The following is a 47,151-nucleotide window of genomic DNA, read 5'->3' as shown; positions in this document are numbered from 1 at the left end:
GGCGGCCGGCGACTTCGCTCATCGGGGCGAGCAGCGGGAGGTAACCGTTCGCGTCCGTGACGGTTTCATAGGCGATCGCGGTGCAGCCGGAGGCAAGCAGGCCCTTGGCCTGCTCCGGATCCGGCGCAAGATGAAGATAAGTGAACAGGATCTGGCCTTCTCGGAGCTGGACCCACTCGCTCTTCTGCGGTTCCTTCACCTTCACGATCATGTCGGACTTGGCAAAGATATCGCGGGCGCTCTCGGCGATGGTGGCCCCTGCCCGCCGATACACCTCGTCGGGCGCGCCGATGCCGCCGCCGGCGCCGGTCTCGACCGTGACCTGGTGTCCGGCCGCGACATATTCGCGGACCGCGCCCGGGGTGAGCCCGACGCGATATTCCTGCACCTTGATCTCCTTGGGCACACCGACGCGCATCTTTTGGGCTCCTTTGCCAACGCCTTGATTCGGTTCCCTCATCGTAGCGACGGGGCCGGTTTGGTTTCGTGCAAATATCCGCTAGTTTCGGCAGGCCCGCGCCGGTTTCCGGCGCCAAGCTGCCCTTTCACGCTGGAAACGAAACATTGGCCCTCGACCGGAAAGACCTCGCGATCCTCGCGGAACTCACGACCAATGCACGTGCCAGCCACACCGAGCTTGCCAACAAGGTAGGGCTCTCCAGCACGGCGCTGGCCCGGCGGCAGAAGGCACTGGAGGACGAGGGCTACATCCAGGCCTACCAGGCCGCACTCGATCTGGCCCAGTTCGGCCTCACCACCACCGTGCTGGTTCGCATCGCGCTGGAGAGCCAGAGCGACGACGCATTGAAGGCGTTCGAGGCCGAGGTGGTGAAATGCCCTTCCGTCGTGCGCTGCTTCCTGATGTCGGGAACCGACGACTACATCCTGATCGTGCTCGCACGCGACATTCAGGATTTCGAGCGCATCCACCGCACCGAGCTGTCCCGCCTGCCGCGCGTCGCACGCGTGCAATCGAGCTTTGCCCTACGCGACATCGTCAACCGTGCGGTGCCGACCGTGGTGTTCGGCGAAGCGAAGCGGTAGCCGGGGCCATCCCGCTCCACTGTCATAGAACTGTCATCGAATGTGCCGAGAGCTGTGCTTCTCGCACATTCGGGACAGACCATGGATTATTTCAAGCGCTTCAACTTCCTGTTCGCCGCACCAGTATTCGACGCCGACGATCTCGAAGGCGTCCGCTTCAACCAGATCATCGAGGAGATCCAGCGCTCCGGCTTCGAGGTGGTCCGGGCGCGCAAACTAGAAGATGCCGAGATGGCGGTGCAGACCGATGCCGCGATCGGGTGCATGGTGGTGGACTGGGGCAAGAAGGGCCTGGAGGGCAAGACCTCGGCGCTGATCAACCTGATGCGCCGCCGCGGCCTCGATTTCCCGATTATCCTGCTGATCCGGCGCAAGCGCTTCGAGGACCTGCCGGTCGAGGTGCTCGATTTCATCGACGGCTACGTCTTCCTGTCCGAGGAGACGCCGACCTTCATCGCCAAGAATCTGATCAGCCGGCTCAAACAATATGCCGAGACGCTGAAGACGCCGTTCTTCGGCGCCCTGGTCGACTATGCCGAGGAAGGCAACCAGCTCTGGACCTGCCCGGGGCATAATGGCGGCGTATTCTACAACCGCAGCCCGATCGGCCGGGTCTTCGTCGAGCATCTCGGCGAATCCGTGTTCCGCGACGACCTCGACAATTCCGTGCTCGATCTCGGCGACCTCCTCACCCATGAAGGGCCGGCGCTGAAGGCGCAGAAGGAAGCCGCGCAGATTTTTGGCGCGGAGAAGACCTATTTCGTGCTCAACGGCACCTCAACCTCGAACAAGGTCGCGCTCGGCGCCCTCGTTACCGACGGCGACCTCGTGCTGTTCGACCGCAACAATCACAAGGCCGCCCATCACGGCGCGCTGATGATCAACGGCGGCGTCCCGGTTTACGTGCCGACCATCCGCAACGCCTGGGGCCTGATCGGACCGATGCGCTGGGACGTGCTGGACGAGAAAACCTTGCGCGAGGCGATCCGCAATCACCCGCTGGTCACGGACAAGGAGGCTTGGCGCAAGGAGCGGCCGTTCCGCGTCGCCGTGGTCGAACAGTGCACCTATGATGGGACGATCCACAGCGCCGAGATGATCCTGAAGCGCGTCGGCCATCTCTGCGAGTACATCCTGTTCGACGAGGCCTGGGCCGGATTCATGAAATTCCACCCGCTCTATGCCGGCCGTTTCGCCATGGGGCTGGCGAACCTTCCGCCGGAAGCACCGGGCATCATCGCGACGCAATCGACCCACAAGCAGCTTGCCAGCTTCTCGCAGGCCTCACAGATCCACATCAAGGACCGCCACATCCGCGGTCAAAAGCGGCGCGTCGAGCACCGCCGCTTCAACGAGAGCTTCATGCAGCACGCCTCCACGTCACCCTTCTATCCGCTGTTCGCCTCGCTCGACGTCGGCGCCCAGATGATGAAGGGCCGCTCAGGCGAAGTGCTGTGGGACGACACGATCCGCCTCGGCATCGAGCTGCGCAAGAAGATCCGAGCGATGCGCAGGGAGTTCGAAGAGAAGGAGCAGAACGCCGATCGGCGCTGGTTCTTCGAACCTTTTGTTCCCGACCGCGTCGCCATTCCCGATGTCGGCCGCCCCGGCGCCGTCCACAACGTCGCCTGGGAAACCCTCTCAACCGATGAGCTCGCCACCAATCCCGCGCTGTGGCAGCTCTCTCCCGATACCAACTGGCACGGCTTCCCCGGCATGGCCGAGGGGTTTGCCATGACAGATCCGAACAAGCTGACGCTGCTCACCCCCGGCTTCGACCGCTCAGGTGCCTATGCCGAGCACGGCATCCCCGCACCCGTTGTGGCGCAATATCTGCGCGAGAACCGCATCGTTCCCGAGAAGAACGACCTCAACTCCCTGCTCTTCCTGCTCACCCCCGGCGTCGAGGCGAGCAAGGCCGGCACGCTGATCTCCGGCCTGGTCGCCTTCAAGAAGCTGCACGATGACAATGCGCTGCTGTCCGACGTCATTCCGGAGTTCTACCAGCGGCGGCAGGCGCGCTACGCCGGCGTGCGCTTACGCGATCTCTGCGGCGAGATGCACCGGTTCTTCCGCACCGCCGACGTCAGCGCGCTTCAGGCCCGGCAGTTCATGCCCGAGCACATGCCTGAGATCGCGATGTCGCCTCGCGATGCTGCCCGCTATCTGTTCAAGAACGATGTCGACTACCTGCCGATCGAGGCCATCGCTGGCCGCATCGCGACCACGCCCTTCGTGGTCTATCCGCCAGGCATCGCCACCATCGTGCCCGGCGAGCGGTTGACCGAGCGGGCCAAGCCCATGGTGGATTATCTCAAGATGTTCGAAACCTGCTTCAACACGTTTCCGGGCTTCGACGTCGAGATCCAGGGCGTCTACAAGGAGATCGATGCCCAGGGGCGCATCGGGCTCTATACTTACGTCGTTGCCGAGTAGGTGCGAATGAACGAAACAGCTGCGCGCGCGAGCGACGAAGCCGTCCTGGTCAGGCCGTCACGCGACAGCGATGTCGAGGCAATGTTGGCGATCTACCGCCATCACGTCCGCAACGGCGTGGCGCGCGACATCGAGGGAACCGGCGCGCCCGAGCCGGACGATTTGCGCGACCGGCGCAAGAACCTCAAGCAGACCCGCCTGCCGCATCTGGTCGCAACCTTTCGCGGCGAGGTGGTCGGCTATGCCTATGCGGTGCTGTTCCGCAAGCGCCCGGCCTATCGCTACACGGCCAAGCATTCGATCTACGTCCACCACGAGCAACTCGGCCGCGGCGTCGGACGGTTGCTGCTGCAGGAATTGATCGATGCTTGTGCGGCGGCCGGCTTCCGCCAGATGATCGGCTATATCGACGCCGACAACGCGCCTTCGCTGGCGCTGCACGAGAAGTTCGGCTTCGCGCGCGCCGGCCTGCTTTGCGGCGTAGCCTATCGCCACGGCCGCTGGTCCGACACTGTCATGGTGCAGCGATCGCTCGGCGCGGGGACCACGGCGCCCCCGCCCGTCACGGCGCCGGGCCGGTAGACCTCAGGACGGAAAGTCGGCCGCTCGCACATGGATGCGGTCGGCATGCAGCGACCAGTGATGCAGGGCCTGGTCCTTGCAGAACCTGGCCTTCGCCCGCTCCCTGGCCTCGTCCTCGTCGGAGGCGTCGATTTCCAGCGTACCCTGGCAAATCTCGCTCTGCCGGCCGTACTCGCCGAGCACATCCTTCATGAACTTGACGACATAGGTTGACATGGGACCTCCCTGCTGCCCCGGCCGCACTCTAGTCCCATTTAAGCCGGACCGGGGAAGGAGATTTTGACGCGGATCAAAGGCCGGCAAGGTTCCCGCCGCCCATCCCGGCGGCAGTCCGCCCTCATGTGGTTATATCGAGGAGCGACTCTGTCGTTTCCGCGTAAGCCTGAATGACTTTCGCATTGGCAATGAAGCTGTACTTGGCGGCCGCCAGCTGAACGAATTCGCTGGCGATATCGACATTCGGCGCTGCGACCAGCCCATCCTGGTTTGCGAAGGAAGCGCTTGGGTCTGATTGCGCGGTATAGCTCGGCGATACCGTCGACACCTTTGCGGTCGTGCCGCCCGGCGTCGAGCCGCTCGATTGGTCGACCTGATCGACGCGCAATGGCACGTAAGCCGCGGGAAACGTCGGAGCAATGCCCGGACTGCCTGTAACGGCCGACGGGCTCGACCCGCCCGAGGTCGGCAGCGGGCCGGTCGTTCGAACATTGGCGATGTTGCTCGCGGCCACGTTCACGCGCAAACTCGCCGCGGAAAGTCCGGATGTCGCAATCGAGAAGATGCTCATGGGCTTTCAACTACAGGACAAGTGATACGCGTTCACTTACCCGCTCGATAAGATGCGACGCTTTGCCTTTCCGTCGTGGTAACCAATGATCGGAGCGCTGACCCTTCGCGCCCCTACCCCGGCGTCACGCCAAAAGCCTGCTTGAAGCGCTCCGCATAACGCGGCCAGACCTCGGGATTGATGATGCGTGGCGGGCGCTTGCCGTCGAGCGTGTCCAGCACCTGCTCGGCCGCGATCCGGCCCATGTTCTGCCGCGCCTCGATCGTGACGCCCGCGGTATGAGGGCTTGCCAGCACGTTGTCGAACTGGAGCAGCGGATGCTCCGGCGGCGGCGGCTCCTTGGACCAGACGTCGAGGCCGGCACCGGCGATGCGCTTGTCGCGCAGGGCCTGGAGCAGCGCATCCTCGTCATGGATGAAGCCGCGCGCCGTGGTGATGAAATACGCATGCGGCTGCATCAGCCCGAACTCGCGCGTGCTGATCATGTTGCGGCTGCCCTTGTCGAGCGGACAGGAGATCGAAACGAAATCGGCGCGGCGCAACAGCTCGTCGAGCTCGACCTTCTCGCCGCCCCGCTCCGCCATCACCTCGGCCGAGAGATACGGGTCATAGGCCAGCACCTTCATGCCGAGCAGGCCCTTGCACAGTGCGGCGATGCGGCGGCCGACATTGCCGAGGCCGATGATGCCGACGGTCTTGTGCTCGACCTCGTTGCCGACGAGGTCGTTGCGGTTGACGTCGCGCTCGCGGCGCAGGCGGCGGTCGGACTGGATGATGCGCTTGGACAAGGTCAGCATCATCGCCAGCGCGTGCTCGGCGACGGAATGGGCATTGCCGCCGGACTGGTTGACGACGAGCACGCCCGCATCCGTGCAGGCTTCGACATCGACAGGGTCGAAGCCCGCGCCATTGCTGGAGACCAGCAGCAGGTTCGGCGTGCGCTTCAGGAAGGTGGCATCGACATGGAAATGAGGGGCGAGTTCGTCCCGGGCGGCGCCGATCTGGTAGACATGCGCCGCGCTCAGGATCGGCGCGTAGACATCTTCGGGGCTCTCGTTCTCGATACGATCGAGCCGGACGTCGGACCGCGCCTTCAGGATGTCGACATAGATCGGATTGGCCAAATAATTGGAGTAGAAGACGCGCTTGCTGTTGACGGACATCAGGACCCTTCCGGCTCTCCAGGGAGATCCGCAAGGTCGGCGCGATGCGCGCCCGTCCGTGCCCCCTCCCGTTTTCTCGTTGCCGCCGCTTATGACATGGCGGTGCCGACTACGACAGGCCGTTCAGCGCAGATCACGGTGCGGCCCGGACATGTTGACAATCCCGCCCGCTCCGTCAAGTTCGGCCGGTCGCGCGACGGAAAGAACCAAGAAGCATGCGCGGCCCAAGAAAATACGCCAAGGGAGAACGCAATGGCGATTGCGGAACAGCAGACTCAGGCGGGACAGGCGTCCAGCGACGGGAGCTGGCACGGCATCGTCCTGCAAACCCTGAAGCGGAACGAGATCAGCCTCATCCCTTACGTGCCCGACCGGGTGCTGACGCCCCTGATCAAGAACCTGCATGCCGATCCCTTCTTCACCACCTTCGCCACTGCCCGCGAGGAGGAAGCCGTCGGCATCGTCTCAGGCGCCTGGATGGGTGGGCGGCGCGGCGCAGTCCTGATGCAGACCTCCGGCTTTGCCACGCTCGCCAACGTGCTCGCCTCGCTCGCAGTGCCCTACCAGATCCCGCTGATCATGTTCGTGTCGGAGCGCGGCACGCTCGGCGAGTTCAATTACGGGCAATCGCTGGTCTGCCGCACCATGCGCCCGGTGCTGGATTCGCTGGCGCTGGAGCACCACACCATCACCCGGCTCGACGAGCTCGAATTCATCACCGACCGCTCGATCAAGCAGGCCGTCACGACACAGGCGCCGGTGGCGCTGATCCTCAACCCGCTGCTGACAGGCGGCAAGGTTTTCGACAAGTGAGCGCCACCATGAACACTGGCAACACCAAGGTGATGAACCGGTTCGATGTGACCTCGCGCCTGATCGGAAAGCTCGAGCACGAGGAAGCCGTGATCGGCGGCATCGGCAACACCAATTTCGACCTCTGGGCCGCCGGCCATCGTCCGCAGAATTTCTACATGCTGGGCAGCATGGGCCTCGCCTTCCCGATCGCGCTCGGCGTGGCGCTGGCGCAGCCCGACCGACGCGTCTTCGCGCTCGAAGGCGACGGCTCGCTGTTGATGCAGCTCGGCGCGCTCTCGACGATCGCGACGTTGAAGCCGAAAAACCTCATCATGATCGTGATGGACAACGGCATCTATCAGATTACCGGCGCACAGCCGACGCCAGCGGCAAGCGTCGCGGACATCGTTGCCATCGCCGCAGGCTCCGGCCTCGCCAACAGCGCCTGGGCTGCGGACGAGGAGGATTTCGAGCGCCTGGTCGATGCGGCGATGTCCGCCGCTGAGCCGAGCCTGATCGCCGTCCGTATCGACGACAAGCCCGGCGTCGGCACCACAAGGCGCGATCCCGTACAAATCCGGGAGCGCTTCATGCACGGGCTCGGCGTGCGCGAGCCGCTTTAACATTTTGTCATTAACTACACAGCGATCTGATGGAGGGACTGTACCGGTCCGCTGCCAATCTGTGCTAAGCGAACCGGATGTCCATTTTGATACGTTCATTTGCCTGGCTGCTCGCGGCCGCCGTTACTTTCGCCACCCTCGGTCCCCCCGGCCTGCGGCCCCATTCCGACCTCGGTCAGGACGGCGAACATGCGCTCGCCTTCATCCTGGTGGGACTGGCCTTCGGCCTCGCCTATCCGCGGCGGCGCCTGCCGGGCGCAGGAGCCGCGGTCGTCCTGATTGGCGTGCTCGAGCTGATGCAATTTTGGGCACCCGGACGCCACGCCCGGCTGGAGGACTTTCTGGTCGACGCGCTCACGGCCTGCTTCGGCTTTGCGCTCGCGGCGGTCACCGATTGGGCTATGACACGCTTTCGCGCAAGCCCTTCTGCAGCGAGCGAAGGCCCCGCGGAGTAAGACTCCGCAGGGCCCTTTTCTCACCACACCTGTGGTCGGCTGGGATCAGTCGATGATCTTGACCACCCGACGCGTGCGCGGCTCGACGATCACGCGGCGATCGTTCACGACCGCATAGCGATACTCGGTGTAGTTCGGTACGGGGCGGAGCACCACGGTCGGCGGCAGCGGCTCGCCTACCACGACGCGCTCCTCGACCACGACGGAATCGCTGCGAGGAATTCCGCCGAGGACCGCATTCGGAATCTCGAGGCCGGCGCCGACGGCCGCACCAACGGTGCCGCCAACCATGGCGCCGATCGGTCCGCCAATATCGCCGCCCGCACGCGCGCCGTCCCTGGCGCCTTGTTCGGTCGTCGACTGGGCAAAGGCTGCGCTCGACGCCAGCAGCGACGCTGCAGCCAACGTAATCGCAAGACGGGTTTTCATGTTGATTTGTCTCCAGTGATTGTCCTGCGCCTTCAACCGCGGGGCCGGAGCATTGTTCCGGTTCCCCCGAAGCGAAAGACGCCTCAAAAACTGGAGACTGTTACCGCGTAACAGTTCAGGCTGCGGCGATCTCGTGACCTGCCATCAGTTCCAGTGCCCGCACCATCGCGGAATGATCCCAGCCCTTGCCGCCATGCGCGGTACAGGCCGAGAACAATTGCTGCGCCACTGCCGTGCTCGGCAACGACAGGCCGAGCGTGCGCGCGCCTTCGAGCGCAAGATTGAGATCCTTCTGGTGCAGCTCGATGCGGAAGCCGGGATCGAAATTGCGCTTCACCATGCGCTCGCCATGCACTTCGAGGATGCGCGAGGAGGCAAAGCCGCCCATCAGCGCCTGCCGCACCAGCGCCGGATCGGCCCCGGCTTTCGATGCGAACAACAACGCCTCGCTCACCGCTTCGATCGTGAGCGCGACGATGATCTGGTTGGCGACCTTCGTCGTCTGCCCGTCGCCATTGGCGCCGACGCGGGTGACATTCTTGCCCATCTTGTCGAACACCGGCTTCATGGTGCCAAAGGCCCGCTCCGGCCCGCCGACCATGATGGTGAGGCTCGCCGCCTTGGCGCCGACCTCCCCGCCCGACACCGGCGCGTCGAGATAGTCCGCCCCGAGCGCCTCGATCTTCTTCGCGAACTCCTTCGTCGCCAGCGGCGAGATCGAGCTCATGTCGACGACGATCTTGCCTTTCGAGATGCCGCTCGCAACACCATCCTTGCCGAACAGCACCGCTTCCACATGCGGCGTATCCGGCACCATGATGATGACCGCATCCGCGCCCTCCGCGACTTCCTTGGCCGACTTGCAGGCGATGCCGCCCGCGGAAATCAGCTCAGCCGCAACCGGCGCAACATCGTGCAGGAGAACACGATGGCCAGCGCTAAGGAGATGGCCGGCCATCGGCCGTCCCATGGTGCCAAGTCCGATGAAGCCGATGTTGGTCATGTCTCATTCCTCCAGATTTGGGCCAAGTCGATCCACAAGCTCGGTGCACCTCTCCCGCTTGCGGGGGAGGTCGGCGCGTAGCGCCGGGTGGGGGCTCTATCCGCTTGGGGGCTTTCACCGCATCTCGAGCGAATCTTTTCGCGGAGATACCCCCACCCCAGCCCTCCCCCCGCAAGCGGGAGAGGGAGCGCACCGTCGCTGTGGGTGCATTCTCAGGTCTCGAAGGTCTGCGCGGCGTGCCAGGACAGACCCTCGAGCGTCGTGGTGCGCGGCTTGTATTCGCAGCCGATCCAGCCGCGATAGCCGATCGCATCGAGGTGGCGGAACAGGAAGGGATAATTGATCTCGCCGGTGCCGGGCTCGTGGCGGCCCGGATTGTCGGCGAGCTGGATGTGGGCGATCTGGGGCAGATATTCCTGCATGGTGCGGGCGAGATCGCCCTCCATGATCTGCATGTGATAGATGTCGTACTGGACGAACAGATTGTTCGACCGCACCTCGGAGATCAGCTGTATCGCCTGCTCGGTGCCGTTGAGGAAGAAGCCGGGAATGTCGAGCGTGTTGATCGGCTCGACCAGCAGCTTGATGTTCTCGCGTGCCAGCGTGGAGGCGGCGAAGCGCAAATTTCCCACCAGCGTCTCGTTGAGTTCGCGCGGATCGGCATCGGCAGGCGCAATACCCACGAGGCAGTTGAGCTGCTCGCAATCGAGCGCCTTGGCATAGTCGATGGCGCGAAACACGCCGTCGCGGAATTCGGCGGTGCGATCGGGCAGGATCGCAATGCCGCGCTCGCCCCCGGCCCAGTTTCCGGCCGGCAGATTGTGCAGCACCTGGGTCAGGCCGTGGGCTTCCAGCTGCTCGCGCAGCTGCGCCTTGTCGAAATCATAGGGGAAGAGATACTCGACCCCGGAAAAGCCCGCCGCCTTCGCCGCTGCGAAGCGGTCCAGGAACGGCATCTCGTTGAAGAGCATGGTGAGGTTGGCGGCGAATTTCGGCATGATGAGGTCCTCTCCTATTCCGCCGGCTGCAGCACGCCTGGGCGCGCCCGCTCGACCTCGTCGAGCGGCAGGTCCAGCACCTCCTCGAACTCGACGATGTTGTCGATCTCCGTGCCCATCGCGATGTTGGTGACGCGTTCGAGGATGAACTCGACCACCACGGGCACGCGGTGCTTGGCCATCAATTCGCGCGCGGTCGCGAACGCGGCCTGCGCGTCCTTCGGATCGGTGACGCGGATCGCCTTGCAGCCGAGGCCTTCGGCGACCGCGACGTGGTCGACGCCGTAGACGCCGATCTCGGGCGCGTTGATGTTCTCGAAGGAGAGCTGAACGTGATAGTCCATCTCGAAGCCGCGCTGGGCCTGGCGGATCAAGCCGAGATAGGAATTGTTCACGACGACGTGGATATAGGGCAGATTGAACTGCGCCCCGACCGCGAGCTCCTCGATCAGGAACTGGAAGTCGTAATCGCCGGAGAGCGCGACGATGTCGCGATCCGGGCACGCGGCACGCACGCCGAGCGCGGCGGGCAGTGTCCAGCCGAGCGGCCCCGCCTGACCGGCATTGATCCAGTTGCGTGGGCGATAGACGCCGAGGAACTGCGCGCCGGCGATCTGCGACAGGCCGATCACGGTGACGTAGCAGGTGTCGCGACCAAACGCCTTGGTCATCTCCTCATAGACGCGCTGCGGCTTGATCGGGACGTTGTCGAAATGGCTCTTGCGCAGCATCGTCTTCTTGCGATCGCGGCAGGCCGCGGGCCACGCCTGGCGCTCGCGCAGCTTGCCTGACCGGCGCCACTCCCTGGCGACGGTGACGAACAGCTCGAGCGCAGCCTTCGCGTCCGAGACGATGCCGAGATCGGGATTGAACACGCGCCCGATCTGCGTCGGCTCGATGTCGACATGCACGAAGGTGCGGCCCTTGGTGTAGGTCTCGACCGAGCCGGTGTGGCGGTTGGCCCAGCGGTTGCCGATGCCGAGCACGAAGTCGGATTCGAGCATGGTGGCATTGCCGTAGCGGTGGCTGGTCTGAAGGCCGACCATGCCCGCCATCAGCACGTGATCGTCGGGGATCGCGCCCCACCCCATCAGCGTCGGGACAACAGGCACGTTGGCGATCTCGGCGAATTCGACCAGGAGATCGGAAGCGTCGGCATTGATGATGCCGCCGCCCGCGACGATCAGCGGCCGCTCGGCGGCGTTGAGCATCTCCAGCGCCTTCTCGACCTGCTTGCGCGTCGCTGTGGGCTTGTAAACCGGCAGCGGCTCATAGGTCTCGTCGTCGAACTCGATCTCGGCCAGCTGCACGTCGAGCGGCATGTCGATCAGCACCGGCCCCGGCCGGCCCGAGCGCATGACATGAAACGCCTGGCTGAACACGCGCGGCACCAGCGCCGGCTCGCGCACGGTCACCGCCCATTTCGTCACGGGCTTTGCGATCGACTCGATGTCGACGGCCTGAAAGTCTTCCTTATAGAGCCGCGCGCGCGGCGCCTGCCCGGTAATGCAGAGGATCGGAATGGAATCGGCGATCGCCGAATAGAGCCCGGTGATCATGTCGGTGCCGGCCGGCCCCGAGGTTCCAATGCAGACCCCGATATTGCCGGCCTTCGCCCGCGTATAGCCCTCGGCCATATGCGAGGCGCCCTCGACATGCCGCGCCAGGATGTGCCGGATCGTGCCGCGCTTCTTCAGCGCCGAGTAAAGCGGATTGATCGCGGCCCCGGGAACGCCGAAGGCGGTGGAGATGCCTTCCTTCTCCAGAATTCGCACGGCAGCATCGATAGCTCGCATCTTCGCCATATCGGACCTCGCTCAAGTTGCGTCAGCGAGCGAGATCATCGGGTGCGCAGAAGCCGATCTCAACGAGATCGATTTTATTTTCCACGATGCGGCAGCCGCGGAAAAATAGCGGCGGTCTCAAACGGTTAGATCGAGAGTTGCATGAAAGCGGATCACTCGAACAGCGGCGCCAGTTCCATCTGCGGCACCAGCACCAGGCCCTTGTCGGTGATGCGAATTTCCGGAATGACCGATAGGGGAATCAAATTGAAGCCCATATAGGGGATGGTGCAGCCGGCCTCGGCCCATTCCTTCTTCAGCGCCTTGACCTCTTCGGCCACCTCCGTGACGCGCTTGTCCGAGAGAAGCCCCGCGATCGGCAGCGGAACCAGTGCCTTTACCTTGCCGTCGGCGACGACGCAGACGCCGCCCTGCTGGTCCTTGATGGCCGCGATCGCGACCTGCATATCGGGCTCGTTGGTACCGGCGACGATGATGTTGTGGCTGTCGTGTCCGACGCTGGAGGCGACCGCGCCGCGCTTCAGGCCAAAATCCTTCAGCAGTCCGTAAGCGACATTGCCGGCCGACTTGCCGTGGCGCTCGATGACTGTGACGAAGCACAGGCCGTAACGCGCGAACAGCGACGGCCAGTCCTTTGCTGGCTCGATCGCGACTTTGTCATGGATCAGCGTGATACCCGGAAACGCTGTCTTGATGGCATTGACGGTGCAGGCCTTCGCCGGCAGATCCGGCGTCAGCTTGACCTTCTCCGGCAGCTTCACGGTCGCGTAGGCTGCCTTTGGATATTGATAGCGGTGAGACAGCGCCTGATCGAGCAGCCCGGTGATCTCGCCGTTCTCGACCACGAGCTCGCCGCCATACCAGGTGCATTGTGGCTTGAGCTGGTCGTCCATCAGCACGAGATCGGCGCGGCGGCCGCCGCCGAGGCCACCGATGTCGCCATCCATGCCGAAGCGCGTGGCGCCGTGCAGCGAGCCCATCGACCAGGCCTGCTCCGGCGACATCCCCGCCTTCACGGCCTCGCGCACCACCCAGTCGAGACCGAACATCAGGAGATCGTCAGCGTCGCGGTCGTCGGTGCACACGGCCGTGCGCTTGTGCGAGGCGCCGAGCTCGGTGATGGTGCGGATCGCCTGCGGTAGCGAGTGCCAGGGCGTCGTCGGCGGACCACCGCGCAGGAATATCCAGACGCCGGCATCGAGCAGGTCGTCGGCGATGTCGCGGTCGATCGCCTCATGGGTATCCGTTACGCCGCTGGCCGCATAGGCCGCAACGAATTCGCGGCCGTAGACGTGGCCCGACACCGGACGTCCCCGCTTCAAGGCGGCAGCGAGGATGGCATGGCTGCGCTCGTCGCCCATCGTGACGGGCACGAAATCCATCTTTTCACCGAGCGCCACCGCCTCCGGCCAGCGGTCGAACAGACCGGCGATCTTGTCCGGTGTAAGGTCTCCTCCCGCCGTTTCGAGCTCGGCCGAAGTCGCAGGGACAGTCGACGGCACCGTCAAAAAGATCGAGAGCGGCGCCTCGCGCGCGTCTTCCAGCATCGCCTCCACGCCGGCGACATCCATGACGTTGCCGATCTCGTGGCTGTCGCAGAAGATCGTGGTGGTGCCGTTGAGCAGCGCGGCCTCGGCATAGGCGCAGGCCGTCACCATCGAGGATTCGATGTGGATGTGCGGATCGACCAGCCCGGGCGCGATGACGCCGCCAGCGGCATCGTAGAGCGCGACGTTGGGCCAGATCTTCTTTGCCGCGCCTGATGGCTTCACCGCCGCGATGCGCCCGCCGGTGATCCAGACCTCCCGACCGGGATGGATGCGTTCCGAATAGGTCGAGAGCACCCGCGCGCCGGTAATGACCAGATCTGGCGCGAGACGCGCGGACGCGACATCGGCGAGGCGCCGGGTCATCGCATGCAGCGGGGCGACGTTGAAGCGGGTGAGTTTGGTCATCGGGACCCTCGCGCGGCGTTACGGCCCGGCGATGGTTACGCCCTGCACCAAACCGGGCAAGTGCAAATATGACGGCACGCCCTGCTTACGCCTTGGGCGCCGCACCGCCTGCCGTTCCCGACCTGGCAGATCGGCGCGGGTTCCGCGTTCTCGCCGGCGGCGCCGCAGCGGGTTTGACCCGGATCCGCATCGACCGGCCCTTCGGCTCATCGATCTCGAACGAATTGGTCTTCCGCACCAGGTCGCTCAGCTTGCGGAAGCCGTAGGTCCTCGGATCGAAATCGGAAGCGAGATTGGCGAGCTGCCGTCCGACTTCACCGAGCGCGACCCAGCCGTCCTCACTCTCCATCTGGGTGATGACCTTCTTGATGATGGGCGTGGCGGCATCGGGCGGCTGAAGCGGCGCTGAGCGTGAAGATGCGTCCTGGGCGGTCGCCGTGCCGGCAAGCAGGTTCTCCGTATAGACGAACCGTCGGCAGGCCTGCCTGAAACTTTCGGGCGTCTTCTGCTCGCCGAACCCAAAGACATCGATGCCCTGCTCCCGGATGCGGGCCGCCAGACGGGTAAAGTCGCTGTCGGATGACACCAGGCAGAAGCCGTCGAACCGGCCGCTGTGAAGCAGGTCCATGGCGTCGATGACCAGCGTGATGTCCGACGCGTTCTTGCCCGTCGTATAGGCGAACTGCTGCTGCGGGATGATGGCGTGCTTCGACAGAATGTCGGCCCACCCCCTGGACCGCGCGTTGGAGAAGTCGCCGTAGATACGGCGGACGCTGGCCTCGCCGATCTTGGCGATCTCCTCGAACAGTCCGTCCGCGATTTTTGCCGACGCATTGTCGGCATCGATCAGGACGGCGAGACGGGGCGAACGAAGTTCTGACGGCATGGAATGTCCCCACGAGATGGACGCAGCATCACAAGATGCCAGCGCCGGGATGACTAATCTTCGGTCGCCTTGAACCGGCCCAGCCCCTTCAACACGAAGGGCGCCAGCAGCGCGATCAGTGCCAGCGCCAGCAGCGTCGCCGAGATCGGGCTCTGCAGCAGCGTCATGGGATCGCCGAGGCTGATCGCGAGCGCCCTGCGCAACTGGCTCTCGGCGATCGGGCCGAGGATCAGGCCGACCACGACGGGGGCGATCGGAAAATCGAACCGGCGCATCAAAAAGCCGAGCACGCCGAAACCGGCGAGCATGGACAACTCGACCACCGACGGTTTTGCGGCGATGGTGCCCATGGTCGCGAATACGAGGATGCCGGCATAGAGCCATGGCTGCGGGATAGCAAGCAGCCGCACCCACAGGCCGACCAGCGGCAGATTGAGCACCAATAGCATCACGTTGGCGATGAACAGGCTCGCGATCAGGCCCCACACGAGATCAGGCCGCTCGGCGAACAGCAGCGGTCCCGGGTTGAGGCCGTATTGCTGGAAGCCCGCCAGCATCATCGCGGCCGTCGCCGAGGTCGGCAGTCCCAGCGTCAAGAGCGGCACCAGCGTGCCGGCGGCGGAGGCGTTGTTGGCGGCTTCCGGCCCCGCGACGCCTTCGATCGCGCCCTTGCCGAACTCTTCGGGGTGTTTCGTCAGCCGCTTCTCGGTCGAATAGGACAGGAAGGTCGGGATCTCAGCGCCGCCCGCCGGCAGCGCGCCGATCGGAAAGCCGAACATGGTGCCGCGCAGCCACGGCTTCCACGAACGCTTCCAGTCTTCCTTTGTCATCCACAGCGAGCCGCGCACCGGCTCGAGCTTCTCCTCGCTGTGGTGGCGGCGCGAGGCGACATAGAGCGCCTCACCCACCGCGAACAGGCCGACCGCGAGCGTCGTCACCTCGACGCCGTCGAGCAGTTCAGGAACGCCGAACGCAAGCCGCGCCTGACCGGTCAGCTTGTCGATGCCGACGAGGCCGAGCGTCAGGCCGATGAACAGGCTGGTCAGGCCGCGGATCGGGGAATCGCCGAAGGTCGCCGACACCGTGACGAAGGCGACGCACATCAGCGCGAAGTAATCCTCAGGACCGAAGCGCACGGCGAAATCGACCAGCCACGGCGCGAGGAAGGCCAGACCAATGGTGGCGATGGTGCCGGCGACGAAGGAGCCGATCGCGGATGTCGCAAGCGCCGGCCCGCCGCGGCCGGCCTTGGCCATCTTGTTGCCTTCGAGCGCAGTCGCCATCGAGGCGCTCTCGCCGGGCGTGTTGATCAGGATCGCGGTGGTGGAGCCGCCATACATGCCGCCATAATAGATGCCGGCGAACATGATCAGCGAGCCGCCGGGATCGAGCTTGTAGGTGACCGGCAGCAGCAGCGCGACCGTCAGCGCCGGGCCGATGCCGGGCAGCACGCCCACGGCGGTGCCGAGGAATACACCGATCAGGGCATAGAGCAGGTTCATCGGCTGAATGGCGACGGCCATGCCGTGCGCCAGCGCCGCAAAAGTGTCCATCACAGCAGTCGCTCCAGCGGGCCGGTCGGAAGGCTCAGCGTCAACAACCGGTCGAACGCGAGATAGATCAGGATCGACATCACGAGGGCGATGATGCTGTCGACGAGGATGGCACGGCGGCCGAAGGCGGCCGATGTCGTCACGAACAGCGCCGACGTCGCCAGGATGAAGCCGCCGCCAAAGCCTATGATGGCGATCAGCAGCGCAAGACCGATGAGGATCAGAACCACGGGCACGGGATCGGCTCTCTCGCGCGCCGGCAAATTGCCGCGCAGCGCGTCGATGAAATTGCCGATCGCAAGCAGCGCAAGGCCGCTGGCGATCACGACAGGCATCGCCTCCGGCCCCATGCCGTACATCGCGGTGGATGACAGGCCGCGCGCGTCGAAGACCAGCACCGCGGCGAGGCCTCCGAGCAGTGCAGCGATGACGATACCGGCGCGATCGACGCGCCGCGGCGGCTGGGCCGGATCGCCCGAGGTCATGACTTGACCAGGCCGACCGATTTCAGCACGTCGGTGACCCGCACGGTTTCCTTCTTCAGGAAGTCGGCGAAGGCGTCACCGCCGAGATAGGCGTCTTCCCAGCCCTTCTGCTTGAGGATTTCCTTCCAGGCGTCCGACTTCACCATCTTCTCGACCGCATCGCTCAGGGTTTTGCGCTGCTCCGGCGTGATGCCGGGAGGCGCCACCACCGAGCGCCAGTTGGCGATCACGAGGTCGATGCCTTGCTCCCTAAAGGTCGGGATGTCGCTGCCCTGGATGCGCTTCTCCGAGGTCACGCCGATCGCGCGCAGCTTGCCGGACTTGATCTGCCCTTCATATTCGCTGAGGCCCGAAATGCCCGCGGTGACCTTGCCGCCGAGGATCGCCGCCAGCGACTCGCCGCCGCCGGAGAACGGGATGTAGTTGATCTTCTTGGCATCGGCACCGACCGCGCCGGCGAATAACGCCGCCATCACATGGTCGACGCCGCCGGCCGAGCCGCCGGCGAAAGTCACCTTTGCGATATCGGCCTTCACCGCGGCGGCCAGATCCTGCGCAGTCTTGATCGGCGAATTCGCGGGAACCACGATCACCTGAATTTCCTCGGTGAGGCGCGCGATCGGCGTCACCTGCTCCAGCGTCACCGGCGACTTGTTCATGGCGAGCGCGCCCACCATGACGAAGCCGTTGACCATCATCTGATTGCCGTCGCCCTTGGCGCCGTTGACGAATTGCGCGATGCCGACACTGCCGCCGGCGCCGGGAACGTTGGTGACCTGCACGCTGCGCGCGACGCCCGCGGCCACCAGCGCCTGCTGCATGGAGCGCGCGGTCTGGTCCCAGCCGCCGCCCGGGGCCGCCGGCGCCATCAGCTTGAGCTCGAGCTGCTGGGCAAGGGACGGCGTCGCTGCCGCAAGGGTCAGCGCGACGGCTGCGCCGGCAAGGCGCGCGGAAAATTGAAACATGAGGACGCTCTCCAGGCTCATGCGGACGTTTGCCGCATTGTGTCGTTTGGTCGCATATCAGCCAAAACGGCCGATGCTGTCCAGCGACAGTGCCCGGGTTCCCCAGTTAGCGCGGCGCCGGCATCACCCCGCCGAGCGCGACCGTCAGCTCGCCGGCGACCTCGCGCACGGTTTGGCCGATTTCCGGCAGCCTGTCGTCGGTCAAACGGCTGGTCATGCCTGAGACGGAAATCGCCGCGAGCGGCTCGGCACAGTCGTTGTAGACCACTGCGGCAATACAGCGCAGCCCCATGCTGGCTTCTTCATCGTCGAGGGCAAAACCCTGCTTGCGGATCTTTTCGAGCTCCTTGAACAGGTCGCTCGGCCGCACGATCGACTTCTCGGTCAGCCGGGGCATGCCGTGATGGCGGATGACGGCGCCGACGTCCTCATCGGAATAGGTCGCGAGCACGGCCTTGCCGACGCCGGACGTCACCATGGGGACGCGGCCGCCGACCAGGGTCAGCGAGCGCATGATCTCGCGGCTCTCCATGCGGGTCAGCACGATGATGAACTCGTCGTCGACCACGGCGAGATTGGCGGTCTCGCGGGTGAGATCGCGCAGCTTGCGCAAGTAAGGAATCGCCTGCGCGGAGAAATTGCGCCGTCGCGCAAAGCTGGCACCCACCGTGAAGGCGCGCGAGCCGACATGCCATTTAGATTGCGTGCGGTCGAACTGCACGAAACGGCGGCTCTCCAGCGTCGCCAGCAGGCGGTGCACCGTGGAAGCCGACAGGCCGGTCCGCACCGCGAGATCGCTGAGGCGATAGCCTTCGTCGTCCTCGGCCAGCGTTTCCAGGATCGACAGCGCGCGATCGACCGACTGCACGCCGCCGTCGCGCGTGTCGTTATCGGCCTCCGATGATCGAGGCTCGAGCGATTTGCGCCGGATCACGTTCTTGCTCATCGCGACCTGACAGTTCTCCCTCGCCCCATCTTTTTCCCTCTCCCCGCGTGCGGGGAGAGGGGCAGGGTGAGGGGGAGTCTCCGCAAGGACGGTGACAGTTAGACTCGTGGAGAGTCCCCCTCACCCGAATTCGAGCTTTGCTCGAATTCGACCTCTCCCCGCACACGGGGAGAGGTGAAGTAAACGCTCAGAGCAGCCCTGCCCCGCGCGCCCATTTGTACTTGGCGCCGAGGACCTCGACCGGAAGCTCGGTCGAGTAGGCGTAGGCCGGGATGCCGTTCTGGTAGAGATATTCGGCGGCTTCCTCGACCTCGACGTCGCCCGCGAGCGAGGCGACGATCGGCTTCACGAAGCCTTTCGCCTCCATCTCCTTCTTCACCTCGACCATGTTGCGGGCGAACACCATCGGCGGCGTGACGATGGTGTGCCAGTAGCCGAGGATCAGCGAGTGGATGCGCTCATCGGAGAGGCCGAGCTTCACCGTGTTGACGTAGGTGATCGGAGGCTCGCCGCCGGTGATATCCACAGGATTTCCGGCAGCCCCGAACGGCGGGATGAACTTGCGGAAGGCCGCATCCAGATCCGCCGGCATCGACATCAGCGACAGGCCATTGTCGACGCAGGAGTCCGACAGCAGCACGCCGGAGCCACCCGCACCGGTGATGATCAGCACGTTCTCGCCCTTCGGCGTCGGCAGCACCGGCACGCCGCGGGCGAATTCGAGCAATTGCCGCAGCGAACGAGCGCGGATCACGCCGGACTGCGCCAGGACGTCCTCGTAGATCTTGTCGTTACCGGCGAGCGCGCCGGTATGCGACGAGGCCGCCTTGGCGCCCGCCGAGGTGCGGCCGGCCTTGAGCACGACGACCGGCTTCTTCTTGGAGACGCGCTTGGCGGCTTCCGCGAAGGCGCGGCCGTCCTTGAGGTCCTCGCAATGCTGCGCGATCAGATTGGTGTTCGGGTCCTGCTCGAAGAAGGCGAGCAGATCGTCCTCGTCGATATCGGACTTGTTGCCGAGGCCCACGATCGCCGACACACCCATTTTCGCCGAGCGCGAAAAACCGATGATGGCCATGCCGATGCCGCCCGACTGCGACGACAGCGCCGCGTGGCCCTTGACGTCGTAGGCGGTGCAGAAGGTCGCGCAGAGATTGGCGGGCGTATAATAGAAGCCGTAGATGTTCGGCCCCATCAGGCGGATGTCGTATTTCTTGCCGACCTCGACGATCTCGGCCTGCAGCTCCGGCGCGCCGGCCTCCGCAAAGCCCGACGGAATCAGCACCGCACCGGGGATTTTCTTCTCGCCGCATTCGGTGAGCGCCGCCGCCACGAACTTCGCGGGGATCGCGAACACGGCCGTGTCGATCACGCCCGGCACGTCCTTGACGCTCTTATAGGCCTTGTAGCCGAGGATCTCGGCGGCCTTGGGATGGATCGGATAGATGTCGCCCTTGTAGCCGCCGTTGATGAGGTTCTTCATCACGGAGTTGCCGATCTTGCCGTCCTCGGCGGAGGCACCGACCACGGCGACCGCCTTCGGCTGCATGATGCGGCTCATCGCCGCGACGATCTCCTCGGTCGGGCGCGGCTTCGGCTTCGGCACATAGGCGAAGTCGACGACGATGCGCACGTCGGCGGCGGTCGCGCCCTTCGCCGTCGCGAACACCGGATTGAGGTCGAGCTCGACAATCTCCGGGAAATCGGTGACGAGCTGCGAGACCTTGACGATGACGTCGGCAAGGGCGTTGCGGTTCACCGGCTCGCCGCCGCGCACGCCCTTGAGGATCTCATGCGCCTGGATGCCGTCGAGCATCGAGAGCGCGTCTTCCTTGGTCGCGGGCGCGAGACGGAAGGTGATGTCCTTGAGCACTTCGACCAGCACGCCGCCGAGGCCGAAGGCGACCAGCTTGCCGAACGAACCATCGGTGATCGAGCCGACGATGACCTCGGTGCCGCCGGCCAGCATCTGCTGCACCTGGACGCCGTCGATCTTGGCGTCGGCCTTGTACTTCCTGGCGTTGCCGAGAATGGTCTCGTAGGCCTTTTCGGCATCTTCGGCGGTCTTGAGGCCGACGATGACGCCGCCCGCTTCGGTCTTGTGGAGAATGTCGGGCGAGACGATCTTCATCACCACCGGGAAGCCCATCGACGAGGCCATCTTGCCGGCCTCGCCCGCCGACTTCGCCACGCCCTCCTTCGGCACCGGAATGCCATAGGCGTCGCAGACCAGCTTGCCTTCCGGGGCCGTCAGGCTGGTGCGGTTGTCCGCCTTGACCTGGTCAAGCACCTTGCGGACGGCTTCTTTGGAATTGGACATGTGGCTTCTCCCTTGACCTCAGTTCGTTCTTTTCAAAGCGCGCGCGTGGTTTTGCGGCTGCCCGTGATGCTTGCCATTCGCCGCGCTCTGTTCCATTCCGCGGAACGGAGCGGCATAAGCGCCAGATTACTCCGCCGCCGTGGATCAAAAATGGCTGGCGATGGCATTTGGTATGCCAGAAGCCAACTTGTCAAGCTGCGGCATCGCTTAGAACGCCGCAAAAAATAGCCAGCTTGACATTCTGGCATGTGGTATGCCAAAAACTTTCCCGTTAATAATCCTGTAAAAGACGACTCCCACTGGAGGAGATTCGTCGTGTCACTGCGGAAACCAACCAAGGCGTTGCCGAACATGGCCGAGGCAGATATCGCAATCGTTCGTATTGCCCCGGAGAGCAGCTTCAAGAACAAGGCGTATGACGCCTTGAAGGAAGCCATCCTCAGGATGGACATCTATTCGACGCCCGAGCCGGTGATGCTCGACGAGCGCGCGCTGTCCGAACGTCTGGGTGTCAGCCGCACCCCGATCCGCGAAGCGATCGCGATGCTCGAGCAGGACGGCTTCGTGAAGACGGTGCCGCGCCGCGGCATCATGGTGGTGCGCAGGACCAAGAGCGAGATCGTCGACATGATCCGCGCCTGGGCTGCGCTGGAGAGCATGGCTGCGCGCCTCATCACCACCACCGCGCGCAAGAAGGACATCACGGCGCTGCGTGACTACTTCAAGGATTTCGGCAAGGACCGCCTGCCCGAGGATCACGTCGAGGAATATTCGCGCGCCAACATCGCCTTCCATCAGGCGCTGATCTCGCTGTCGGAATCGCCGGTGCTGGTCGATCTCACCAACGACCTGCTGCTGCACGTGCGCGGCTATCGCCAGCTGACCATCGGACGCAAGGACCGCACTGCGACCTCGCTGCCCGAGCATCTCGGCATGATCGAAGCACTGGAGGCACGCGACACCGAGCTCGCCGAGAAGCGTGCCCGCGACCACACTCTCGGCCTTGCCGCTTACGTCGAAGCGCACGGCCAGGAACTGTTTACGTAACCTAGCAACGTTCACCAGAAGGGCGAACAATTCGCCCCACTATCTGAGACCAGGGAGACAAGGCCCATGCTGAATACCGCGACCAAGTCCGAGGCACCGGGCACCGAGCAGGAGCTGACGGATGGCTTTCATCTCGTCATCGACGCGCTCAAGCTGAACGGCATCAACACCATCTATAATGTGCCGGGCATCCCGATCACGGATTTGGGCCGCATGGCGCAGGCCGAGGGCATCCGCGTGATCTCGTTCCGCCACGAGCAGAACGCCGGTTACGCCGCAGGCATCGCCGGCTACCTCACCAAGAAGCCCGGCGTCTGCCTCACGGTCTCCGCGCCCGGCTTCCTCAACGGTCTCACGGCGCTCGCCCACGCCACCACCAACTGCTACCCGATGATCCTGGTCTCGGGCTCTTCGGAGCGCGAGATCGTCGACCTGCAGCAGGGCGACTACGAAGAGATGGACCAGCTCGCGATTGCCAAGCCCCTGTGCAAGGCGGCCTATCGCGTGCTGCACGCCCAGGACATCGGCATCGGCCTGGCCCGCGCCATCCGCGCTGCGGTCTCGGGCCGCCCGGGCGGCGTCTACCTCGACCTGCCGGCAAAGCTGTTCGGCCAGGTGATGAGCGCCGATGCCGGCCAGAAGTCGCTGGTCAAGGTGATTGATGCTGCGCCCGCGCAGATCCCCTCGCCCGCTTCGGTCAAGCGTGCGCTCGACGTGCTCAAGGGTGCCAAGCGTCCGCTCATCATCCTCGGCAAGGGCGCGGCCTACGCGCAGGCCGACGAAGAGATCAAATCCTTCGTCGAGAAGAGCGGCGTGCCCTTCCTGCCGATGAGCATGGCCAAGGGCCTCCTGCCCGACACCCATCCGCAGTGCGCCGGTGCGGCCCGCTCGACCGTGCTGAAGGAATCCGACGTCGTCATGCTGATCGGCGCGCGGCTGAACTGGCTGCTCTCGCACGGCAAGGGCAAGAGCTGGGGCGAAGCGCCCAAGAAGTTCATCCAGGTCGACATCGAGCCGCGCGAGATGGACTCCAACGTCGAGATCGTCGCGCCCGTCGTCGGCGACATCGGCTCGGTCGTCTCCGCCTTCAACCAGGCGATGGCTTCCGGCTGGACCGCCCCGCCCGCCGAATGGACCAAGGCGATTTCGTCCAAGCGCGAAGAGAACGTCGCCAAGATGGCGCCGAAGCTCATGAACAACAAATCGCCGATGGACTATCACGGCGCGCTCGGCGTGCTGAAGAACGTCATCAAGGAGTACCCCGAGGCGATCCTCGTCAACGAAGGTGCCAACACGCTCGACCTCGCCCGCGGCGTCATCGACATGTACCGGCCGCGCAAGCGTCTCGACGTCGGCACCTGGGGCGTGATGGGCATCGGCATGGGCCAGGCGATTGCCGCCGCGCTCGAGACCGGTCACCCCGTGCTCGCAGTGGAAGGCGACTCGGCGTTCGGCTTCTCCGGCATGGAGGTCGAGACCATCTGCCGCTACAACCTGCCGATCTGCGTCGTCATCTTCAACAATGACGGCATCTATCGCGGCACCGACGTCAACGGCGCCAACGCCGATCCGGCGACGACGGTGTTCGTCAAGGGCGCGCGCTACGACAAGATGATGGAAGCCTTCGGCGGCGTCGGCGTGAATGCGACCTCGCCGGACGAGCTCAAGCGCGCCGTCAACGAAGCCATGAAGTCCGGCAAGCCGACGCTCATCAACGCGGTGATCGATCCGGCCGCGGGCTCGGAGAGCGGCCGCATCGGTAACCTCAACCCGCAGAGCGTTCTGCAGAAGAAGAAGTAAGTCCACCCCTCAACCCTTAATTCCCTGCGGTTGGCGGGGGCAGACACAGAGTACGGAGCAACAGCATGACCAAAGCGCTTACGGGCGTTCGCATTCTCGACTTCACCCACGTTCAATCAGGACCGACCTGCACGCAGCTGCTCGCCTGGTTCGGCGCTGACGTGATCAAGGTGGAACGTCCGGGCGTGGGTGACATCACCCGCGGCCAGCTGCAGGACATCCCGAACGTGGACAGCCTGTATTTCACCATGCTCAACCACAACAAGCGCTCGATCACGCTCGACACCAAGAACCCCAAGGGCAAGGAAGTCCTCACCGAGTTGATCAAGAAGTGCGACGTGCTGGTGGAAAACTTCGGCCCCGGCGTGCTCGACCGCATGGGCTTCCCCTGGGAGAAGATCCAGGCCATCAACCCGAAGATGATCGTCGCCTCGATCAAGGGCTTCGGCCCCGGACCGTACGAAGACTGCAAGGTCTATGAGAACGTCGCGCAGTGCACCGGCGGCGCCGCCTCCACCACCGGCTTCCGCGACGGTCTTCCGCTCGTCACCGGCGCGCAGATCGGCGACAGCGGCACCGGCCTCCACCTCGCGCTCGGCATCGTCACCGCGCTCTACCAGCGCACCGTCACCGGCAAGGGCCAGAAGGTTACGGCTGCGATGCAGGACGGCGTACTCAACCTCGCCCGCGTCAAGCTGCGCGACCAGCAGCGCCTCGCCCATGGCCCGCTGAAGGAATACAGCCAGTACGGCGAAGGCATTCCGTTCGGCGACGCCGTGCCGCGCGCCGGCAATGATTCCGGCGGCGGCCAGCCCGGCCGCATCGTCAAGTGCAAAGGCTGGGAGACCGATCCCAACGCCTACCTCTATTTCATCACCCAGGCGCCGGTCTGGGAGAAGATCTGCGACGTGATCGGCGAACCCGGCTGGAAGACCCATCCCGACTACGCCAAGCCGCCGGCCCGCCTGTCGCGCCTCAACGAGATTTTTGCGCGCATCGAGCAGTGGACGATGACCAAGACCAAGTTCGAGGCGATGGAAATCCTCAACAAGGACGACATCCCCTGCGGCCCGATCCTGTCGATGAAGGAGATCATCGAGGACCAGTCGCTGCGCGCCACCGGTACCTTGGTCGAAGTCGACCACCCCACCCGCGGCAAGTACATTTCGGTCGGCAACCCGATCAAGCTGTCGGATAGCCCGAGCGACGTCGAGCGCTCCCCGCTGCTCGGCGAGCACACCGACGAGATCCTGCGCTCCGTGCTCGGCTTCAGCGACCACCAGGTCGCCGACATCCACAAGTCCGGCGCGCTCGACCCGCCGCAGAAGCAGGCCGCGGAGTAAGCAAGCTCGCTGCAAGCGCGAAAGGCCGCCGGTTTCGGCGGCCTTTTTGTTCGGGCCAAAGGAACCGAACCGCATACCGGCCGTTACTTCTTCGACCGGCATGCTCTCAGAAATGCGAACGTGCCGCCTCCACGGCGAGTGACCGAACCTCGCGCCAGACCCGCCCAAACACTGAAGGATGATCCACCCTCCCGTTCGGAGGGTGACCAATCAATCCATATCGGCTTGCAGGCGGGAGGCGTCGCGTCAGGCGCTCCCGGGCTACGCCCATTGATCGAAGTGAGGTCGAAATGTTGAGAGATCAATCCTCTGATCGGGCCAAGCGCGAAGCCAACAAGGCGTTCAAGCCAGTCAAGACGCAGAAGCCGATGAACGACTATGCGAAGGACCAGCACTCCCTCAACGAGAACCGCGAGCGGCTCAAAGCGGAGCGATTGGCCCGCGAGGCGAAGTCGAAAGAGCAGCTTGAAAAAGAGCTGCTTGAAAAAGGCTTGCCCGAATAGGAAGCGTCTTGTCGCTGGTTACGATCTGCATCCGGCCGGCTGAAAACCGCCGTACGTTTTCCGGATCATGCTCTAGAGCATCGAGAGAAGGACGACGCCGTCCTCGAGCTCCCCGGACGCCAGCCGGGTCCGCGCGATGCGCTCAAACTCGGTGCGGTGCTTCTGAAGATAGCTGAAGGCCTGTTTCTGCGTTTGGAACGTGGTCGCGAGCCGGCACATCTGTCGGCCAGCGCCAAGCGCCAGAAAAAAGGTGATTGTGCCACCGCCGTCCGACTTGGCTCTAGGCACGACCCGCACTCTTCGGCATGTGACCGGTCCTCTCCAGATTTCATCGGTGGCGCTGCTGAAGTCGATTATTGCGGCGGCTTCCTCTTGCGCTTCGTCGGGGGCGATGCCGGCAACGATGCTCGAAGGGTCGCGTCGGCCGCTTCCTTGGCTTCGCGCAGTTCGCGCAGCCGCGCCATGTTCTTGCGAACGTCGACCGCCTGTTTTACGGCATCCGCCATGGCGCGCGCTCCTTCTTCAGCCGCCAATCGTTGGCGGTTGGAACGCGCGATACCTTCGGGTGACGGTTCTGCCGATTTCCTGGCGCTCATCCCTCACCCTGCTCCGAAAACAGACAAAACCCGCTCAATCCCTAGGATCGAGCGGGCAGCGTGGCCGTTTCAGTACATCCGTGAAACGGCACCAGGGAGCTCAGGCCAGCGAGAGATTCTCTGCGCTGACTTTGCCCCGCATCTTGTCGGTCTTGGCCTCGAAGTTGACCTTTTGGCCTTCAGCGAGACCCGCAAGACCAGCCCGCTCGACCGCGCTGATGTGAACGAACACATCTTGGCCGCCGTCGTCGGGCTGAATGAATCCAAAGCCTTTCTGGCCGTTGAACCACTTCACGGTACCTGTCGTCATTTTCTTCTCCAAAGCGCGCAAGCGCACATTCCGCGTGACGCTCACGCAGAACCAATTCAATTCGTCGATGTCTCTGGAAAAGGAGCCCGCGGGCGCATTCAACAAGGCACAGCGGCTGAACGAACAACTTTTAAGGTATACCTCACCGTCTCTACTTGCAAGGCTTGAACTGAGTTAATTAAGCCCGCGAGTTCAGCGGAACATGTCGAGGTCTGAGGCGACATCGACGACGCAAGGTCTCACAGGCAAGAGCTCAGTGATCGCCGCCAGCGAGCTGCTCACGGAAGAACTTCACCACCGACGCATTGAACTCGCGGTGAAAGCCGGCCCGGTCGAAGCCCGCCGGCACATCTGTGCAGATGCGTGGCACGGCCACCGCCTGCTCCGGCGTGCACGGTGCGAGGAAGGCGAAGTGGCCCGCAGGAACCACATGCATCTCGGGCTTGCCCGCCAACCACCCCGCAACACGCGCCACGGGCGAACCGTCGCCCACGCCGGGACCGCCGAACTGCGATCGCCATAATTGGAAAGGGAGTTTGATCGCGGCGATTCTTCCGGGTCAGAACTGCGGGTGCGGGATCGACGATCACCGCGGTGCGGATCCGAGCATCCTGCGGCGGGTCAGGCAGCGTTTCTCCGTTGTGGAGCTGGCCGCATGTTCCGGTCGTCTCCTTGCAGTTTTCGGCAAGCCAGGAGAAATCCGGCTTGGTTCCCATCAGCGCCAGACCGGTATAGCCTCCGAGCGAAAAACCGAAGAAGCCGACCTTGGCGGGATCGATCACCGCCCTGTCCTTCCAATCCTTCAGCATGAAGTCGAGCAGACGCACCATGTCCGCCGGACGCGATCCCCACACCGGCAGCGTATCGCGCCGCGACGAGTCGTTGGTGGTGTCACCAGGGTGATTGATGGCGGCGACAATGAAGCCGGCATCGGCCAGTGCCTCCTCGGTGTCATGGTTCGCACCGAACCACCCGCCCCGGCCGTGCGAGAAGACGACGAGCGGCAACTTTGCACCCGTGACCGGACAATCCTTCACGCCCTTCAGGTCGAAATCGGCGCCGACAGAAAGACCGCCCAGCGCCACATGCGTCGGCTCGGCAGCGCACGGATACCAGATCGCGCCCGACAGCGCCGGATCGGATTGAAGCAGCTGAATGCCCGCGGCCCTGGCAGGCGAAGCAAGACAGCAGAGAATGACGGCAAAAGCCCATAGCGTCCTGTGCAACGGAAGCCCCCCCCTATTTCGCGCAGGAGTTGAATGGGGAACGGCAGCGGAATTGTGGCTTTTGTTGACGAGGCGTAGACATTGGGGCTGATCTTGCTGCGCAGGATGGGAGGTCACCATGTCACTACTGGGCAAGGCCGCCGTCGCGATGTGGTGGAGCGTTCGCCCCGAACAGCGCAGCGAGTTCGGCGACTGGCATTCGCATGAGCACTTTCCGGAGCGGATGAGCATTCCCGGTTTCCGGCGCGGCTCGCGCTGGACCAGCACGACGGACGCAGAGGGCTTCTTCGTGCTCTACGAGCTCGAACAGTACGAGGTGCTCACGTCGAGCGGATATCTCGACCGGCTCAATGCGCCGACGCCGTGGTCGGCGAAGATGATGCCGCATCATCTCGGCATGGTCCGCAGCCAGTGCCGGGTGGCGTCGAGCTTCGGCGGCGGTGTGGCGACATCGCTGGCGACCATCAGGCTGTCGCCCCAGGCCGGACGGGAGACGGAGCTTCAAACGCGCCTCTCGGAAACGCTCAGCGCATTGGCGCTGCAGCCGGGGCTGACAGGCGCCCACCTCCTCTTCACCGACACGCCTCGCACGAGCGCGCCCACCACAGAGCAGCAGATCCGCGGCAGGGACGGCTCTGCCGACTGGATCGTCCTGCTGTCGGGTTACGATGCCGATGTGGTTGACGCCGGGATCGCCGGCCAATTCTCGCCGTCGTCGCTTCACGCGGCGGGTGCTCGCGAGGATATCAAGATCGGCCGCTACAGGCTGGCATTCACGATGACGCCACAGGATGTCGCAGCGATCTAGCAACCCGGCCAGAAGGACCGCCGACAAAAAAAACGAGATGCCATGTCGGATCGGCGGCTTCCCGGTCGTCCTCGTGACATGAATGGGCCATAGACGCCAATCTCGGGCCCATCAATCACTGAGGATAACAACCATGCCCAGCACGATCCGCCTGCATCGCGTTCTCGCCACCAGCCCGCAAAAAGTCTATCGCGCTTTCCTGGAGGCCGATGCGATGGCGAAATGGCTGCCGCCGAATGGCTTTACCTGCACCGTGCATCATTTCGAGCCCAAGGTCGGGGGCACGTTCAAGATGTCGTTCCGGAATTTCACGACGGGCAACAGCCATTCGTTCGGCGGCGAATATGTCGAGCTCGTGCCCGGCGAACGTCTCCGCTACACCGACAGGTTCGACGATCCCAACCTGCCCGGCGAGATCGAGGTCACCGTGATCCTGAAGAAGGTCTCGGTCGGCACCGAGATCGACATCACGCAGGCCGGCATCCCCGACGTGATCCCGCCGGAGGCCTGCTATCTCGGCTGGCAGGAATCGCTGCGCAATCTGGCGAAGCTCGTCGAGCCGGAGATTAATCAGTAGTGGCAAAGCGGAGCGCGCGCCTCGTCCTTCGAGACGACCGCTCCGCGGTCTCCTCAGGATGAGGCTAAGCGGCATCGGTGCCCGTTGGAAACTGAGGCCACGCGCTCCGTCCTCATCCTGAGGGCCCGCCAAGGGCGGGCGTCTCGAAGGATGCGCCGCCGTGCGCCCTACGCGCCCGCCTTCGCCTCCAGCCCGCCACCTGCCGTCCAGCGGTCCGGGTCGGGGCTGTGCCCGATCAGCGCGAGGCCATAGGCGATCGATTCGAACTGATCGCCCGACATCAGCCGTTCGTTGCCGAACCGCTCGGCGAACAGCTTTCGAACGGCGGGCACAAAAGAAGTGCCGCCGGTCAGGAACACCTTCTCCACCTCGCGCGCGGTGATGCCGGCTTGGGCCAGCACCTTGTCGACGGTGGCCCCCAGCCGGGCGATGTCGTCTGCAATCCAGGATTCGAAGTTTTTCCGCGTGATGGTCGATCCGATATCGACCCCGCCGCCCTTGAAGCGGAAATCCACCTCGTCCTGCGCCGACAGCGCAACCTTGGCATTTGACACTGCACGGTACAGCGAAAAGCCGAGGTCGAGATCGACGATGGTGATGAAATCCTCGAGCAGCTTCGGCTTCAGCGCGGTGCGTGCAAGCTCCCGCAGCTCACGCAGATCGCCGTTGCTCTTCATCATCGCGAGCTGATGCCAGCGCGCGAGGTTGGTGTAATGGCCGCTGGGGATCGGCAGCACCTTGTCGAACGAGCGGAAGCTGGAGCCCTTGCCGAGCCGCGGCGAGACGACGTGGTCGACGATGCGGTAGTCGAACGTGTCGCCGGCGATGCCGATGCCGGCGTGGCCGAGTGGCTCGGCGCGAAGGCTGCCGCCCGCGCGCGAGAAACGCATCACGGAGAAATCGCTGGTGCCGCCGCCGAAATCCGCGACCAGCACGGTGGCATCGCGCTCCAGCCTCCGGGCAAAGGAGAACGCCGCGCCCACGGGCTCGTAGACGTAGCGCGCATGGCCGGCGCCCAGGCGCTCGAACGCGGCGCGGTAGCGCTGCATCGCCAGCGCCTCGTCGGGATTGCCGCCGGCAAAGCGCACGGGACGGCCGACCGTGATGGTCGAGGTCTCGAAGCCGAACCTGTCGCCGCCATGGCGCGCCAGCGTCCGCAGGAACGCCGCCAGAATATCCTCGAACTTGAATCGTTGCCGGAACACTTGCGTGGTGTTGAAGCTGCTGCTCGCCGCGAACGTCTTGAACGACTGCAGGAAGCGGTAGACGTGGCGTCCTTCGAGGAACGTCTCGATCGCCCAGGGGCCGCCTTCGGCCTGGGCACCGGCGCCCGGCCGATCCTCCCAGAAGCACAAAGCCGACACGTAGACGCTGTGGCGCTGTCCGCCGTGATCGAAGCGGATGGCCTCGACCCGGCGGTCGTCCGCCGCAAGGGCGACGACCGTATTGCTGGTCCCAAAATCGATGCCGATCGAGACGGCGGGCGAGGCGCTCGACATGAACCACTCTGACAGATGATTGGAAGGGGGCAGACCACTAGCGGCTTTGACTTGCCCTGCCAAGCCTTGCCTTGCCCTGCCAAGCCTTGCCCTGCCAAGCCTTGCCCTGCCAAGCCTTGCCCCGCAAAGCCTTGCCCCGCAAAGCCTTGCCCTGCAAAGCCCTCGGCCATTGCGGCTCGCTTCAGGTTCGCGCGGTGGGCCCCGGTTTCCCCTTCAAGCGTATGGATATGCTTCTGGCAGGTACGCTTCGGCGTCCGGAGACGGCGTCTAAGCCGGAAAGCCCCGTTTGGAGGCCATTTAAGCCCGAACCGGCCTCATTAACCCCGCATTATGCTGCAATGCGGGACTTTGTATGCTGCTATGCAAACAAGCGCGTAGACATTGGCATCTGGTATACATAGTTTCATCCCCAGACGAGACGCCAAGACTGATCGTCTCAAGAAAGGGAATTCCAATGTCCAAGACCGCTTCCGTCGCTTTCGCCCCCTCCTCCTCGCTGTTCAGCCGCTTCATGGCTGCGGTCGACCGTTTCCTGATGGCGAGCGCCGAGATCTCGAACCACAATGGCGACCTGCCGCGTTTCGGCCTGTAAGAAGGCCTTTCCCGCGCAGCCGAAACGGCGCGCGGCAGGCAACCGCAGACGCTAGGTTTGATCAATGGCCCCCTCGTCGGGGCCATTTCCTTTTGGTCCCCGCTTCGCCCGCGAACACAACTGCGACGATTGGTCCGCCGATTTGGCCAGCCGTCCAATTGTGAGCCAGCTGGCATCTCGCATACCATTCGACAACCAAAACGATTGCACGACCAAGGTGCTAGATGGGGATGCAGAGCGCGGGACAGGAACGGCCAAGGAAATGGCACGTTTGCCAATCAGGGCGGAGCCTTAGCCCAAAGGAGCGGATGTCGCGCCTTGTCCCCGCTCATAAACTTCTGGTTGGTGAGGCTGCAATGGGAGATCGACCGCAAAGGTGACCCCAAGCGTGTGAATCCAGATGGGCTGACGCGAGCTGGCAAAGAACGGCCGCGTTTCGACAGGGAGAGAAACGAGATGAAGTCATTCGTTCTGAATGTCGCTTTGGCGGCAATGGCGATGTCGTGCGCCGGCAGCACTGCAAGTTTTGCGGCCTGGGAGCCGGTTCGTCCGGTCGAGTTCATCGTGCCCGCGGGCACCGGCGGCGGCGCTGATCAGATGGCACGAACCATCCAGGGCATCGTCACCAAGCATAATCTCATGAAGCAGCCGCTGGTCGTCATCAACAAGGCCGGCGGTGCAGGCGGTGAAGGCTTTCTCGACGTGAAGACGTCGTCGGGCAATCCGCACAAGATCATCATCACGCTCTCGAACTTGTTCACGACGCCGCTGGCAACGGGGATTCCGTTCAACTGGAAGGATTTGACTCCGGTCGCGATGCTGGCGCTGGATGAATTCGTGCTCTGGGTGAATGCCGAAAAGCCGTACACCAGCGTCAAGGATTACGTCGACGCCGCAAAGAAGGCCCCAAGCGGCTCATTCAAGATGGGCGGCACCGGCTCGAAGCAGGAAGACCAGATCATTACGGTCGGCATCGAGAAGGCGATCGACGCGAAGTTCACCTACATCCCCTACAAGGGTGGCGGCGAGGTCGCGGTTCAGCTCGTCGGCAATCACGTCGATTCCACCGTCAACAATCCGATCGAGGCGGTCGCGCAATGGCGCGGCGGCAAGCTCCGTCCGCTCTGCGTCTTCGACGCCCAGCCGATGGCCTATGACGAGCCGATCGCAGAGGGCAAGGCCTGGAAGGATATTCCGACCTGCAAGTCGCAGGGCCTCGCGATGGAATATCTCATGCTGCGCGGCATCTTCATGTCGCCCAAGGCCACCAAGGATCAGGTCGAGTATTACGTCGAGCTGTTCAAGAAGGTTCGCGCCACGCCGGAATGGCAGGACTTCATGAAGAGCGGCGCCTTCAACACGACCTTCCTGACCGGGGCCGACTACGCCAAGTGGGTCGAGGCGGAGGAGAAGCGGCACGAGGGCTTGATGAAGGAAGCCGGTTTCCTCGCGCCGGGCAATTGATCCCGGGATTGACCCGCGACACCGATGACGGATGAGGACGCCGGTCGTCCTCCCGTCTGCTGCGAAACAGTCCGATTCCGCCTGGAGCTCCCATGACTGAACAATCCGAATCCGGCCCGACCCACAAGACGCTGGAGATCGGCATGGCGCTGTTGATCGGCGCCTTTGGTCTCGTCGTGATCTTCGGCAGCATCAAGGCCGGCATCAACTGGGGCGCGGAAGGCCCGCGTGCCGGATTCTTCCCGTTCTATGTCGGCGCCGCCATCGTCGGTGCCAGCGCAATCAATCTCTGGAGCGCGCAACGCGACGACGACGGCCGCCTGTTCGCGTCATGGGGACAGCTTCGCCAGGTTATGAGCGTCGTCGTGCCCACCGCGATCTATGTCGGCTCGATGCCGTTCATCGGCCTCTACATCGCCTCGATGGTCTTCATCGCCTGGTTCATGCGCTGGCTCGGCGGCTATCGCTGGCTGACGGTCATCGCGGTGGCGGTCGGCATGCCGGTGGTGACCTATCTCGTTTTCGAGCGCTGGTTCCTGGTCCCGCTTCCCAAGGGGCCGTTCGAGGAGTGGCTCGGTCTGTAAGGGCCACGCATTCATTCAATTGCTGCTGCAGGACGTATCGATATGGAAGAGTTGGCCAATCTATTTCACGGCTTTGCGGTCGCCCTGCAGCCCTACAACATCATGCTGATGATCATCGGCATCACGCTCGGGGTCATCATCGGCGTGCTGCCGGGGCTCGGGGGCGCCAACGGCGTGGCGATCCTGCTTCCCCTGACCTTCAGCATGCCGCCGACATCGGCGATCATCATGCTGTCATGCATCTATTGGGGCGCCTTGTTCGGCGGCGCCATCACCTCGATCCTGTTCAACATCCCCGGCGAGCCCTGGTCCGTGGCGACCACCTTCGACGGCTATCCCATGGCGCAGCAGGGCAAGCCCGGCGAAGCCCTGACGGCCGCCTTCACCTCCTCCTTCGTCGGCGCGCTGTTCGCCGTCATCATGATCACGCTGGTCGCGCCGCTGGTCGCGGGCTTTGCGCTGCGATTTGGTCCGGCGGAGAAGTTCGCGGTGTACTTCCTCGCCTTCTGCAGCTTCGTCGGCCTCAGCAAGGAGCCGCCGTTCAAGACCATCGCGGCGATGATGATGGGCTTCGCGCTCGCCGCGGTCGGCCTCGATTCGATCACCGGCCAGTTGCGGCTCACCTTCGGCGTCACCGAGCTGCTCAACGGATTCGACTTCCTGATCGCCGTGATCGGCCTGTTCGGGATCGGCGAGATCCTGCTGACCATGGAGGAAGGGCTCGCCTTCCGCGGCGGCAATGCCAGCATCAACCTTCGCGTCGTGCTTCAGACCTGGCGCGAGCTGCCGACCTACTGGATGACCTCGCTGCGCTCCTGCCTGATCGGCTGCTGGATGGGCGTCACGCCCGCCGGAGCGACGCCGGCATCCTTCATGAGCTACGGCATCGCCAAGCGGCTGGCGCGGCGCGGCAACAATTTCGGCAAGGGCGAGATCGAAGGCGTGATCGCGCCGGAGACGGCCGCGCATGCGGCGGGCACCTCGGCGCTGCTGCCGATGCTGTCGCTCGGCGTGCCCGGCTCGCCGACGGCTGCCGTGCTGCTCGGCGGCCTCCTGATCTGGGGCCTGCAGCCAGGTCCGATGCTGTTCGTCGAGCAGAAGGAATTCGTCTGGGGCCTGATCGCCTCGATGTATCTCGGCAATCTCGCCGGCCTCATCGTCGTGCTCACCTGCGTGCCGCTGTTCGCCGCGATCCTTCGCGTGCCGTTCGGCATCATCGCCCCGCTCATCCTGGTGCTGTGCGCGATCGGCGCCTATTCGGTGCACAACAGCACCTTCGACGTCATGCTGATGCTGGTGTTCGGCGTGCTCGGCTATCTCCTGAAGAAGTGCAACTACCCGCTCGCACCTCTCGTGCTCGCCATCGTGCTCGGCGACAAGGCCGAGGAAGCCTTCCGCCAATCGCTGCTGGGATCGCAGGGCTCGCTCGGCGTGTTCTTCTCCAACGGCCTCGTCAGCACCATCATGGCGCTCGGTCTGGTCGCCCTGTTCTGGTCCGCGATCCAGGAAGGCTACAGCCGGCTGCGCATGTCGATGGCGTGAGGCGCGCGCGCCGGCGCAATCGGCGCCGGCGGCCGCCGCCGAAACCCGCCGCGCGGCCGAACTTCTGGAATACAGAATTCCAGGACTGAGCAGCCGCGCACCGATGTGCGAGGGGGCAGCGCGCTCCACCGACGCAGAAGCTGAAAATTGCGGATGCGCAGGTTCCCGCAGCCGCTTGCGGCTTCGCCGAAACGGGGAAGACTTCTCACGAAATCAATGGGTTGATCGCAGGCCGGAAGCCGATTGGGCTTTACAATCGAGCAGCCATGGTGCATGTGAAGAATCCGCGATATTTCGCCGCACCCTCCAGTCCTTCGCTTGAATCTTGGCATAATGAATACCAGGATGCGAACCAGCGCACGCATAAAAATGATCGGCGCCTTCGGGAGGGTTTTTTATGACAGACATGGTGCAGTCAACAGCGGCCCCAAGCGTCGCGCGCGTCAGCGATGCCTATCGCTGGACGCAGTTGGCGGTTGGCGTCGCCGCGATGGTGATGATTGCCAATTATCAATACGGCTGGACGTTCTTCGTCCCTGACATCCAGAAGAAGTTCGGCTGGGATCGCGCGTCGATCCAGTGGGCCTTTACGCTCTTTGTCCTGTTCGAGACCTGGCTGGTCCCGGTCGAAGGATGGTTCGTCGACAAATACGGTCCGCGCATCGTCGTGCTGGTCGGCGGCGTGCTCTGCGCCATCGGCTGGGCGATCAACGCCCAGGCCACCACGCTCAACGGCTACTATCTCGGCATGATCATCGCCGGCATCGGCGCCGGCGGCGTCTACGGCACCTGCGTCGGCAACGCGCTGAAGTGGTTTCCGGACAAGCGCGGTCTTGCCGCGGGCATCACGGCCGCGGGCTTCGGTGCGGGCTCCGCGCTCACCGTCGCGCCGATCCAGGCCATGATCAAGGACAGTGGATTCCAGACCACCTTCCTCTATTTCGGCCTCGGACAGGGCATCATCATCTGCATCCTCGCCTTCTTCCTGCTTGCGCCGAAAGCGGGTCAGGTGCCGAACGTGGTGGCCAATGCCAATCTGCTGCAGACCCGGCGCAACTACCAGCCGACCGAGGTGCTGCGTCAGCCGATCTTCTGGCTGATGTACTTCATGTTCGTGATCGTCGGCGCCGGCGGCTTGATGGTGACGGCCAACCTGAAGCCCATCGCGGCCGACTGGAAGGTCGACAACGTGCCGGTCACGCTGATGGCGGTGACGATGACGGCGGTGACCTTCGCGGCCACGATCGACCGCGTGCTCAACGGCCTGACGCGTCCGTTCTTCGGCTGGATCTCCGACATGATCGGCCGCGAGAACACGATGTTCATCGCCTTCGGCATGGAAGGTTTCGGCATCTGGATGCTCTACCTCTGGGGCCACGATCCGATCTGGTTCGTGCTGCTCTCGGGCTTCGTGTTCTTCGCCTGGGGTGAGATCTACTCGCTATTCCCCTCGACCTGCACCGACACGTTCGGCGCCAAGTTCGCGACCACCAATGCCGGCCTGCTCTACACTGCAAAGGGCACCGCCGCACTGCTGGTGCCGATCGGCAACTACATGCAGCAGTCGTCGGGCACGTGGGACAGCGTGTTCATCATCGCGGCCGGCGCCAACATCCTGGCTTCGCTGCTGGCGATCGCGGTGCTCAAGCCCTGGCGCAAGGTCGTGGTCGCCAAATCGACCGTCTGACACGCTCCATCAAGCTCTTCATCGAGCGGACGCCCGGCCTCACGGCCGGGCGTTTTCGTTTGGCGACATCTTGCAGCGCCGGTCCCGCTCCAATGGAACCGCAGATTTGTGACAATCCGCCGCAGATAGGGCTTGCATTCTGGAATATGGTATACCAAGCTCCGCGCCGCGCTTGCGACGATAAGCCACAACATTTGCGACACTGGGTCATCTTGCAATCCAAAGTCGTGATCAATCAGGCGCGTTGGGAGGTTTCTTGATGATTTCCAGCACGGACGGCGCCGTCACGGCCGCGCCTCTTCGCACCGGTTTCCGTTGGCTCCAGCTCGTCATGGGCATCGTCTGCATGGCGATGATCGCCAACCTGCAATATGGCTGGACGCTGTTCGTCGATCCGATCGATGCGGCCCATCACTGGGGACGCGCCGCGATCCAGCTCGCCTTTACCGTCTTCGTCGTCACCGAGACCTGGCTGGTGCCGATCGAAGCCTGGTTCGTCGACAAATACGGCCCGCGCATCGTCGTCATGTTCGGCGGCGTGATGATCGCGCTGTCCTGGATTCTCAACTCCTATGCCGACAGTCTCACCTTGCTCTACGCGGCCGCGATCATCGGCGGCATGGGTGCGGGCGCGGTGTACGGCACCTGCGTGGGCAACGCGCTGAAATGGTTTCCCGACCGCCGGGGCCTTGCCGCCGGCGCGACCGCCGCGGGCTTCGGCGCGGGCGCCGCGCTCACCATCGTGCCGATCGCGACCATGATCGCATCGAGCGGCTATCAGCACGCCTTCTTCACCTTCGGCATCGGCCAGGGCGTGATCGTGTTCGTGCTCGCCTTCTTCATCCAGCCGCCGCGGCTCTCGATCCCGCCGAAGAAGAAGCAGCTCAACCTGCCGCAGACCAAGATCGACTTCACCCCGCCGCAGGTGCTGCGCAGCCCTATTTTCTGGGTGATGTATCTCGTTTTCGTCATGGTCGCATCCGGCGGCCTGATGACCGCGGCGCAGATCGGCCCGATCGCGCACGACTTCAAGATCGCCGATACCCCGGTCACGCTGGCCGGCTTCCAGATGGCGGCACTGACCTTCGCGATCTCGCTCGACCGCATCCTCGACGGTTTCGGACGCCCCTTCTTCGGCTGGGTCTCCGACACGATCGGCCGCGAGCACACCATGTTCATCGCCTTCGGCACCGCGGCGCTGATGCTGCTGACGCTGTCGGCTTACGGTCATGTCCCGGTCGTGTTCGTGCTCGCGACCGCCGTGTATTTCGGCGTGTTCGGCGAGATCTACTCGCTGTTCCCGGCGACCTGCGGCGACACCTTCGGCTCGAAATTCGCGACCACCAACAACGGCATGCTCTACACCGCGAAGGGCACCGCCTCCCTGCTCGTCCCGCTCGCCAGCGTGATCTCGGCGACCTACGGCTGGAAGGCCGTGTTCGTGGTCGCGGTCGCCCTGAACGCGACGGCGGCGCTGACGGCGCTGTTCGTGATCAAGCCGATGCGCCGTTCCTTCATCCTCGGCAAGGAAGCCGAGAGCGCGAGCACAGCAACCGGCAGGACCGAGACCACTGCAAAGACCGAGACGGCGTAGCCGCCACTGACATTGCAGGGATCAACAAGGGGCGCAGGGATGCGCCCCTTTCTTTTTCGCACCAAGCAAACGTCAGTATTGCTGTCGCAAGATTTTTCGGATCGCCCAAACCAGCGCTTGACGATTGGCATTATGTATACCACACTTCCTGCAACATTCACCCAGGGAGGTTGCAATGCTGGTCGGAGACATTCTGCGCAAGAAGACGCCGCGCGTTGTCACGGTGCGAATGAACGAGACGGTGGGTATCGCCGCCAAGCTGATGCGCGCCAACAACATCAGCGCTCTCGTGGTCAAGGACGTGGTCCGCTCCGAGGGCAATACAGCCGTCGGCATGTTCACCGAGCGTGACGTGGTGCGCGCCGTCGCCGAGCACGGCGCGAATGCCGTCAACGTCAAGGTCTCGCAGCTCGTCTCGGTGCAGCAGCTGGTGTCCTGCACCTCCAGCGATACGATCGAGCAGGTCCGGCATCTGATGAACCGGCATCACATCCGCCATTTGCCCGTCATCGACGATTACAGCCTCGTCTCCGTCATCAGCATGCGCGACATCGCAGCTGCCATGGACGAGGCCATCAACGGCACGCCGCAAGCGGCCGCCTGAAGCGACGCACACTTCCCCTGTGACTACCGGCCGGCTCGGACACGTTCGAGCCGGACCGGATCTTTCGTCCCAAAATTCCGGTCTCCCGCGAGGATTTCATGAAGATCTGCATCTACGGCGCCGGCGCAATCGGCGGATATCTCGGGGTTCAGCTTGCACGCGCAGGCGCCGATGTCAGCCTCATCGCGCGCGGCGCGCACCTTGCCGCAATGCGCGAGCGCGGCCTGACGCTGCTCGCGGGCGAGGAGAGGCACACCGTGCATCCGCGCTGCACCGACGATCCCGCCGAGCTCGGCGTGCAGGACTACATCATCATCACGCTGAAGGCGCATTCCATCACCGGCGTGATCGAGAGGATGCAGCCGCTGCTCGGGCAGCACACCCGCATCGTCACCGCCGTCAACGGCATCCCCTATTGGTACTTCTACAAGCATGGCGGTCAGTACGAGAATTCGACGCTGGAGAGCATCGACCCCGGCGGGCGGCAGTGGCGCGAGATCGGCGCCGAGCGCGCCATCGGCTGCATCGTCTATCCCGCCACCGAGATCGAGGCGCCAGGCGTGATCCGCCACGTCTACGGCAACAACTTCCCGCTCGGTGAGCCCTCCGGCGAGATCACGAGCGACGTGCAGCGCCTTGCCGATCTGTTCGTCGCGGCCGGGCTGAAGGCGCCGGTGCTCGACCGCATCCGCGACGAGATCTGGCTCAAGCTGTGGGGCAATGTCTGCTTCAACCCGATCAGCGCGCTGACCCATGCAACGCTCGACGTGATCTGCACCGACCCGTCCACGCGTGCGCTGTCACGCGCGATCATGGTGGAGACGCAAGCGATCGCCGAGACGTTTGGGGTCAAATTCCGCGTCGACGTCGAGCGCCGCATCGAGGGCGCCCGCAAGGTCGGCGCGCACAAGACCTCGATGCTGCAGGATCTCGAGCGCGGCCGCCCGATGGAGATCGACCCGCTCGTCACCGTGGTGCAGGAGATGGGCCGCATCACCGGCATCGCGACGCCCGCGCTCGATTCGGTGCTGGCGATGGTGACCCAGCGCGCCCGCATCGCCGGGCTCTATGACGGCGTCTCGACACCTTCAGATCCCCGCGCACTGGCGGTGGCCTGATGGCGGGCGAGATGAAGCAGTGGCTGCGCTTCCGGAATAATGGCGCGACCGGTTTCGGCACGCTGACGCCATCGGGCATCAGCGTGCACGAGGGCGAGATGTTCGGCCGCAACGCCGCGACCGGCAAGATTCTGGCGCTGTCGGAGGTCGAGCTGCTGGCGCCTTGCGCGCCCAGCAAGATCGTCGCGCTCTGGAATAATTTCCACGCGCTCGCCGCCAAGCTCAACCAGCCGGAGCCGCCGGAGCCGCTGTATCTGCTCAAGGCCACCACCACCATCACGACGCCCGGCGCCGTGATCCGCCGTCCCTCCTATTACGACGGCAAGACCACCTATGAAGGCGAGCTCGGCATCGTCATCGGCAAGACCTGCGCGCGTGTCTCCCCCAGCGAAGCCAACAGCTGCATCTTCGGCTATACCTGCGTCAACGACATCACCGCCAACGACATCCTGACCAGCGACCCCACCTTCCCGCAATGGGCCCGCGCCAAGGGCATCGACGATTACGGCCCGTTCGGCCCGGTCATCGCAACCGGCCTCGATCCGGCCAAGCTGATCGTCCGCACCATCCTCAACGGCGCGGAGCGGCAGAACTACCCGATCTCCGACATGATCTTCTCGGCGCAGGAGCTGGTCAGCAGGATCTCCCACGACATGACCCTGCTCCCCGGCGACCTCATCGCCGTCGGCACCTCGGTCGGCGTCGGCGTGATGAAGGAGCCGGTGAACACGGTCACCGTCGCGATCGACGGCATCGGCGAGCTCACCAACGAGTTTCGGCTGTAGCTGCAAACACCGTCCCGAAGCCCGGATGAGCGAAGCGATATCCGGGACGGCTCTTCGCTGTGGTCCCGCATGTCGCTGCGCTCATGCGGGCTACTCACTTATTCTCGCTGCAGCGCGGCAAAATTGATCCGGCGCAAATCGCGCCGGCACGGCCGCCTTATCCTTCCCGACAATCAGTTTCTGACGCCAGGGAGGACGCCATGACGAATGCAAGTAATGCACTTTTGTGGACGGCTCTGTACTTTGCTCTCGCGTTCGGTGCGATCTTCGCGGTCTGGTTCGCCGACAAGATGCGCTCGAACTTCCTCGAGAAATGATAGCGCGCACGGCGCCGCGTCTGGATAAGCCAAGCGACATCCGGGACGACTCTTCGCATGGTCCCGCATGTCGCTCCGCTCGCGCGGGCTTCTTCCGCTGCTCGATCCGTCATGGCCGGCCTTGTCCCGGCAAGCCGGGCATGACGCGTGTGCGGAACGTCTGTCCGGGAAAACCCGGCACTTTCCGCGCCGCCCCGCCCATCGGCCAACGCAACCAGCCGTGGATCACGGCGCCCGAAACAGCCCACAAGCCTGCCCGCCCCTTGCGCTCGGTTCCGCTCTTGGCAATCATGGCGAAAATGTGCGCCGGCGTGTGGAATTCACGATGTGGCTGTTTTTCCTGATTGCCTGGTTCGGCCTGTTGGCCATCGTCGCGGTCGTCGCCCAGCAGGCGTTCGGTCACGACATCAGTCACCTGCCCGCCTGGTTCGCGGGCCTGCCGGTGCCGCAGCGCATCGCGACCGGAATATTCCCCGCCCTCGCGCTGACCCTGATCGGCGCTTCAGCCTGGCGGCTGTCGCGCCAGGACCGCAGCCTGAAGACGCTGCGTGACCGGCTGAAGAAAACCCGCGAGGACGTCGTCGTTGCCCACGCTCTGCAAAACCACTTGGATGCCACCGTCCAGCATTTGATCGAGAGCGACCCGAGGGAGGCGGTCTCTGCGCTGCACGACAAGCTGGGCGAGACCGAGCAGCGCGCGCTGCTCCAGCAGGGCCGCAACCAATCCACCGACATGCACGACCAGCTCGCCGAAATCCGCAGTCGCCAGCAGCACCTGCGCGACATGGTCGGCAAGGTCGCCGAGCAGCGCCGCGCGGTCGAGCCGGTCTTCACCGAGATCCGCGACCGCCAGAACCAGCTCGAACGCTCCCTGCACGATCTCGAGACCGACGACCGCAAGAACAACCTCGCCGATCGGCAGAGGGACATCGCGCGCGACGTGGCAGCGCTTCTAGGACGGGTGAACAGCGTCCAGGAGACATTTGCGACACTCAACCAGTACAAGGAAGATCTGGCGAAATCCCATGCCGAGCTGGTGCCGCTGCGTGCCTCGGACGCCGGCATCAACGCCCTGATCGGCGAGCTCAGCCTCGGCCACGAGCGCCTTGCCAAGACCATCGACGAGCTCGAGACCGGCGGCGAGACGCCGCTTGCCAGCCGCGTCGAGACGTTGTCGAAGAACAGGATCGAGATCGAGCAGCGCCTCGCCCGCATCGACGACAGCTTCAACATTCTCAAAAGCATCCGGCTCGACTTCGAGGAGCTCGGCCAGCGCCAGGCCCAGCTCGAACGCTCGCTCGCCGATGTCGAGACGGACGCCAACGGCAAGACCCTTGCCGACCGCCAGAACGCGCTGAACGATTTCGTCCTGCAGTCGCGCCAGCGCCTCGGCGCCCTGCAGGAGACGCTGGCGACGCTGAACGCCTTCAAGACGGAGCTGTCGAAGTCGCAGGCCGACCTCGTCCCGTTGAAGGCCCCAGTGTTCGGCATCGAGGCCTTGATCGCGGAGGTCGGTGCCACCCGCGATCTCCTCGCCAGGACCGTCGGCGAGATCGAGACGAATGGCGACGTCACCCTCGCCTCGCGTGTCGATGCGCTGACCCAAAGCAAGCGCGAGGTCGAAGACCGCCTCGCCCGCATCTTCGACAATTTCAACGCGCTCGATGCCTTGCGCAAGGACATCGGCGGCATCTTCTCGACGATCAGGAACGGTCTGAACCGGATCGGGTGAGAAGCCTGATAGCAGCACTCCGAAACATCCAGACACATCACATCTGCGCGCGTCAGAGATATGCCGCCAACATGTCGCGGGGGTGCCGCAACTTGGTCGCATTCGGACGTCCATCTCTGAGGCGTGTCTGGGGGGCACGGCACTGCCGTGTTTGGACCAAACCTTCTAGGGGTATCAGCTGTGAAGAAGATTGTAATTGCTCTGGGTGCCACGCTTGCTCTGGTGACGGCTGCGAACGCTGCGGATCTGCCGCGCCGCCAGCCGGTACCTGTCTATCCGGCGGAGCAGGCGCCGATCGGCAAGATGCCGATTGGCAAGAGCCCGGTTGGAAAGGCCCCGATCGGCAAGGCGCCCGGCCCGGTCGCTGCGCGCTACTGACGCGCAACAGACCAAGCGCAAAACTGGCGTAAGCGGCCGACAGTCGAGGGGCACAGCGTGACGAACAAACCTGATCGATCGGGACCCTGCATCCTTGCGGGGTTCGCCCTCGCGGCCATGATCGCGTGTACGACGCCCTCGGCCTCCGCCCACGAAGCGAACAAGCGCGTTGCCGACGCCAACGCGCTTGCCACGAGCGACTCCACATCGCGGCCTCAGCCGCAGTCGACGCGGCGCTCCGTCGCGCGCGCGGAGAAAGGTCCCTACTACGTCGACTTCCGTGCGCGAACCGCCGCGAGCTGGGGCCACGCCTTCGTCTGGTACGGCAAGACCAGCGAGAAGGCGGTCGAGGTCGCCGGGCTCACGCCGGCCGGCGACACGCTCGCCTACGTGCTCGGCCACGTCACCTTCGTGCCGTCGGAAACCGGTGCGAGCTACGGCGATCTCGATCCGGAATATCTGACCGCGAGCTATCGCGTCTACCTGAACGAAGCCGACGCCAAGCGCGTGTTCGCCTACATCAAGAAGAAGCAGGCGAACTCGCCGGTCTGGAACGCCGAGACCATGAACTGCACCGGCTTCATCGGCGACATCGCCGAGTACATGGGCCTGGAAGTTCCCAATCGCTGGCAACGCCCGGAAAACTTCGTCAACCGCCTCAAGGAAATAAACGGCGGCCGCCAGATGGTGCGGCTGTCGGCAGAGTAGCCCGGCAGCCTGCACCACACGACGCCGTCATTGCGAGCGCAGCCCCTGCCCGTCGGGCAAAACACCCCGCCAAATCCTCCCTCTCGCCTGTCAAGCCCAGCCGCGTCAAATATTCCACTTTACCGAAATTCTGATTTGCCGTACAAGCAAGTCACCCTGGCCCGAGACAAGGGGCGGATCGCGATCGTCACGAACCGCGGACCGGGGTGCGATGGACGCGACGGCGTCGGGCGCGAGCAGCATTGCAGGGCGGGAAACCGTGAGCAAAGCGCTTTCCGCGCATACGACCCGGCGCCGACAGCGTCTTCGCATGGCTTCGGGCGTGAGCACACGCCAGCACTCGAAGTCCCAGCGAAGACGTGCGCGGACGGTTAAGTCGTGTGGTCCTGACGCCCGGGGTCTGTGCGTCAAGTCCTGCGGTGATGTGGCGGCCAACCGGCGCGCGCATCAATCACCCGCAAGGCGACGGGGGCAATAGTGCATCGCTCCCCGAGGAGAGCACGAAGTACGCCGTAAGCCATCGCGCAGGGAAGGCCGGGCGTTCGGCTCACCTGTGGTCCACCCCGTGTGCATCTTCGTAGCGCACGGACTTGCGGGTGCCAGCCGGCGCCCGGCCTTCCCTGCGCCCTTGTCTTTCATGAGGGCAACGCGACGACGCAAAACTCGGGCGGAGATGCCGCGAGAGGGCGAAGGTGTGTCCAGTGTTTGAAGAACCGGATCGAGGTTATCCGTGCCCCGGACGCAACGCAGCGTCCCTTCGACGGTGCGCTGCAGAGCCGGGGCCCATCTTTCAGAGCCCTCGCTGAGCATGGGTCCCGCTCTGCGCCGCAACGTGAAGGACGTTGCAGCACATCCGGGACACGAGCCCCAGGATTATCCGCGCCACGGAATCCTCCCTCTCCCTGCATGCTCGCCCCGCCCCCACCGCACGCCCCGCTGATAGACTTTTACCACCCCCGGCGGCATCCTTCCGCCATCACCGACAACAGAGCCTGCGGGCCATCCAGGGGGAAACACAGCATGTTGCAGACACGGTTCACGAAACTCGTCGGCGTCGAGCACCCGATCGTCCAGGGCGGCATGCAATGGGTCGGCCGCGCCGAGCTGGTCGCCGCCGTTGCCAATGCCGGCGCGCTCGGCTTCATCACGGCGCTGACCCAGCCGACGCCGGAGGACCTGACCAAGGAGATCGCGCGCTGCCGCGACCTCACCGACAAGCCGTTCGGCGTCAACCTCACCATCCTGCCCGCGATCAAGCCGCCGCCTTATGCCGAATACCGCGCCGCCATCATCGAGAGCGGCATCAAGGTGGTCGAGACCGCCGGCAACAAGCCGCAGGAGCATGTCGACGAGTTCAGGAAGCACGGCGTCAAGGTCGTGCACAAATGCACCAGCGTCCGCCACGCGCTCTCGGCCGAACGCATGGGCGTCGACGCCATCTCGATCGACGGCTTCGAATGCGCCGGCCATCCCGGCGAGGACGACACGCCCGGCCTGATCCTGATCCCCGCCGCCGCCAATAAGGTCAAGATCCCGATGATCGCCTCGGGCGGCTTTGCCGATGCCCGGGGCCTCGTCGCAGCGCTGGCGCTGGGCGCCGACGGCATCAACATGGGCACGCGCTTCATGGCGACCAGGGAGAGCCCGATCCACCAGCTCATCAAGGAGAAGATCGTCGCCAATGACGAGCGCGAGACCGAGCTGATCTTCCGCACCATGCGCAACACCTCGCGCGTCGCCAGGAACGAGATCTCGACCAAGGTCGTCGCGATGGAAAAGGAAGGCGCCAAGTTCGAGGACATCCGCGAGCTGGTCGCGGGTGCCCGCGGCAAGATGGTCTATGCGACCGGGAACTCCGACGAAGGCATCTGGTCGGCCGGCCAGGTGCAGGGCCTGATCCAGGACATCCCGACCTGCGCCGAACTCATCTCCCGCATCGTGCGCGAAGCGGAAGCGATCATCCGCAGCCGGCTCGAAGGCATGATCGTTCAGCCGCAACGCGAAGCCGCCGAATAATCACCGCAAGAAGCGAGAGCAATCCATGAAGGCTTACGTCTACGGCCCTGAGGGCGCTAGGATTTCCGACGTCGCTCAACCAAAACCGAAGGGCACGCAGGTGCTGGTGCGCGTCCGCGCCTGCGGGCTCAACCGCGCCGACACCGGCATGCGCAAGGGGCACGCCCACGGCGCGGCCGGCGGCGCCGGCACCGTGCTCGGCATGGAATGGGCCGGCGAGGTCGCCGAGCTCGGACCGGATGCCAAGGGCGTGAAGATCGGCGACCGCATCATGGGCTCGGGCGGCGCTGCGTTTGCCGAGTACACCCTCGCCGATCACGGCCGGCTGTTCCGCGCGCCATCGAACATGAACTTCGAGGAAGCCGCCACCCTCCCCGTCGCGCTCGCGACCATGCACAACGCCGTCGTCACCGTCGGCGGCGTGCAGGCGGGCCAGAGCGTGCTGATCCAGGGCGCCAGCTCTGGTGTCGGCCTGATGGCGATGCAGATTGCAAAACTCAAGGGCGCAAAGCTCGTGATCGGCTCCTCGACCGATGCCACGCGCCGCGGCCGGCTGAAGGAGTACGGCGCCGACCTCGCCGTCGACAGCTCCGATCCGAAATGGGTCGAGGAGGTCCTGAAGGCGACGAACGGTGAAGGCGTCGACCTCATCGTCGACCAGGTCTCGGGCAAGGTGGCGAGCCAGAACCTCGCCGCGACCAAGGTGAAGGGCCGCATCGTCAATGTCGGCCGGCTCGGCGGCACCCATGCCGATTTCAACTTCGACCTGCATGCCGCGCGCCGCATCGACTATGTCGGCGTCACCTTCCGCACCCGCACCATCGAAGAGGTCCGCGAGATCTTCGAGGAGGTCAGGAAGGACATCTGGGGCGCGGTGGAATCGCGAAAACTGCAGCTGCCGATCGACAAGGTGTTCGCGTTCGACGACATCGACAAGGCGTTCGAGCACATGGAGGCGAACAAGCACCTGGGGAAGATCGTGGTGACGGTGTGAGAGGACTCGGCCAAAGCGACGGCCCCGTAGCAACCATTAAAGCACGCCCGATTTCCGCGAGCATGACGCCGTGCTTGCGGCCGTCAAGGCGTGGCCTGGC

Annotated in this window: 45 protein-coding genes and 1 pseudogene; 26 read left to right on the top strand and 20 right to left on the bottom strand. The window is 64.3% G+C overall.

What is annotated here, in order from left to right; translation table 11 throughout:
* Nucleotides 1-418: pseudogene (locus XI03_RS05685) on the bottom strand (alanine dehydrogenase); the annotation flags it as partial.
* 146 nt (nt 419-564) lie between these two features.
* Between XI03_RS05685 and XI03_RS05680 the strand changes: the two are divergent.
* The 3 genes from XI03_RS05680 to XI03_RS05670 all read left to right on the top strand — a co-directional run bounded on the left by XI03_RS05680 (nt 565) and on the right by XI03_RS05670 (nt 4,062).
* Nucleotides 565-1,044 (top strand): Lrp/AsnC family transcriptional regulator, encoded by a 480-nt coding sequence (locus XI03_RS05680; protein ID WP_028142380.1) that lies wholly within the window; start codon nt 565-567, stop codon nt 1,042-1,044.
* Nucleotides 1,045-1,125: 81 nt separating this feature from the next.
* Nucleotides 1,126-3,480, top strand: a complete 2,355-nt coding sequence (locus XI03_RS05675; protein WP_271591581.1) for an Orn/Lys/Arg decarboxylase N-terminal domain-containing protein — start codon at nt 1,126-1,128, stop codon at nt 3,478-3,480.
* A gap of 6 nt (nt 3,481-3,486) precedes the next feature.
* The gene (locus XI03_RS05670; RefSeq protein WP_028142378.1) at nt 3,487-4,062 is read left to right on the top strand and encodes a GNAT family N-acetyltransferase; all 576 of its coding nucleotides are present in this window, start codon (nt 3,487-3,489) and stop codon (nt 4,060-4,062) included.
* Between the two features lie 3 nt (nt 4,063-4,065).
* On the opposite strand, the gene XI03_RS05665 is transcribed toward XI03_RS05670, so the two are convergent.
* The 3 genes from XI03_RS05665 to XI03_RS05655 all read right to left on the bottom strand — a co-directional run bounded on the left by XI03_RS05665 (nt 4,066) and on the right by XI03_RS05655 (nt 6,012).
* Complete coding sequence (locus tag XI03_RS05665) at nt 4,066-4,278, bottom strand: hypothetical protein (protein ID WP_018315882.1); 213 nt, start codon at nt 4,276-4,278, stop codon at nt 4,066-4,068.
* Between the two features lie 121 nt (nt 4,279-4,399).
* Complete coding sequence (locus tag XI03_RS05660; RefSeq protein ID WP_028142377.1) at nt 4,400-4,849, bottom strand: flagellar basal body rod protein FlgC; 450 nt, start codon at nt 4,847-4,849, stop codon at nt 4,400-4,402.
* Nucleotides 4,850-4,962: 113 nt separating this feature from the next.
* Nucleotides 4,963-6,012: a hydroxyacid dehydrogenase gene (locus XI03_RS05655; RefSeq protein WP_271591580.1), complete on the bottom strand. Its 1,050-nt coding sequence runs from the start codon at nt 6,010-6,012 to the stop codon at nt 4,963-4,965.
* A gap of 252 nt (nt 6,013-6,264) precedes the next feature.
* Between XI03_RS05655 and XI03_RS05650 the strand changes: the two genes are divergently transcribed.
* The 3 genes from XI03_RS05650 to XI03_RS05640 all read left to right on the top strand — a co-directional run bounded on the left by XI03_RS05650 (nt 6,265) and on the right by XI03_RS05640 (nt 7,885).
* The gene (locus XI03_RS05650) at nt 6,265-6,825 is read left to right on the top strand and encodes a thiamine pyrophosphate-binding protein (RefSeq protein WP_028142375.1); all 561 of its coding nucleotides are present in this window, start codon (nt 6,265-6,267) and stop codon (nt 6,823-6,825) included.
* An 8-nt stretch (nt 6,826-6,833) separates the two neighbouring features.
* On the top strand, nt 6,834-7,430 hold the full coding sequence (locus XI03_RS05645) for a thiamine pyrophosphate-dependent enzyme (RefSeq protein ID WP_028142374.1): 597 nt from the start codon (nt 6,834-6,836) through the stop codon (nt 7,428-7,430).
* A gap of 77 nt (nt 7,431-7,507) precedes the next feature.
* Nucleotides 7,508-7,885, top strand: coding sequence for a VanZ family protein (locus XI03_RS05640; RefSeq protein WP_271591579.1), 378 nt, complete (start codon nt 7,508-7,510; stop codon nt 7,883-7,885).
* 45 nt (nt 7,886-7,930) lie between these two features.
* Here the strand turns inward: XI03_RS05640 and XI03_RS05635 are convergent, their stop codons facing one another.
* The 11 genes from XI03_RS05635 to XI03_RS05585 all read right to left on the bottom strand — a co-directional run bounded on the left by XI03_RS05635 (nt 7,931) and on the right by XI03_RS05585 (nt 21,227).
* Nucleotides 7,931-8,314, bottom strand: coding sequence for a DUF1236 domain-containing protein (locus XI03_RS05635; protein WP_018315876.1), 384 nt, complete (start codon nt 8,312-8,314; stop codon nt 7,931-7,933).
* Nucleotides 8,315-8,429: 115 nt separating this feature from the next.
* Nucleotides 8,430-9,317 carry a 2-hydroxy-3-oxopropionate reductase gene (locus XI03_RS05630; RefSeq protein WP_038970578.1) on the bottom strand — a complete coding sequence of 296 codons (888 nt, stop codon included), beginning with the start codon at nt 9,315-9,317 and terminating at the stop codon, nt 8,430-8,432.
* Between the two features lie 212 nt (nt 9,318-9,529).
* Nucleotides 9,530-10,315: a hydroxypyruvate isomerase gene (hyi, locus tag XI03_RS05625; RefSeq protein ID WP_038947129.1), complete on the bottom strand. Its 786-nt coding sequence runs from the start codon at nt 10,313-10,315 to the stop codon at nt 9,530-9,532.
* 14 nt (nt 10,316-10,329) lie between these two features.
* Nucleotides 10,330-12,120 (bottom strand): glyoxylate carboligase, encoded by a 1,791-nt coding sequence (gene gcl / locus XI03_RS05620; protein ID WP_038974256.1) that lies wholly within the window; start codon nt 12,118-12,120, stop codon nt 10,330-10,332.
* A gap of 152 nt (nt 12,121-12,272) precedes the next feature.
* Nucleotides 12,273-14,075: an adenine deaminase gene (locus XI03_RS05615; protein WP_271591578.1), complete on the bottom strand. Its 1,803-nt coding sequence runs from the start codon at nt 14,073-14,075 to the stop codon at nt 12,273-12,275.
* An 85-nt stretch (nt 14,076-14,160) separates the two neighbouring features.
* A complete protein-coding gene (locus XI03_RS05610) occupies nt 14,161-14,961 on the bottom strand; it encodes an NYN domain-containing protein (RefSeq protein WP_028143048.1) in 801 nt (266 codons plus the stop codon).
* 53 nt (nt 14,962-15,014) lie between these two features.
* On the bottom strand, nt 15,015-16,514 hold the full coding sequence (locus tag XI03_RS05605; protein WP_028143047.1) for a tripartite tricarboxylate transporter permease: 1,500 nt from the start codon (nt 16,512-16,514) through the stop codon (nt 15,015-15,017).
* A complete protein-coding gene (locus XI03_RS05600; RefSeq protein WP_271591577.1) occupies nt 16,514-16,999 on the bottom strand; it encodes a tripartite tricarboxylate transporter TctB family protein in 486 nt (161 codons plus the stop codon). The genes XI03_RS05605 and XI03_RS05600 overlap by 1 nt, the downstream gene beginning before the upstream one ends.
* Complete coding sequence (locus XI03_RS05595) at nt 16,996-17,964, bottom strand: Bug family tripartite tricarboxylate transporter substrate binding protein (RefSeq protein WP_038970603.1); 969 nt, start codon at nt 17,962-17,964, stop codon at nt 16,996-16,998. Before XI03_RS05595 ends, XI03_RS05600 begins: the two co-directional genes overlap by 4 nt.
* A 106-nt stretch (nt 17,965-18,070) precedes the next feature.
* Nucleotides 18,071-18,910 (bottom strand): IclR family transcriptional regulator, encoded by an 840-nt coding sequence (locus XI03_RS05590; protein WP_271591576.1) that lies wholly within the window; start codon nt 18,908-18,910, stop codon nt 18,071-18,073.
* A gap of 187 nt (nt 18,911-19,097) precedes the next feature.
* On the bottom strand, nt 19,098-21,227 hold the full coding sequence (locus XI03_RS05585; RefSeq protein ID WP_095426484.1) for an acetate--CoA ligase family protein: 2,130 nt from the start codon (nt 21,225-21,227) through the stop codon (nt 19,098-19,100).
* Nucleotides 21,228-21,578: 351 nt separating this feature from the next.
* On the opposite strand from XI03_RS05585, the gene XI03_RS05580 reads away from it, so the two are divergent.
* The 4 genes from XI03_RS05580 (at nt 21,579) to XI03_RS05565 (ending at nt 25,920) form a co-directional block, all read left to right on the top strand.
* Nucleotides 21,579-22,274, top strand: a complete 696-nt coding sequence (locus tag XI03_RS05580; RefSeq protein WP_161966556.1) for a GntR family transcriptional regulator — start codon at nt 21,579-21,581, stop codon at nt 22,272-22,274.
* A 66-nt stretch (nt 22,275-22,340) separates the two neighbouring features.
* Nucleotides 22,341-24,074, top strand: a complete 1,734-nt coding sequence (gene oxc, locus XI03_RS05575; protein ID WP_028143042.1) for an oxalyl-CoA decarboxylase — start codon at nt 22,341-22,343, stop codon at nt 24,072-24,074.
* Between the two features lie 65 nt (nt 24,075-24,139).
* On the top strand, nt 24,140-25,417 hold the full coding sequence (gene frc / locus XI03_RS05570; RefSeq protein WP_018315863.1) for a formyl-CoA transferase: 1,278 nt from the start codon (nt 24,140-24,142) through the stop codon (nt 25,415-25,417).
* Between the two features lie 290 nt (nt 25,418-25,707).
* Nucleotides 25,708-25,920 (top strand): hypothetical protein, encoded by a 213-nt coding sequence (locus XI03_RS05565; RefSeq protein WP_028143041.1) that lies wholly within the window; start codon nt 25,708-25,710, stop codon nt 25,918-25,920.
* 72 nt (nt 25,921-25,992) lie between these two features.
* Here XI03_RS05565 and XI03_RS05560 read toward each other — a convergent pair whose 3' ends face one another.
* The 4 genes from XI03_RS05560 to XI03_RS05545 all read right to left on the bottom strand — a co-directional run bounded on the left by XI03_RS05560 (nt 25,993) and on the right by XI03_RS05545 (nt 28,052).
* Nucleotides 25,993-26,217, bottom strand: a complete 225-nt coding sequence (locus tag XI03_RS05560) for a hypothetical protein (protein ID WP_028143040.1) — start codon at nt 26,215-26,217, stop codon at nt 25,993-25,995.
* 56 nt (nt 26,218-26,273) lie between these two features.
* The gene (locus XI03_RS05555) at nt 26,274-26,516 is read right to left on the bottom strand and encodes a hypothetical protein (RefSeq protein WP_028143039.1); all 243 of its coding nucleotides are present in this window, start codon (nt 26,514-26,516) and stop codon (nt 26,274-26,276) included.
* 100 nt (nt 26,517-26,616) lie between these two features.
* Nucleotides 26,617-26,826 (bottom strand): cold-shock protein, encoded by a 210-nt coding sequence (locus tag XI03_RS05550; RefSeq protein WP_028143038.1) that lies wholly within the window; start codon nt 26,824-26,826, stop codon nt 26,617-26,619.
* Between the two features lie 278 nt (nt 26,827-27,104).
* Nucleotides 27,105-28,052: an alpha/beta hydrolase family protein gene (locus tag XI03_RS05545; protein WP_271591574.1), complete on the bottom strand. Its 948-nt coding sequence runs from the start codon at nt 28,050-28,052 to the stop codon at nt 27,105-27,107.
* Nucleotides 28,053-28,170: 118 nt separating this feature from the next.
* Here XI03_RS05545 and XI03_RS05540 point away from each other — a divergent pair, with 118 nt between their 5' ends.
* Together XI03_RS05540 and XI03_RS05535 are read left to right on the top strand one after the other, a co-directional pair.
* A complete protein-coding gene (locus XI03_RS05540; protein ID WP_271591573.1) occupies nt 28,171-28,860 on the top strand; it encodes a hypothetical protein in 690 nt (229 codons plus the stop codon).
* A gap of 133 nt (nt 28,861-28,993) precedes the next feature.
* A complete protein-coding gene (locus XI03_RS05535) occupies nt 28,994-29,437 on the top strand; it encodes an SRPBCC family protein (protein ID WP_028143036.1) in 444 nt (147 codons plus the stop codon).
* A gap of 167 nt (nt 29,438-29,604) precedes the next feature.
* On the opposite strand, the gene XI03_RS05530 is transcribed toward XI03_RS05535, so the two are convergent.
* Complete coding sequence (locus XI03_RS05530) at nt 29,605-30,936, bottom strand: Hsp70 family protein (protein WP_271591572.1); 1,332 nt, start codon at nt 30,934-30,936, stop codon at nt 29,605-29,607.
* Nucleotides 30,937-31,390: 454 nt separating this feature from the next.
* Here XI03_RS05530 and XI03_RS05525 point away from each other — a divergent pair, with 454 nt between their 5' ends.
* The 14 genes from XI03_RS05525 (at nt 31,391) to XI03_RS05460 (ending at nt 47,051) form a co-directional block, all read left to right on the top strand.
* Nucleotides 31,391-31,528, top strand: coding sequence for a hypothetical protein (locus XI03_RS05525; protein WP_162832240.1), 138 nt, complete (start codon nt 31,391-31,393; stop codon nt 31,526-31,528).
* A 456-nt stretch (nt 31,529-31,984) separates the two neighbouring features.
* Complete coding sequence (locus tag XI03_RS05520; protein WP_028143034.1) at nt 31,985-32,992, top strand: Bug family tripartite tricarboxylate transporter substrate binding protein; 1,008 nt, start codon at nt 31,985-31,987, stop codon at nt 32,990-32,992.
* A 92-nt stretch (nt 32,993-33,084) separates the two neighbouring features.
* Entirely contained in the window at nt 33,085-33,576 is a 492-nt protein-coding gene (locus XI03_RS05515; protein WP_271591571.1) for a tripartite tricarboxylate transporter TctB family protein, read from the top strand.
* 42 nt (nt 33,577-33,618) lie between these two features.
* The gene (locus XI03_RS05510) at nt 33,619-35,118 is read left to right on the top strand and encodes a tripartite tricarboxylate transporter permease (RefSeq protein ID WP_028143032.1); all 1,500 of its coding nucleotides are present in this window, start codon (nt 33,619-33,621) and stop codon (nt 35,116-35,118) included.
* A gap of 397 nt (nt 35,119-35,515) precedes the next feature.
* Nucleotides 35,516-36,805, top strand: a complete 1,290-nt coding sequence (gene oxlT / locus XI03_RS05505) for an oxalate/formate MFS antiporter (protein WP_028143031.1) — start codon at nt 35,516-35,518, stop codon at nt 36,803-36,805.
* A 259-nt stretch (nt 36,806-37,064) separates the two neighbouring features.
* Complete coding sequence (oxlT, locus tag XI03_RS05500) at nt 37,065-38,399, top strand: oxalate/formate MFS antiporter (RefSeq protein WP_271591570.1); 1,335 nt, start codon at nt 37,065-37,067, stop codon at nt 38,397-38,399.
* A 175-nt stretch (nt 38,400-38,574) separates the two neighbouring features.
* The gene (locus XI03_RS05495) at nt 38,575-39,003 is read left to right on the top strand and encodes a CBS domain-containing protein (RefSeq protein ID WP_028143029.1); all 429 of its coding nucleotides are present in this window, start codon (nt 38,575-38,577) and stop codon (nt 39,001-39,003) included.
* Nucleotides 39,004-39,101: 98 nt separating this feature from the next.
* A complete protein-coding gene (locus XI03_RS05490; RefSeq protein ID WP_271591569.1) occupies nt 39,102-40,121 on the top strand; it encodes a 2-dehydropantoate 2-reductase in 1,020 nt (339 codons plus the stop codon).
* The gene (locus tag XI03_RS05485) at nt 40,121-40,906 is read left to right on the top strand and encodes a fumarylacetoacetate hydrolase family protein (RefSeq protein WP_080670197.1); all 786 of its coding nucleotides are present in this window, start codon (nt 40,121-40,123) and stop codon (nt 40,904-40,906) included. The genes XI03_RS05490 and XI03_RS05485 overlap by 1 nt, the downstream gene beginning before the upstream one ends.
* 642 nt (nt 40,907-41,548) lie before the next feature.
* Nucleotides 41,549-42,955 (top strand): hypothetical protein, encoded by a 1,407-nt coding sequence (locus tag XI03_RS05480; RefSeq protein ID WP_271591568.1) that lies wholly within the window; start codon nt 41,549-41,551, stop codon nt 42,953-42,955.
* A gap of 180 nt (nt 42,956-43,135) precedes the next feature.
* Nucleotides 43,136-43,333, top strand: a complete 198-nt coding sequence (locus XI03_RS05475) for a hypothetical protein (protein ID WP_018315845.1) — start codon at nt 43,136-43,138, stop codon at nt 43,331-43,333.
* Nucleotides 43,334-43,390: 57 nt separating this feature from the next.
* Nucleotides 43,391-44,041 carry a hypothetical protein gene (locus XI03_RS05470; RefSeq protein ID WP_038947110.1) on the top strand — a complete coding sequence of 217 codons (651 nt, stop codon included), beginning with the start codon at nt 43,391-43,393 and terminating at the stop codon, nt 44,039-44,041.
* A 1,020-nt stretch (nt 44,042-45,061) separates the two neighbouring features.
* Nucleotides 45,062-46,057, top strand: coding sequence for an NAD(P)H-dependent flavin oxidoreductase (locus XI03_RS05465; protein WP_271591567.1), 996 nt, complete (start codon nt 45,062-45,064; stop codon nt 46,055-46,057).
* Nucleotides 46,058-46,082: 25 nt separating this feature from the next.
* Complete coding sequence (locus XI03_RS05460) at nt 46,083-47,051, top strand: quinone oxidoreductase family protein (RefSeq protein ID WP_271591566.1); 969 nt, start codon at nt 46,083-46,085, stop codon at nt 47,049-47,051.
* Nucleotides 47,052-47,151: the final 100 nt, after the last annotated feature.

It is taken from the genome of Bradyrhizobium sp. CCBAU 65884 (assembly GCF_028128835.1).
GTDB lineage: Bacteria > Pseudomonadota > Alphaproteobacteria > Rhizobiales > Xanthobacteraceae > Bradyrhizobium > Bradyrhizobium ottawaense.
Note: the sequence above shows the minus strand (reverse complement) of the source record. Positions and strands in the feature narration are given on the sequence as shown.

What these genes read in the sequence shown, in the direction of transcription:
- XI03_RS05675 (WP_271591581.1), top strand. Translation starts at nt 1,126, where the DNA reads ATGGATTATTTCAAGCGCTTCAACTTCCTGTTCGCCGCACCAGTATTC.
- XI03_RS05670 (WP_028142378.1), top strand. Translation starts at nt 3,487, where the DNA reads ATGAACGAAACAGCTGCGCGCGCGAGCGACGAAGCCGTCCTGGTCAGG.
- XI03_RS05665 (WP_018315882.1), bottom strand. Translation starts at nt 4,278, where the DNA reads ATGTCAACCTATGTCGTCAAGTTCATGAAGGATGTGCTCGGCGAGTAC.
- XI03_RS05660 (WP_028142377.1), bottom strand. Translation starts at nt 4,849, where the DNA reads ATGAGCATCTTCTCGATTGCGACATCCGGACTTTCCGCGGCGAGTTTG.
- XI03_RS05655 (WP_271591580.1), bottom strand. Translation starts at nt 6,012, where the DNA reads ATGTCCGTCAACAGCAAGCGCGTCTTCTACTCCAATTATTTGGCCAAT.
- XI03_RS05650 (WP_028142375.1), top strand. Translation starts at nt 6,265, where the DNA reads ATGGCGATTGCGGAACAGCAGACTCAGGCGGGACAGGCGTCCAGCGAC.
- XI03_RS05645 (WP_028142374.1), top strand. Translation starts at nt 6,834, where the DNA reads ATGAACACTGGCAACACCAAGGTGATGAACCGGTTCGATGTGACCTCG.
- XI03_RS05640 (WP_271591579.1), top strand. Translation starts at nt 7,508, where the DNA reads ATGTCCATTTTGATACGTTCATTTGCCTGGCTGCTCGCGGCCGCCGTT.
- XI03_RS05635 (WP_018315876.1), bottom strand. Translation starts at nt 8,314, where the DNA reads ATGAAAACCCGTCTTGCGATTACGTTGGCTGCAGCGTCGCTGCTGGCG.
- XI03_RS05630 (WP_038970578.1), bottom strand. Translation starts at nt 9,317, where the DNA reads ATGACCAACATCGGCTTCATCGGACTTGGCACCATGGGACGGCCGATG.
- hyi (WP_038947129.1), bottom strand. Translation starts at nt 10,315, where the DNA reads ATGCCGAAATTCGCCGCCAACCTCACCATGCTCTTCAACGAGATGCCG.
- gcl (WP_038974256.1), bottom strand. Translation starts at nt 12,120, where the DNA reads ATGGCGAAGATGCGAGCTATCGATGCTGCCGTGCGAATTCTGGAGAAG.
- XI03_RS05615 (WP_271591578.1), bottom strand. Translation starts at nt 14,075, where the DNA reads ATGACCAAACTCACCCGCTTCAACGTCGCCCCGCTGCATGCGATGACC.
- XI03_RS05610 (WP_028143048.1), bottom strand. Translation starts at nt 14,961, where the DNA reads ATGCCGTCAGAACTTCGTTCGCCCCGTCTCGCCGTCCTGATCGATGCC.
- XI03_RS05605 (WP_028143047.1), bottom strand. Translation starts at nt 16,514, where the DNA reads ATGGACACTTTTGCGGCGCTGGCGCACGGCATGGCCGTCGCCATTCAG.
- XI03_RS05600 (WP_271591577.1), bottom strand. Translation starts at nt 16,999, where the DNA reads ATGACCTCGGGCGATCCGGCCCAGCCGCCGCGGCGCGTCGATCGCGCC.
- XI03_RS05595 (WP_038970603.1), bottom strand. Translation starts at nt 17,964, where the DNA reads ATGTTTCAATTTTCCGCGCGCCTTGCCGGCGCAGCCGTCGCGCTGACC.
- XI03_RS05590 (WP_271591576.1), bottom strand. Translation starts at nt 18,910, where the DNA reads ATGAGCAAGAACGTGATCCGGCGCAAATCGCTCGAGCCTCGATCATCG.
- XI03_RS05585 (WP_095426484.1), bottom strand. Translation starts at nt 21,227, where the DNA reads ATGTCCAATTCCAAAGAAGCCGTCCGCAAGGTGCTTGACCAGGTCAAG.
- XI03_RS05580 (WP_161966556.1), top strand. Translation starts at nt 21,579, where the DNA reads ATGGCCGAGGCAGATATCGCAATCGTTCGTATTGCCCCGGAGAGCAGC.
- oxc (WP_028143042.1), top strand. Translation starts at nt 22,341, where the DNA reads ATGCTGAATACCGCGACCAAGTCCGAGGCACCGGGCACCGAGCAGGAG.
- frc (WP_018315863.1), top strand. Translation starts at nt 24,140, where the DNA reads ATGACCAAAGCGCTTACGGGCGTTCGCATTCTCGACTTCACCCACGTT.
- XI03_RS05565 (WP_028143041.1), top strand. Translation starts at nt 25,708, where the DNA reads ATGTTGAGAGATCAATCCTCTGATCGGGCCAAGCGCGAAGCCAACAAG.
- XI03_RS05555 (WP_028143039.1), bottom strand. Translation starts at nt 26,516, where the DNA reads ATGAGCGCCAGGAAATCGGCAGAACCGTCACCCGAAGGTATCGCGCGT.
- XI03_RS05550 (WP_028143038.1), bottom strand. Translation starts at nt 26,826, where the DNA reads ATGACGACAGGTACCGTGAAGTGGTTCAACGGCCAGAAAGGCTTTGGA.
- XI03_RS05540 (WP_271591573.1), top strand. Translation starts at nt 28,171, where the DNA reads ATGTCACTACTGGGCAAGGCCGCCGTCGCGATGTGGTGGAGCGTTCGC.
- XI03_RS05535 (WP_028143036.1), top strand. Translation starts at nt 28,994, where the DNA reads ATGCCCAGCACGATCCGCCTGCATCGCGTTCTCGCCACCAGCCCGCAA.
- XI03_RS05530 (WP_271591572.1), bottom strand. Translation starts at nt 30,936, where the DNA reads ATGTCGAGCGCCTCGCCCGCCGTCTCGATCGGCATCGATTTTGGGACC.
- XI03_RS05525 (WP_162832240.1), top strand. Translation starts at nt 31,391, where the DNA reads ATGTCCAAGACCGCTTCCGTCGCTTTCGCCCCCTCCTCCTCGCTGTTC.
- XI03_RS05520 (WP_028143034.1), top strand. Translation starts at nt 31,985, where the DNA reads ATGAAGTCATTCGTTCTGAATGTCGCTTTGGCGGCAATGGCGATGTCG.
- XI03_RS05515 (WP_271591571.1), top strand. Translation starts at nt 33,085, where the DNA reads ATGACTGAACAATCCGAATCCGGCCCGACCCACAAGACGCTGGAGATC.
- XI03_RS05510 (WP_028143032.1), top strand. Translation starts at nt 33,619, where the DNA reads ATGGAAGAGTTGGCCAATCTATTTCACGGCTTTGCGGTCGCCCTGCAG.
- oxlT (WP_028143031.1), top strand. Translation starts at nt 35,516, where the DNA reads ATGACAGACATGGTGCAGTCAACAGCGGCCCCAAGCGTCGCGCGCGTC.
- oxlT (WP_271591570.1), top strand. Translation starts at nt 37,065, where the DNA reads ATGATTTCCAGCACGGACGGCGCCGTCACGGCCGCGCCTCTTCGCACC.
- XI03_RS05495 (WP_028143029.1), top strand. Translation starts at nt 38,575, where the DNA reads ATGCTGGTCGGAGACATTCTGCGCAAGAAGACGCCGCGCGTTGTCACG.
- XI03_RS05490 (WP_271591569.1), top strand. Translation starts at nt 39,102, where the DNA reads ATGAAGATCTGCATCTACGGCGCCGGCGCAATCGGCGGATATCTCGGG.
- XI03_RS05485 (WP_080670197.1), top strand. Translation starts at nt 40,121, where the DNA reads ATGGCGGGCGAGATGAAGCAGTGGCTGCGCTTCCGGAATAATGGCGCG.
- XI03_RS05480 (WP_271591568.1), top strand. Translation starts at nt 41,549, where the DNA reads ATGTGGCTGTTTTTCCTGATTGCCTGGTTCGGCCTGTTGGCCATCGTC.
- XI03_RS05465 (WP_271591567.1), top strand. Translation starts at nt 45,062, where the DNA reads ATGTTGCAGACACGGTTCACGAAACTCGTCGGCGTCGAGCACCCGATC.
- XI03_RS05460 (WP_271591566.1), top strand. Translation starts at nt 46,083, where the DNA reads ATGAAGGCTTACGTCTACGGCCCTGAGGGCGCTAGGATTTCCGACGTC.